58 protein-coding genes (1 of these 58 running past the window's edge) are annotated in these 55,868 nt (G+C 61.1%); 27 read left to right on the top strand and 31 right to left on the bottom strand.

The window, feature by feature from the left end; all coding sequences use genetic code 11:
• Positions 1 to 565, top strand: the end of a protein-coding gene (locus GC131_06165) for a hypothetical protein (GenBank protein MBI1273650.1). Its footprint begins 3,659 nt before the window's first position; the window shows 565 of its 4,224 coding nt (coding positions 3,660-4,224); its start codon lies beyond the left edge, outside the window; its stop codon occupies positions 563 to 565.
• Positions 566 to 651: 86 nt separating this feature from the next.
• Here GC131_06165 and GC131_06160 read toward each other — a convergent pair whose 3' ends face one another.
• Complete coding sequence (locus GC131_06160; protein MBI1273649.1) at positions 652 to 1,200, bottom strand: DNA-binding protein; 549 nt, start codon at positions 1,198 to 1,200, stop codon at positions 652 to 654.
• 437 nt (positions 1,201 to 1,637) lie between these two features.
• Between GC131_06160 and GC131_06155 the strand changes: the two genes are divergently transcribed.
• Entirely contained in the window at positions 1,638 to 2,477 is an 840-nt protein-coding gene (locus tag GC131_06155; GenBank protein MBI1273648.1) for a hypothetical protein, read from the top strand.
• Between the two features lie 12 nt (positions 2,478 to 2,489).
• On the opposite strand, the gene GC131_06150 is transcribed toward GC131_06155, so the two are convergent.
• The 3 genes from GC131_06150 to GC131_06140 all read right to left on the bottom strand — a co-directional run bounded on the left by GC131_06150 (position 2,490) and on the right by GC131_06140 (position 5,071).
• Positions 2,490 to 4,040, bottom strand: a complete 1,551-nt coding sequence (locus GC131_06150) for a tetratricopeptide repeat protein (protein MBI1273647.1) — start codon at positions 4,038 to 4,040, stop codon at positions 2,490 to 2,492.
• Positions 4,041 to 4,157: 117 nt separating this feature from the next.
• Positions 4,158 to 4,490 carry a hypothetical protein gene (locus GC131_06145; GenBank protein ID MBI1273646.1) on the bottom strand — a complete coding sequence of 111 codons (333 nt, stop codon included), beginning with the start codon at positions 4,488 to 4,490 and terminating at the stop codon, positions 4,158 to 4,160.
• 206 nt (positions 4,491 to 4,696) lie between these two features.
• Positions 4,697 to 5,071, bottom strand: coding sequence for a hypothetical protein (locus GC131_06140; GenBank protein ID MBI1273645.1), 375 nt, complete (start codon positions 5,069 to 5,071; stop codon positions 4,697 to 4,699).
• Positions 5,072 to 5,095: 24 nt separating this feature from the next.
• Here GC131_06140 and GC131_06135 point away from each other — a divergent pair, with 24 nt between their 5' ends.
• The 3 genes from GC131_06135 (at position 5,096) to flaF (ending at position 6,972) form a co-directional block, all read left to right on the top strand.
• Positions 5,096 to 5,911 carry a flagellin gene (locus tag GC131_06135; GenBank protein ID MBI1273644.1) on the top strand — a complete coding sequence of 272 codons (816 nt, stop codon included), beginning with the start codon at positions 5,096 to 5,098 and terminating at the stop codon, positions 5,909 to 5,911.
• 125 nt (positions 5,912 to 6,036) lie between these two features.
• Complete coding sequence (locus GC131_06130) at positions 6,037 to 6,489, top strand: hypothetical protein (protein MBI1273643.1); 453 nt, start codon at positions 6,037 to 6,039, stop codon at positions 6,487 to 6,489.
• A 39-nt stretch (positions 6,490 to 6,528) separates the two neighbouring features.
• Complete coding sequence (gene flaF, locus GC131_06125) at positions 6,529 to 6,972, top strand: flagellar biosynthesis regulator FlaF (protein MBI1273642.1); 444 nt, start codon at positions 6,529 to 6,531, stop codon at positions 6,970 to 6,972.
• 3 nt (positions 6,973 to 6,975) lie between these two features.
• On the opposite strand, the gene GC131_06120 is transcribed toward flaF, so the two are convergent.
• The 8 genes from GC131_06120 to pepN form a co-directional block, all read right to left on the bottom strand.
• Complete coding sequence (locus tag GC131_06120; GenBank protein ID MBI1273641.1) at positions 6,976 to 8,601, bottom strand: tetratricopeptide repeat protein; 1,626 nt, start codon at positions 8,599 to 8,601, stop codon at positions 6,976 to 6,978.
• 57 nt (positions 8,602 to 8,658) lie between these two features.
• The gene (locus GC131_06115) at positions 8,659 to 10,164 is read right to left on the bottom strand and encodes a hypothetical protein (GenBank protein MBI1273640.1); all 1,506 of its coding nucleotides are present in this window, start codon (positions 10,162 to 10,164) and stop codon (positions 8,659 to 8,661) included.
• 23 nt (positions 10,165 to 10,187) lie between these two features.
• Entirely contained in the window at positions 10,188 to 11,153 is a 966-nt protein-coding gene (locus GC131_06110; protein ID MBI1273639.1) for a hypothetical protein, read from the bottom strand.
• 2 nt (positions 11,154 to 11,155) lie between these two features.
• Positions 11,156 to 12,559, bottom strand: coding sequence for a flagellar hook-associated protein FlgK (gene flgK / locus GC131_06105; GenBank protein MBI1273638.1), 1,404 nt, complete (start codon positions 12,557 to 12,559; stop codon positions 11,156 to 11,158).
• Positions 12,560 to 12,620: 61 nt separating this feature from the next.
• On the bottom strand, positions 12,621 to 13,958 hold the full coding sequence (locus GC131_06100) for a flagellar hook-basal body complex protein (GenBank protein ID MBI1273637.1): 1,338 nt from the start codon (positions 13,956 to 13,958) through the stop codon (positions 12,621 to 12,623).
• Between the two features lie 214 nt (positions 13,959 to 14,172).
• The gene (locus tag GC131_06095; protein MBI1273636.1) at positions 14,173 to 15,138 is read right to left on the bottom strand and encodes an EamA family transporter; all 966 of its coding nucleotides are present in this window, start codon (positions 15,136 to 15,138) and stop codon (positions 14,173 to 14,175) included.
• Between the two features lie 148 nt (positions 15,139 to 15,286).
• Complete coding sequence (locus GC131_06090) at positions 15,287 to 16,015, bottom strand: hypothetical protein (protein MBI1273635.1); 729 nt, start codon at positions 16,013 to 16,015, stop codon at positions 15,287 to 15,289.
• A 59-nt stretch (positions 16,016 to 16,074) separates the two neighbouring features.
• Positions 16,075 to 18,771: an aminopeptidase N gene (gene pepN, locus GC131_06085; GenBank protein MBI1273634.1), complete on the bottom strand. Its 2,697-nt coding sequence runs from the start codon at positions 18,769 to 18,771 to the stop codon at positions 16,075 to 16,077.
• A gap of 329 nt (positions 18,772 to 19,100) precedes the next feature.
• On the opposite strand from pepN, the gene GC131_06080 reads away from it, so the two are divergent.
• Entirely contained in the window at positions 19,101 to 20,057 is a 957-nt protein-coding gene (locus tag GC131_06080) for a hypothetical protein (protein MBI1273633.1), read from the top strand.
• 50 nt (positions 20,058 to 20,107) lie between these two features.
• Here the strand turns inward: GC131_06080 and bioD are convergent, their stop codons facing one another.
• Complete coding sequence (gene bioD / locus GC131_06075) at positions 20,108 to 20,731, bottom strand: dethiobiotin synthase (GenBank protein MBI1273632.1); 624 nt, start codon at positions 20,729 to 20,731, stop codon at positions 20,108 to 20,110.
• A 133-nt stretch (positions 20,732 to 20,864) separates the two neighbouring features.
• On the opposite strand from bioD, the gene GC131_06070 reads away from it, so the two are divergent.
• Positions 20,865 to 21,083, top strand: a complete 219-nt coding sequence (locus tag GC131_06070; GenBank protein ID MBI1273631.1) for a hypothetical protein — start codon at positions 20,865 to 20,867, stop codon at positions 21,081 to 21,083.
• Between the two features lie 9 nt (positions 21,084 to 21,092).
• Here GC131_06070 and GC131_06065 read toward each other — a convergent pair whose 3' ends face one another.
• From GC131_06065 to GC131_06025, 9 genes are read right to left on the bottom strand one after another with little or no spacing between them, the layout of a single operon-like run.
• A complete protein-coding gene (locus GC131_06065) occupies positions 21,093 to 21,536 on the bottom strand; it encodes an iron-sulfur cluster assembly accessory protein (GenBank protein MBI1273630.1) in 444 nt (147 codons plus the stop codon).
• A gap of 26 nt (positions 21,537 to 21,562) precedes the next feature.
• Positions 21,563 to 21,871 (bottom strand): DUF59 domain-containing protein, encoded by a 309-nt coding sequence (locus tag GC131_06060; GenBank protein ID MBI1273629.1) that lies wholly within the window; start codon positions 21,869 to 21,871, stop codon positions 21,563 to 21,565.
• A 27-nt stretch (positions 21,872 to 21,898) separates the two neighbouring features.
• Complete coding sequence (locus GC131_06055) at positions 21,899 to 22,360, bottom strand: SUF system NifU family Fe-S cluster assembly protein (GenBank protein ID MBI1273628.1); 462 nt, start codon at positions 22,358 to 22,360, stop codon at positions 21,899 to 21,901.
• 14 nt (positions 22,361 to 22,374) lie between these two features.
• Entirely contained in the window at positions 22,375 to 23,652 is a 1,278-nt protein-coding gene (sufS, locus tag GC131_06050) for a SufS family cysteine desulfurase (protein MBI1273627.1), read from the bottom strand.
• A complete protein-coding gene (gene sufD, locus GC131_06045) occupies positions 23,649 to 24,758 on the bottom strand; it encodes a Fe-S cluster assembly protein SufD (GenBank protein MBI1273626.1) in 1,110 nt (369 codons plus the stop codon). The genes sufS and sufD overlap by 4 nt, the downstream gene beginning before the upstream one ends.
• The gene (locus tag GC131_06040) at positions 24,758 to 25,462 is read right to left on the bottom strand and encodes an HAD hydrolase-like protein (GenBank protein MBI1273625.1); all 705 of its coding nucleotides are present in this window, start codon (positions 25,460 to 25,462) and stop codon (positions 24,758 to 24,760) included. Before GC131_06040 ends, sufD begins: the two co-directional genes overlap by 1 nt.
• Entirely contained in the window at positions 25,459 to 26,235 is a 777-nt protein-coding gene (sufC, locus tag GC131_06035) for a Fe-S cluster assembly ATPase SufC (GenBank protein ID MBI1273624.1), read from the bottom strand. Before sufC ends, GC131_06040 begins: the two co-directional genes overlap by 4 nt.
• A 1-nt stretch (position 26,236) precedes the next feature.
• Positions 26,237 to 27,733 carry a Fe-S cluster assembly protein SufB gene (gene sufB, locus GC131_06030; GenBank protein MBI1273623.1) on the bottom strand — a complete coding sequence of 499 codons (1,497 nt, stop codon included), beginning with the start codon at positions 27,731 to 27,733 and terminating at the stop codon, positions 26,237 to 26,239.
• A 12-nt stretch (positions 27,734 to 27,745) separates the two neighbouring features.
• Positions 27,746 to 28,198 (bottom strand): SUF system Fe-S cluster assembly regulator, encoded by a 453-nt coding sequence (locus tag GC131_06025; GenBank protein ID MBI1273622.1) that lies wholly within the window; start codon positions 28,196 to 28,198, stop codon positions 27,746 to 27,748.
• A 251-nt stretch (positions 28,199 to 28,449) separates the two neighbouring features.
• On the opposite strand from GC131_06025, the gene GC131_06020 reads away from it, so the two are divergent.
• The 17 genes from GC131_06020 to GC131_05940 all read left to right on the top strand — a co-directional run bounded on the left by GC131_06020 (position 28,450) and on the right by GC131_05940 (position 43,626).
• On the top strand, positions 28,450 to 29,388 hold the full coding sequence (locus GC131_06020; GenBank protein MBI1273621.1) for a histone deacetylase family protein: 939 nt from the start codon (positions 28,450 to 28,452) through the stop codon (positions 29,386 to 29,388).
• A gap of 47 nt (positions 29,389 to 29,435) precedes the next feature.
• The gene (locus GC131_06015) at positions 29,436 to 29,705 is read left to right on the top strand and encodes an exodeoxyribonuclease VII small subunit (protein MBI1273620.1); all 270 of its coding nucleotides are present in this window, start codon (positions 29,436 to 29,438) and stop codon (positions 29,703 to 29,705) included.
• Positions 29,706 to 29,739: 34 nt separating this feature from the next.
• On the top strand, positions 29,740 to 30,639 hold the full coding sequence (locus GC131_06010) for a polyprenyl synthetase family protein (protein MBI1273619.1): 900 nt from the start codon (positions 29,740 to 29,742) through the stop codon (positions 30,637 to 30,639).
• Between the two features lie 5 nt (positions 30,640 to 30,644).
• Positions 30,645 to 31,379, top strand: coding sequence for a TlyA family rRNA (cytidine-2'-O)-methyltransferase (locus tag GC131_06005; GenBank protein ID MBI1273618.1), 735 nt, complete (start codon positions 30,645 to 30,647; stop codon positions 31,377 to 31,379).
• Between the two features lie 15 nt (positions 31,380 to 31,394).
• Entirely contained in the window at positions 31,395 to 33,215 is a 1,821-nt protein-coding gene (locus GC131_06000; GenBank protein ID MBI1273617.1) for an ABC transporter substrate-binding protein, read from the top strand.
• A gap of 275 nt (positions 33,216 to 33,490) precedes the next feature.
• Positions 33,491 to 33,670 (top strand): Flp family type IVb pilin, encoded by a 180-nt coding sequence (locus GC131_05995; GenBank protein ID MBI1273616.1) that lies wholly within the window; start codon positions 33,491 to 33,493, stop codon positions 33,668 to 33,670.
• Positions 33,671 to 33,961: 291 nt separating this feature from the next.
• The gene (locus GC131_05990; protein ID MBI1273615.1) at positions 33,962 to 34,141 is read left to right on the top strand and encodes a Flp family type IVb pilin; all 180 of its coding nucleotides are present in this window, start codon (positions 33,962 to 33,964) and stop codon (positions 34,139 to 34,141) included.
• 297 nt (positions 34,142 to 34,438) lie between these two features.
• Positions 34,439 to 34,618, top strand: a complete 180-nt coding sequence (locus tag GC131_05985; GenBank protein ID MBI1273614.1) for a Flp family type IVb pilin — start codon at positions 34,439 to 34,441, stop codon at positions 34,616 to 34,618.
• A gap of 187 nt (positions 34,619 to 34,805) precedes the next feature.
• Positions 34,806 to 34,973, top strand: coding sequence for a Flp family type IVb pilin (locus tag GC131_05980; GenBank protein MBI1273613.1), 168 nt, complete (start codon positions 34,806 to 34,808; stop codon positions 34,971 to 34,973).
• Positions 34,974 to 35,211: 238 nt separating this feature from the next.
• The gene (locus GC131_05975) at positions 35,212 to 35,760 is read left to right on the top strand and encodes a hypothetical protein (protein ID MBI1273612.1); all 549 of its coding nucleotides are present in this window, start codon (positions 35,212 to 35,214) and stop codon (positions 35,758 to 35,760) included.
• Positions 35,761 to 35,776: 16 nt separating this feature from the next.
• Positions 35,777 to 36,676 (top strand): Flp pilus assembly protein CpaB, encoded by a 900-nt coding sequence (cpaB, locus tag GC131_05970; GenBank protein MBI1273611.1) that lies wholly within the window; start codon positions 35,777 to 35,779, stop codon positions 36,674 to 36,676.
• Positions 36,677 to 36,687: 11 nt separating this feature from the next.
• The gene (locus GC131_05965) at positions 36,688 to 38,139 is read left to right on the top strand and encodes a type II and III secretion system protein family protein (GenBank protein MBI1273610.1); all 1,452 of its coding nucleotides are present in this window, start codon (positions 36,688 to 36,690) and stop codon (positions 38,137 to 38,139) included.
• Positions 38,140 to 38,145: 6 nt separating this feature from the next.
• Entirely contained in the window at positions 38,146 to 38,592 is a 447-nt protein-coding gene (locus GC131_05960) for a hypothetical protein (GenBank protein ID MBI1273609.1), read from the top strand.
• Positions 38,593 to 38,633: 41 nt separating this feature from the next.
• On the top strand, positions 38,634 to 39,845 hold the full coding sequence (locus tag GC131_05955; GenBank protein MBI1273608.1) for an AAA family ATPase: 1,212 nt from the start codon (positions 38,634 to 38,636) through the stop codon (positions 39,843 to 39,845).
• A gap of 59 nt (positions 39,846 to 39,904) precedes the next feature.
• Positions 39,905 to 41,548: a CpaF family protein gene (locus tag GC131_05950; protein ID MBI1273607.1), complete on the top strand. Its 1,644-nt coding sequence runs from the start codon at positions 39,905 to 39,907 to the stop codon at positions 41,546 to 41,548.
• Positions 41,545 to 42,624, top strand: coding sequence for a pilus assembly protein TadB (locus GC131_05945; GenBank protein MBI1273606.1), 1,080 nt, complete (start codon positions 41,545 to 41,547; stop codon positions 42,622 to 42,624). The genes GC131_05950 and GC131_05945 overlap by 4 nt, the downstream gene beginning before the upstream one ends.
• Positions 42,625 to 42,654: 30 nt before the next feature.
• Entirely contained in the window at positions 42,655 to 43,626 is a 972-nt protein-coding gene (locus tag GC131_05940) for a type II secretion system F family protein (protein ID MBI1273605.1), read from the top strand.
• Positions 43,627 to 43,672: 46 nt separating this feature from the next.
• Here GC131_05940 and GC131_05935 read toward each other — a convergent pair whose 3' ends face one another.
• The gene (locus GC131_05935; GenBank protein ID MBI1273604.1) at positions 43,673 to 45,118 is read right to left on the bottom strand and encodes a hypothetical protein; all 1,446 of its coding nucleotides are present in this window, start codon (positions 45,116 to 45,118) and stop codon (positions 43,673 to 43,675) included.
• A 43-nt stretch (positions 45,119 to 45,161) separates the two neighbouring features.
• Between GC131_05935 and GC131_05930 the strand changes: the two genes are divergently transcribed.
• The 3 genes from GC131_05930 to GC131_05920 all read left to right on the top strand — a co-directional run bounded on the left by GC131_05930 (position 45,162) and on the right by GC131_05920 (position 48,480).
• Positions 45,162 to 45,659 carry a winged helix DNA-binding protein gene (locus GC131_05930; protein ID MBI1273603.1) on the top strand — a complete coding sequence of 166 codons (498 nt, stop codon included), beginning with the start codon at positions 45,162 to 45,164 and terminating at the stop codon, positions 45,657 to 45,659.
• 3 nt (positions 45,660 to 45,662) lie between these two features.
• A complete protein-coding gene (gene trkD, locus GC131_05925; protein ID MBI1273602.1) occupies positions 45,663 to 47,555 on the top strand; it encodes a potassium transporter Kup in 1,893 nt (630 codons plus the stop codon).
• 145 nt (positions 47,556 to 47,700) lie between these two features.
• Positions 47,701 to 48,480, top strand: coding sequence for a hypothetical protein (locus GC131_05920; GenBank protein MBI1273601.1), 780 nt, complete (start codon positions 47,701 to 47,703; stop codon positions 48,478 to 48,480).
• On the opposite strand, the gene GC131_05915 is transcribed toward GC131_05920, so the two are convergent.
• The 8 genes from GC131_05915 to GC131_05880 form a co-directional block, all read right to left on the bottom strand.
• A complete protein-coding gene (locus GC131_05915) occupies positions 48,394 to 49,035 on the bottom strand; it encodes a bifunctional phosphoribosyl-AMP cyclohydrolase/phosphoribosyl-ATP diphosphatase HisIE (protein ID MBI1273600.1) in 642 nt (213 codons plus the stop codon). The two genes, GC131_05920 and GC131_05915, sit on opposite strands and share 87 nt — an antisense overlap.
• Positions 49,032 to 49,799, bottom strand: coding sequence for an imidazole glycerol phosphate synthase subunit HisF (hisF, locus tag GC131_05910; GenBank protein ID MBI1273599.1), 768 nt, complete (start codon positions 49,797 to 49,799; stop codon positions 49,032 to 49,034). The genes GC131_05915 and hisF overlap by 4 nt, the downstream gene beginning before the upstream one ends.
• Complete coding sequence (gene hisH, locus GC131_05905; protein ID MBI1273598.1) at positions 49,793 to 50,407, bottom strand: imidazole glycerol phosphate synthase subunit HisH; 615 nt, start codon at positions 50,405 to 50,407, stop codon at positions 49,793 to 49,795. The genes hisF and hisH overlap by 7 nt, the downstream gene beginning before the upstream one ends.
• A gap of 13 nt (positions 50,408 to 50,420) precedes the next feature.
• Positions 50,421 to 51,008, bottom strand: coding sequence for an imidazoleglycerol-phosphate dehydratase HisB (gene hisB / locus GC131_05900; GenBank protein ID MBI1273597.1), 588 nt, complete (start codon positions 51,006 to 51,008; stop codon positions 50,421 to 50,423).
• Positions 50,990 to 52,312, bottom strand: coding sequence for a histidinol dehydrogenase (gene hisD / locus GC131_05895; protein MBI1273596.1), 1,323 nt, complete (start codon positions 52,310 to 52,312; stop codon positions 50,990 to 50,992). Before hisD ends, hisB begins: the two co-directional genes overlap by 19 nt.
• Positions 52,313 to 53,197 (bottom strand): ATP phosphoribosyltransferase, encoded by an 885-nt coding sequence (locus tag GC131_05890; protein MBI1273595.1) that lies wholly within the window; start codon positions 53,195 to 53,197, stop codon positions 52,313 to 52,315.
• Between the two features lie 272 nt (positions 53,198 to 53,469).
• Complete coding sequence (locus GC131_05885) at positions 53,470 to 54,126, bottom strand: class II aldolase (protein ID MBI1273594.1); 657 nt, start codon at positions 54,124 to 54,126, stop codon at positions 53,470 to 53,472.
• Between the two features lie 103 nt (positions 54,127 to 54,229).
• Positions 54,230 to 55,333, bottom strand: coding sequence for a hypothetical protein (locus GC131_05880; GenBank protein ID MBI1273593.1), 1,104 nt, complete (start codon positions 55,331 to 55,333; stop codon positions 54,230 to 54,232).
• Between the last annotated feature and the right edge of the window lie 535 nt (positions 55,334 to 55,868).

Below are 55,868 nucleotides of genomic sequence, written 5' to 3'. Positions count from 1 at the left end.
CAGGGTCGCGGGCCTGCGCCTGCTCGGTTATGGCGGAAAAGACGGCCCGCTTGCGCTTGCCAATCGCGGCACGCGGGCTCTGCACGCTTGCGCGCTTGTACCCGCAACCGGCAAACGCGCGCCCGCGAAAGACGGCGTGCGTATCGCGCGGCGGCTGTTCAGGATCGATGGCGGCATGCTGGCGCGCGCCGCCAAGCTAGAAAACGGCGCGGCCTATGTCGTTCTTATCGACGGCACGTTTACGCGCCCGCCGCAGGGCACAACGCTTGTCATCAAGGATGCCTTGCCGCGCGGGCTCGCGCCCGCCGGTTTGCCGCTGGCGGAAGGCGCGCAATCGGGACAGTTCAGATGGATGCCGCATCTGTCGGCGCAGATCGCTTCGGCGGCAGGCGCCGGCGCTGCCACCGCAAAGCTCGCGCCGCTGCAAGGGCGGGATTTTCACTTCGCCTATCTGGTGCGCGCGGCGCGCAAGGGCGGCTATAGCTGGCCCGCCGCCAATGTCAGCGATGGCGAAACCGGCGCAATACTGGCACGCAGCGAAGCCGCGCGCATCAGCGTGGAATAAATCTTCCCTGAAACAGAAATTCGTTTTTTAGGGATGCGCAGGCACGGAAGCGCGGAACGCGCTTTCAGATGTCCGGGATAGCCGTTTTATTCGGCGGACTGGATCCAGGTCGCTTCGCGGCCCTTGGAAGCCGTCTGCACCTTCATTTGCACGCGTTGACCGGGCTGCAAGTCGGCGAGGCCGGCGGTGCGCAATATGCTTTTGTGGACGAAGATATCCTTGTCACCATCATCGGCGGTGACGAAACCGAAACCCTTGTCGGGCTTGAACCATTTGACGGTGCCGACAATCTCGATCTCCGGCCCGGTCGGGGCGGGGCGTCCGCCGCCCATGCGCATGCCGCCACCATTGCTGGCGCTTTGCGGGATCGGGGCGGTGCCCAAAACTTCAACGATGCTGGTGACCTGCGGGCCTTTGGCGCCCTGCGCGATTTTAACGGCAAGCTCGGTGCCTTCGGCGATCTGCTGCATCCCGGCGCGGTTAAGCACGGAAATATGGAGGAAGGCGTCTGCGGAACCATCGGCGGGGGCGACAAAGCCGAAACCCTTGGCGCCATTGAACCACTTCACTACCGCTTTCACCTGCTCGCCGTCGTCGGCAAACATGGCGCTACCAGGAGAATCGAAACGGGACACGACAGTCTTTCCTTATCAAGTTACCACCAAAACACCCGTGTACGGTTTTACACCAAATCACGGATACGAAACAATCCCCAATGAGCGCAGGCTACAACCCCATAACGGGGTGCCGGTCGCGCGGCGTTTTACCGTTCAGCTACAATATTTTTAAATGGTAGCAATTGTGTTAACGCTCGCCCCGCAACATGCAAAAGAAGCCGGTTTTTCCACCAAGCCTTTGACTCTGCAAAGATTCGTATGGCTTTAAACAAAAGGGCGGACGGCGATTATGATAAATTTTTCGTAAATACGGCGGCCCCGATAACCATGCTAACCCATTCAACTATATAAGATTGTTGGCATTTTTCAGTCTTTCTTAGCGCCTCAAGGTTAAGATGAAAGGTGGAAAAGACTACCGGAACTGCGGCACAGCCGCAGGGCACAGGGCAGGATATATGCAGGCGCTGAACAAAAAAATACCGCTTCGTGGCACGCTTCTTCTGGGCGCGATGCTGATGCTTGCCATGCCGCCGCACGCCGGGGCCGCAGACATTGATCCTTTCGGTGCGATCAACAGCGGCTGGAAGGATATTGATGCCGTCGATTTCGATGCGCTTGAAGCGCCGGACGTTGCGGAAAGCGAAGGCACGGCAGCAGAAGGCGAAGCCGCGCCCGCGCCTGCAATGCAGGCGGTCATCGAACGCATCAACCCGCCCCCGCCGCCAAGCTGGCAACGCGTGATCAGCAGCCTGCCACCCGAAGACAAGACCGGCGAAGAGGCCGCGGAAGCCGCTGACGAAGAAGATTTCCGCGTGTTTTCAACCTTCAATGAAAAAGAAAATGCCTCGGTCGTCCCGGGGCAGCTCGATCCCTACAACTGGCATGATGCCAGCAAGGTAGCCAGCAAGGTGATTGTGCCGAAGGAGCGCGCCTTCGTCCGTCTTAGCAGCATGCCGCCGATTTATACCGGTGCGCCTGAAAAGGCGGGTGCGGAAAACAAGGAAGGCGCGGCGCAGAAACCCGCGCAAAAACCTGCGCTGATGCAGCAAGCCAGCGCGGCACAATGCGCGCCCGCCGCCGCGCCGCCGCCGCCGGTTCAGAAAACGCCCGAAGAAATCGTTGCGACCCGCCTGACCCGCGCGATGGAACTTGACCGCCAGACATTGCAAGCGCTGCGCGATGCGGTGCGCGAACTCGGCTTGCAAAAGGAGCTTGATTTCATTCCCATGGGCGATGACAAGGCCGCGCCGCAAAACAAGCCCGCCCCGAAAATGGATATGCCGGCGGGCACATAAACGCCGCGCCCGTCACCGCGCCATATTTTCCGCAATTCGTTCGACAAGCCCGCGCCACGCGCCCGGCGCGTCCTGCCGCCAAAGCGTCAAGGCCGGGTACCACGGGCTATCGCCGCGTTCGGCCTGCCAGTGCGGCGGGGCGGCACCGCCATGCGGCACAAGCACATCCGCCGTTTTGCCAAGCGCGCCCGCCACATGCGCGGTCGCGTTGCTGACCGTCACAATCCGGTCCATCGCCGCCGCCTGCGCCATGAAAGCATCCATGTCGCGCAGCGGATCGATCGCATCGTCATGCAGCACTGTCGCGCCCGCGGCGCGCGCGGCTTCCAGTTCGGCTTTACAATCGCCATACTGTAAACTGACGCACACGATGCCGGGCGCGCGCAAAAGCGCCTCCCAATCTTGCAGGTCGGAGCTTTTCGGATCGCTGTATTTATACGGCTTTGAACGCCACGAAATGCCGACCAGCGTCTTCCCCTCCCCCGCCTGTGCCGCATAATCGGCACGAAGGGCGGCGGCGCGCGGCGCATCGGCCTTCAGATAACCTTCGTGGCGCGGAAAATCTTTTTCGCCGTTGCGGAAAATGCCGCCAAGACTGGCGAACGGAATTTGCGCCGCAATGTCGCCCGCGGCGCAGCGCGGGTCGGGCGGGTCCGCCGGGCTGCGCCGCGCAATGCATTGCACGCCCGGAAATGACCGCGCAAAAATTTCAACCAGCCGCGCATCGCATTCCGCGACAAGCCGGGCGCAACGCCCGGCCGCTTCGGGCAAAAGCGCGCCATACATAATCTCTTCGCCGATACCCTGTTCGGCCCACACAAGCAGCGCCCCGCCGGTCTTCTCGCCCCGCCAGCGGGGCTGCGCGAAACCGCGCGCCGCTACCATGGCCGGTTCGCCGGGCGCAGCGGCAAAGCGCGCCTCGTAAAGCGGCCAGGCCGCGCCAAGCCGCCCGGCGCGGAAGAAATCGTTCGCCTGCGCCACCAGCAGGCGCGGCCGGTCGCCCAATTGCGCGCGCGCAGCCCCGCGCATTCTTTCCGCTTCGTCATACGCGCCACGGGCCGAAAGCAGCGCGGCAAGGTTGGCAAGCGCCACCGGGTGATCGCCGCGCGCCGCCAGCGCGCGGCGCAGGCTTGTTTCCGCTTCGGCGCGGCGGCCGCGCACATCGTCGATCGTCGCCTGCGTTACCCACAAATCCGGCATGTCGGCGCGCAACGCCAGCGCCTCCCTTATATAGGTGTCTGCCTCATCCAGCCGGCCAAGCTCGTGCAAGGCGCCGGCAAGATTGTTCAAAATGCCCGGGTCGCGCGGGCGCAGGCCAAGCAACTGACGGTATAACAGAACCGCGCCCTCGCTTTGCCCCATATTGTTCATGATGTTGGCCATCATGAACAATATTTCGGGGCTTTGCGGGCTGGCGCGGCGGGCATCGTCCAGCGTTTTCAGCGCGGCCGCCGCATCGCCGGCCTGCAGCTGCGCGCGCGCTTGCGCAAGCGCGGAGGCATGATCCTGGATGGCGGTTGGGTGCTGAAGCGGCATCGCCCGATCATACCGGCCGGGTTTCATGCCCGCAATGTGTTCGCGTGCGGCGCGGATCCGCCGGGTTTATGGAAATGAAGGGCAAATTTCAGGCACAAAAAAACCGCCCGCAGGCGGCCGCACCGAAAAACGGGGCAGATGCCTTTAGGCTGTTACTTCAATTTCTGCGGCGGCCGCTTCGGCATCGACCGAAGGAAGCTGGGTTTCGCTGCGCACGCCGCCTTCCGAGGTCAGGCCGGCCTTCAAATAGGCGACCGTGGCGACCGAAGGTGTTTGCACTTGCACTTCGCCCTTCGAGTCAAGGAACTGAACGATCACGCCTGCGACCGGGTCAGCCTTGATACGCGGCGAAATAGCTTCGCTCGGCGTGGCCGCTTTAATCGACCCGCTCTGCTCGAAGCCCGCGCCTACCGTAGCGGCAGAAAGTCTGCCGCCATAGGCACCGCTACTCCCAATTGAGTTTACCGGTTCCAACATGTTTATCCCCACTGTACGGCCGCCTTGCCTCCCACATACTCCCGGTATCCCCACCAGGGTGACCCATTAGCTTTAGGTCAAATCGGCAATTAGGCAGCGTTAAAATTCTTATATATCAAGTGCTTATATTAACACCCGACTCGAATTCTTCTTCGAGTCACTGAACACCATAACACATCATATTTCACTTGACAAGCACTTTTTTTTCAATTAGCCCGCGTCGCGGGCTTTTCAGCGCCAGCCGCTTGATTCCCTTGCTTATATTTTTTTGTTCTTCGTTCCGTTTTTCGTCGCATTTTGCGGCACGCCTGTTTTTCCGGTTTTCGCGCACGCCAGGCGCGCAAAAACAAAACCGCATCGTGCAAGCAGGCAATAATTTCCCCATGCGGCAAATTTTGCCCGGCAGAAAGATCCGCATGCGGCAGGAATTTCCCGGTGCGCGCCGCCAAGCGTTTGAAAAATATCATGCGCGCGATGTGGCACATTTTTCGCATCATCATACGCGTATCGTTAAAGTTAACTTCACGTTTGTGAGTTACTTTACGAACACTAACCCGCGGAAGGAGTCCGCGCTCATCCAACCTTAGGACAAGGAGTTACATACTATGGCTATTTCTGACGTCTCCCTCTCTCTGTCAGCGCGCAGCAACTTGCTCGCCCTGCAGAATACCTCGAAGCTGCTGGGTATCACCCAGGAGCGTCTCTCGACCGGCCTTAAGGTCAACACCGCGATTGATAACGCTACGGCCTTCTTCGCAAGCCAAAGCTTCCTCAACCGCGCAAACGATCTTAGCCGCGTTAAAGAAAACCTGTCGAGCAACCTGCAAACGGTGAAAGCCGCTTCCAACGCGATCGACAGCATCACCAAGATCGTCGAACAGGCGCAAGGTCTTACCACCTCGGCCCTGCAGACATCCGATACGGCGACCCGTTCGGCCTACGCGACACAGTTCAACGACCTCCGCACCCAGATCGACGCGCTGGTCAACGACGCTGTGTTCAACGGTACGAACCTGTTGGACAGTGACGACCTGACCGTGAACTTCAACGAAGACAACTCCAGCACCCTGACGGTTTCTGGCGTGGACGCTTCGACGACCGGTCTCTCGATCGCCGCTGCCACCAGCAACTTCTCGACAGATAACAGCATCAATACCGCTGCTTCGGCTCTGTCGACCGCACTGGCGACCCTTCGTACCTTTGCGTCCAGCTTTGGTAACGCGGTGTCGGTGATTCAGACGCGTCAAGACTTTACTGACTCGCTGATCAACTCGCTGCAGACGGCTTCGGATAACCTCATCCTGGCCGATCTCAACGAAGAAGGCGCCAACCTGCAGGCCCTCCAGGCCCGTCAGCAGTTGGGTGTCGTTGCGCTGGGTATTTCCGGCCAGCAGTCACAGGCCATTCTGCGGTTGTTCTAATACTGGTAAAGGGAGGACGGGGGAAACCCCGTCCTCCTACTTCCGGAAAAGTGCTGGTGATTTACTTGGTTTTAAGAAACCCGCGGCCATGATGGCCCGGAAAAACTTCTCGAAGGAGTCGAGACATGCCCCTCAAGATCCGCGTAAAACCCGAACAAAAGATTTTCGCCGGCGGCGCCGTCCTCAAAAACGTAGGCACGCGCCCGGCCGATCTTCTCATCCTGTCCGACAGCCCGGTGCTGCGCGACAACTATCTCATGAACATCGATCGCAGCGAAGAATCCGATGCCGCATCGGTCTATTTCCTTCTGCAGGTGATCTACCTGTTCAAGGGCAAGGGCCAGCCGCTCGATGCGCTGGTGATCGAGACAATCGAAAAATTCTGTGCGCTTCATCCCCATCTCAGGGATCAGGTGGTGGAAATCACCCGCTTGCTGCAAAGCGGCGAATCCTTCAAGGCACTGCGCCTTGGTCACAAATTGCTCGCCGATCACGAAGCCGCGAAAGCCAAGCCGGAAGGCGAAGGCGCCGCGGTGCAAACCGGCGCGCAAGAAGCATCACCGGTACCGGTTGCGTAAAATTATAACCCATAACAACACAGTGCAGGAGGCAGTATCATGGTAACCAAATCACCAGTCAGTTCGTACAAAGCTCATCAGCAGGTCAATGAAACGGTGCGCGAAACGGAAGCCAAGGCGTTGCTTAGCTGCGCCAGCCGCCTCCACAAGGCGCAAAACCCGGAAAGCGGGCCCGAGTTTTATCTCGACGCCATTCGCCACAACCAGCAGCTCTGGACCGTGTTCCAGGTCACGCTGTGCGAACCCGATAACCCCCTGCCGCGCGATCTGAAGATCACGTTGCTGAACCTCAGCCGCTTCGTCGATAAGGTATCCTTGCGCGCGCAAGCGGAATACAGCCCCGCCTTGCTCACCAGCCTGATCGACATCAACCGCCAGATCGCGGCGGGCCTGAATGTCCAGACGGGCAAGCCGGAAACCGAGGCGCACGCCGTTCCGGTGGCCGAAAAGACGCAGCCGGGTTCGGTCTCGACCTCGATCTAAGCTTTAGCCTAGCCCGGCGGGCGGCGGCGCATCCTGCAGCGCCGCTCCCGCGGGCGGGGCGAGCACGCTTCTGTCGCCGCCCACAAACTTCTCAAGCTCACCCGTTACATCCGCCATAACAACGCTCCAGTCGCGCGGTGCGCGCTGCCGGAACAGCCGCATGCCCGGATACCAAGGGCTGTCCGTGCGCCCGCGCATCCAGCGCCAATCGGGGCAATAAGGCAAAAGCACCCAGGCCGGGCGCGCCAGCGCGCCCGCCAGATGCACAGGCGCGGTATCGACCGCGACCAGCAAATCGCAACAATCGAGCAAAGCGGCCGTGTCGGAAAAATCGGCGCATTCCTTGCCCGCATCCGAAAGTGCGGGCCAGCGCGCCAGCATATCTTTTGTATCGAAACCCTTCTGCAAAAGCAGAATATGCGGCGCGAAGCGGTCCAGCAGCGGCGCAAGCGTTTCCAGCTGCAGCGAACGGTTATGATCGTTCAAATGGCCGGGGTTGCCGGCCCAGGTAAGCGCGATCTGCGGCCCCGGCCGCGCCGCAAGTTTTTCTTTCCACGCCGCGCGCCGGTTCGCATCGCTCGCCAAATAAGGCGTGTGCGCGGGAATGTTGCCTGTCTTCGCGGCAAACAAAAGCGGCAGGCTTAGCAACCTGTATTGCGCATTAACCTGCGGCAACGCATCGCGCGGCGAAAGCCATGTCGCCTGCGGCGCCAGCGGCCGGCATATATCAAGCAGCGCCGCCTGCACTTCCACCGCCAGCTTCCCGCCGGCGGCGGCGGCGCGCGCGGAAAATTCCGGCACATAGCGAATGAACTGCAGCGTATCGCCGAAACCCTGTTCGGCCCGCAACAATATGGTTTTTCCGTCCAGCGCACCGCCGTCCCAGAACGGCAAGCCATCATAGCGCGGGTCTGGCACGCCGCGCGCTTCGTATAAAGGCAAACCGGCGGCAAAACTGCCAAGCAGCATATGCGCCATCGCTTCGCTCACGCGCGCGGGCTGATGCGCTGGGTCAGCCGCCTGCGCCTGCCGCCAGGCTTCGATCGCTTCTTCGATACGCCCGGCATCGCGCAAAACATTACCGAGCGTATTGAAACAACGCGCATTGCCGGGCATAACCGCCAGCGCGCGTTTGATCGCACCGTGCGCTTCAGCCAGCTCGCCGGTCTTGACCAGCGCCGCCGCCAGCGCCTGCAACAAATTGCCGTCGCGCGGGTGGCTGCGCAGCGCGGCACGATAGGTATCGGCCGCCAGCGCATACTGCCCCTGGGCAAATTGCGCCCCCGCAAGGTTGCTGAAGGCTTCGGCATGCTCGGGGTCGATCGCAAGCGCGGCCCGCGCGGCATCGATCGCGGCCGCATAATCTTTTTGTTCGCGCAGCGTCAGCGCCTTGTTGGCAAGCGCGGCGGGGTTGCGCGGATTGATGGCCAGCGACCGGTCGATCAGCTCGCGCGCCAGCGCGTGCTTGCCGGTTTGCCGCGCCACCACGCCAAGCAGGTGCAACGCATCGGCGTTATCCGGCTCGGTTTGCAATATTTGCTGGTAAAGCCCGGCGGCGCCGCCAAGATCGCCGCCGCGGTGCCGCGCCATCGCCTGTTCAAGTTGTTGCTGTACCGCCGGTTTTGCCATGGCGGCAGTTTAGCAGGGACGATGGTTTAAACAATCCGGGAGGCTTATGCGAATTTATCAGGCTGCCAGCACGCCGAAGGCGTACCAACCCACAAGATCGCGTTCGCACACGTCCGATATAAGGTTGGCGGCGACATCTTCGTCCGGCATCTGCCCGCCCAGCACGGCCATGCTTTGCGTCGGGTCGCTTGCCAGCTTTTGCAAGGCCGGCAAAAGCACATGGGCCGAACCTTCGAACCCGCCCGCCGTCAGCGCCTGTAAAACAAGCGCTTCGCGCGCATCCATGCGGATCGCGCGCCCGGTTACGGTCGAAGCCGCGAGGCGGGCGCGGGCTCCGGTCCCGTCGCGCCAGAAGGCGCGGTTGAAGGGGCCGGCAAGGCAGGGGCGGCCATAATCGGCATCCGTATAGCCGGTATAGGTCGCGCGCATCGGCGTGGCGACGCCGAGCGCAACCAGAAGATGCACCGCCGCGACCACATCCATCGGCGCGAAAAGCTGCCCTGCCGCATCGCGGCTGTCTTCATGATGCAGGAAATCGCCGATCGTAATCGGCATGATCCGCATCAGCTTGATCAGCCTGGCATGCAGCGGCGTGGTCAGATCGTATGTTCTGCCGTTGACGGTAATGCGCGGCGGGATCGCGTCGCCCGGCGCCGGGCTGCCGAAGAAAAAGCCGTTAAACAGCGCGGCAGGGTTGCCGGTCAGCGCGGCCGCAAGCGGGCACCAGATATCGGTCCGGCTGCTGCGGTCGGCCGCGAAATCCTTGGCCGGTTCGTACATCACGCTGTCTTTCATTTTCAGCAAAAGCGCGTGCGCCGCTTCCGGGGTCGAAAGATCCATATAGTTGCTCGCGATGCTTGCATCGCCCACATACATCATCTGGCGCGGCAAAAGCGCCTGCATCGTGCCCATGGTCGCGCTCACAACCGCTCCGGTCGCGGATTCCAGCAGATGCTCGGGCTTGCCTTCGGCCAGCGCCTTATCAAGCAGGGCGCGCGCGGCGGGCACGCGGGCGAAATAGCGCCCGCCCAATGCCTGCAGCTCCTGTACGAATTCCATTTTCTGGCTCTCTTCCAGCAAGGGTTCGAGCACATTGATCAGGTAGCGCAGCGATTCGTCCTGCCGCGCGAAGGGCCGGTAGCGGCATGCGAACAGCCCCTGCGGACCGAGCGTGGCGGCAGAAAGCGTAAACAGCGCCTCGCGGTCCGCATCGGTCAGCGAAAGCGCGGTATCGTCGCAGCAAAGGTAATCGAGCCTGGGAAGCGGCGGCGTCGCGCCCTGCTGCTGTTCCAAAACGCCCGCCGGGTGGCCGGCGGCGATCGCGGCATTGGTCACCACGCCTTGCTGTGCGAGCGAGCGGGCGGCGGCGGCCTCGTTTTCATCTTCCAGGAAGAAAAAGAATTTACCTTCCGGGTTGCTGGCGGCAAGGCACAGCATGTCTTCGGCCGCGCCGGCGCAGAAACGGGCATAGGTGAAGGCCTGGCCCGGCACGCGCGGTTGCACGCCGCGGAGCGCGGCGGCATAGGAAAGTTCCACGGGGCCGAGATCAAGCGATTCCTTCACGTCATTCTCCCTGCTGCGCTGCTTTACCTGAAGTAACCAAGGATGGTCAGACTGGCGAGCTGCGCGGTCACGGCATAGGATGCCTGCAGCTGGGTCTGATAGAAACTTACTTTGGTCGCGACCTCGTTGATATCAACATACTGGATATCCTGAATGTTGTCTTTGATGTCGGAGATCACTTTTTCGTGCAGTTCGCGCGTCTGGTCCAGCGTCGAGGTGTTGGAGGCCACGCGGCTCTGCAACTGGCGCAAATCGGGAAGCGCCGACGCCAGCTCGCTGCGGGCATTGGCCATATAGGTGTCGAAGTTGGCCTGGTCCTGCGTGGCGGCATAGGCCCAGCGCAAACCCTGCACCAGCTCCTGAATGCCGGCTTCGACATTGCGAATGCCGTAGGTAACCGAAAGGCTGTCATCAATCGTGGTCGAAAGCTGGGTCCAGCCGGATACGTTGGTTGCCGTGCCGCCAATGCGTTCGCTGTCCCAGGGCGGCAGCGTGGGCGTCGTCACGGGGTAGGTTTCTGCCGGCGGCAACGCCAGCGAAAGAATATCGCCTGCGGGCGATGTGCCATAGCGCTCGCTGCTGTAAAGATAGCGGTCGCCGATCTTGACGTTAAGATAGCCTTCGACCTGGTTGACAAAGCCGGCAATCTGTTCGGCCACCGCGCCGTTCTGGGCGGCGGTATAATTTTGCGTGTTGTTGATGAGCGCGAGCATCTGGTTGGCCGTATCGCTCATGCCGGCCAGCGTTTTATCATACAGCTCCATGCGCGGCTTTACCGCCTTGATGGCGGAGACATAGGATTCGTGCCGGGTGATGCTGTTGCGGAAATCCAGCAGCTTGCGCGCGTCGGATGTCGAATAATCGTACAGGTTCGAGGATTTGACGCCGGTCGCCAGCTGTTCGGAAAGCTTGGAAAGAATGCTGGCGCTGCCCTGGATCAGCCGGTTTGACTGAAGCTGGATGCCGAGCGATGAAATGCCGTCTGCCATGGCTACCTGCCTATATTGGTCAATGTCTGATACAGCTCGTCGATCACCGAGAGCAGCCGCGCGGCGGCGTTATAGGAGTTTTGCATGATCTGCAGCTGCACCAGTTCCTGGTCAACATTCACGCCGGTATCGTCGTTGTAGCGTTCCTTGTAGAACACTTCCTGCCCTTCGGCGATTTGCGCCGCTTCCTTCGTGATCGAACCGGATTGCTGCAACGAGGCGATGATGTTGGACACCAGGCCGGAATAGCTGACATTGGAAATCGAAAGCCCGTCCAGCGAATAGGTGCGGGTCGTGTCGTTCATGGCCAGCACGACCGCGCCCGCCGCGCTCTTCTTCAGGGCGGTGGTGCCGTTGAACAGCGTGCCGTCTATATCGATATTGGTGCGGCCGCTGCCGGTGAAAAAATCGTTGTCCAGTTCGGCCGGGCTGGCGCCGGCATCAAGCGTGGCGTTGTCATACGCATAGCCGAAAGTGCCTGGCGTCGCGGTATCAAGAAACGCGGCCGCCACGGCATCGAGCTGGTCGCGCAGCTTGCGGATTACTTCCGTGCCGGCGTCGCCGCTCGCGGTGGCCGGGGAACCGTCATAGCGCAGGTTATAAAGCGCTTCGATCTTGCCGCCGGTCAGGTAGCTGGTCACGGCCGTGGTGCTGCCGGTCAGCACCAGATCGGTGCCGTCGAAGGAAAAGTTGCGCGCATCGCCGTCGAGCAACGAATAGCCGTTGCCGGTGTAAAGCGCGATCTGGCCGTTACCGCGGTCGAAGGTCTTGACGTCCATCAGCGTGGCCAGCTTGCGGATCTGAAGATCGCGCTGGTCTTCATAATCGCCGACGGGCTGATTGCGGCCAAGCGCAGTGGCTATCTGGTTGTTGATCGCTTTGACGTTTGTAAGAATGGTGTTGATCTCAACCGCCGTATCCTCGATATCCTGGCGGATCGAACGGTCCATTTCCTCGACGCCTGCGGAAAGACGGCGAATTTCGGCCGCCAGCTCCTTGCCGCGCTGCACCACGGTGCGCTGACGGGTCGGATCTTCGGGTTCGGCTTCAAGTTCGCGCCAGGCCGAAGCAAAATTTTCGATCGCGCTGGAAAGCACGGGGTTGTCGATATTGGTGCCGAAAAGCTGGCCGATCTGGGCAAGATAATCGCTGCGGGTGCCGGCATAGCCGCTATCGGACAGCGAATCGAGCCACGAGCGGCCAACCACGTCGTTGGTGACGCGCATATAGCCGGCGATACGCGCGCCGCCGAAATCGGCGCCGAGCAGCACCGATTCCTGCACCGCGCTTTTGCGGGTGTAGCCGTCCGTATTCGCATTCGAAATATTGTTGGAGATGACCGAGATGTTTTTCTGGATCACCTGCAGCGAATTCAGAGAATTGTTGAGCGCGGAAACCAGCGACATGCGTCACTCCTGAACTAGAACCGTCATCCGACCCTGCCTGTCATTTACGTCCGTAAACCATTTAGCGGACGATGTTGATGACTTCTTCCAGCATCGAGTTGGTGGTGGTGATGGTCCGCGCATTGGCCGAATAGACACGCTGCGACTGGATCATCTTTGTAAATTCGTCGGCGATATCCACGTTGGAGCCTTCCAGCGAGTTGCCGACGATGGTGCCGGCGCCGACCTTGCCCGCAGCGCTGAAGCGCGGCGTGCCCGAATCGATGGTCTTGGCGAAAGCGCCGCCTTCGACGCGTTGCAAGCTGTCGGTGGCGAAGAATTGCACGATCGGGATCTGATAGAAGGTCTTGGACCGGCCGTTATCGTAGTTCAGCACCAGGAAGCCGTTCTTATCGACCGAAAGCGATTGGAACGAACCGCGCGGAATGCCGTTCTGTTCGAAGGTGGTCACCGAAAGGTTTTCGTCCGCGAACTGGGTCAGGCCGGATGCGGTCTGGTAGTCGCCGAAATCGATCGAGATGGTCTGCGCGCCCGCGCCGGCGAAGTTCAGACTGAAGCTCACTTTGGCGTCGGCGCCGGTGCCCGGGTTGGTCACGGTGTAATCGGAACCGGCCACGATGCCCGCGCCGGTGCTGACGCTATAGGCCGAAAGCGTACCGGCGGTGGAACCCGAACTGTCGAAGTTAAACGGAATGGTGACCGAGAAATCGGACGAGGCGCTGACGCCGCCCGGCACATCGACCTGCAACGACCAGGAGTTGGTCGAAGAGTCGCCCACCTTGGTCCAGGTGAAGGTCATGTCGCGCGGGTTACCAAGGTTGTCGAACAGCTGAATGGTGGAAGGCGATGTCGCATAGGCCGTATCCTTGCCGGCGGGCAGGTTGGCCACATAGTTGGCCGACGAAGTCGCGACCGGGTTATCCAAAAGGGCCGAAATCTGAATCGGGTTGGCGGCGGCGGTGTTGACCACGCCCGTATCGTCAACGCTGTAGCCGGTCAGGTAGTAGCCGGCGCCGTTCACGAGGTAGCCGTCCTTGTTCAGCGAATAGTCGCCGCGGCGGGTGAAGAAGTTGGTGTCGGAGAAGGTTGTCAGACCGTCGGAGCCGACGACACCCTGACGCACCGCGAAAAAGCCGTTGCCGGTGATGGCGAGCGCGGTCGAACTTTGCGAGGCGACGAGGTTGCCTTGCAGCGAGTTCTGGTATTTCGGGGTGGCGCGCACGCCGCCCGGATCGTTGACCTGCGCGTTCGAGTTGGTGATCAGCGCCTGGAAGGTCGTATCCACGCGCTTGTAGCCAACCGTCTGGGTGTTGGCGAGGTTATCCGAAATGTTACCGATCGCGCTTGACTGCGCGTTGAGGCCGTTCACGGCGACGGTAAGAGCGGCAAAGAGCGACATGGTTCTTCTCCCTTGGTGGTGTGCGCCCCGCGGCCCTTTGCCGGGCAGGCGCAATAAATCCTGCCCCGTTCGGTGCAAGGCCCGTGCCAAATATTAACCTATTGATTTATATTGATTTTATGTCCGGCAAGGATGATGTTACCGGGCAAAAGCTGCCGCCACTTTGTGCCCTGCGAGGGCCGGAGTGGCCAAAATGGCCCGCCTTCGCGCCCGCCTATTGGAGCGGCGGCGCGGCCGGTACGGGCGGGACGGCACGGCGGCGGCGCGCCACAACCGCTTCGCGCCAGGCGATCATCGCGCTCGCCAGCATCACGATCACGGCGCCAACCACCATGTTGGTGCCCGGCAAATCACCCCAGAAAAAATAGCCGAACGCCCCGCCCCATATGATCGCGGTGTAATTGAAGGGCGTGACGATGGCGGCGGGCGCATAAAAATAGGCGCGGGTGACGAATATCTGCACCGCGACCGCGCACAGGCCGCACAATATAAATAACGGCAGATCATCAAGCGATGGCATCTTCCAGACAAAAGGCATCGGCAGCGCGCACAGCACGGCCGAAAACAGCGAAAAATAAAACACGGTCACCAGCGGCGCTTCGGTGCGCCCGAGCAGACGCAGATTGGTCATGGTCAGGCCAAAGAAAAAAGCGCTGGCGAGCGCGAGCGCAATGCCCGCGCCGCTGATACTTTCGGTATCCGCGCCCGGCTGCAGCATGACGACCACGCCGGCAAACCCGATGATAATGGCGGCCCAGCGCTGCCAGCCGACCTTTTCGCGCAAAAGCACGATCGCGCACAGCGCCGTAAAAATAGGCCCGGAAGCGCTCAGCGACATCGCATCGGCCAGCGGCATCATGGAAAAAGAATAAAAGATGCACAGCATGCAAGTAAGGCCGGTGGCGGTACGAAACAGATGCCATTTCATCTGCTTGGTGCGCATCGTGTGCCAGCCGCCGTGCTTCAGCCTGACATAGGGCGCAAGCACGGCCAACGCAATCAGACAGCGAAAGAACGCCACCTGCAGAATGTCGTAATCCTGCCCCAGCTGCTTCACGAGCGCGGTGATGATGGCAAAAAAGAACGCGCTGAGCAGCATCGCGATAATGCCCTGCAACGGCTGGTCCGCAGGGGGCTGGCCTTGTGCGGGCGCGGTCTGTGTTGGCGCTTGGTTTTCCATGACAAGCCTTTATGCACGCAAGGCAGCATGCGGCGCAATCACGATCACGCGCGCGCCCGGGCCGGGGCACATAAAACCGCCTGTTTGCGGCTCTGCTTCGGGCGAAACCGGTTTCGCCGGGCCGGACAGATTACCGGCTTGGCAAAATTCAGTAGTTGAAGATCCAGTTGGTCGGAATGTGGATGTAGCCGCCGATGATGTTCACGCCCGGGTTCCAGCCGGTGATGCCGGCGTTGGAAAGATGGCTGACGGCGGCGGTTATGCGCATTTCGTTGTCGAAGCGGATACCGGCTTCGAGCTGCGAGCGGAACTCGATCACCGAGCCAAGACGCTTGCCATGGCCACGGTCATATAGGCCGACCGCCTCGCTCCAGGTGATAATAAAGTTATCGCCGATCAGGAAATCGAACGCCAGCCCGCCGAAGCCGTAAAAGGCGCTATCGGTCGTGACATGCATGCCGACGATGGGATGCATCTGCACATACGGGTTCCATGAACGGAAGTAATCGGAAAGCTTGGGCAGCAAAGACATGCCCCAGCGATGCTCGAGCCGGATATCGATCGATTCGTTGCGCGGGTGGTTTTCGTTGAAATCGTAATAGCCGCCGGCGAAGGAAAGCAGATCGGGCAGCGCATAGGGATCGACGACGCGCGGCGGCGGGGTCGGGATCACGCGCGCGGGCGGGGTGGGCGATGCGCGCACGATGCGTTCGCTGCGCGCGGCCATGATCATATCCTGCGCGCGGCTCGGGGCGGCGGCGGCGGGAAGGGCGACAAGAACGAGAAGCGCGGCGAGGATGAGCAGGCGAATACGCATCGGGCAAACCTTTTTTGGAGCCGGTGGGGCGGGAAGTACCAAGGCCGCCACTTTACCCATCCCCCCGCATCCGTGGCAAGGGGGCAGCAACCGGCATGGTCACGCCGGGGCCGGGGCGTCTATTTACGGGGCTTTTTGCCGGCCACAAGCGCCTTGTCCACAATTTCGAAAAGATTGCGGGAAATGCCGCCCTTGCCGGCACCGAGCGCGCGCAGCGCCTTCAGCTCTTTTTCCATCAGCTTCTGCCGCTTCGGTTCAAAGGCGCGCCATTGTTCGAACGCGAGCGCGAGCCGCGCCGCCGCCTGCGGATTAAGCCGGTCGGCCGCGCGCACTTCCGCTGCCACAAGCCGGTAGCCCGAACCGTCGGGCGCATGGAAGCGCCACGGGTTGCCGTGGCCGAACGCGCCCGCGAGCGCGCGCAGCTTGTTGGGGTTTTTCCTGTCATACGCCTTGTGGCGCAGCAGCGCGGCCACCGCAGCCGCCGTATCGGTGCGCGAAGCGCCCGCCTGCACCGCCAGCCATTTGTTGATCACCAGCTCGTGGTTTTGCCAGCGGCGATAAAAGTGATCGAGCGCGGGTTTGCGCTCCGGTGCCGCGCTTGAAGCCAGCAGCGCCAGCGCCACAACCTGGTCGGTCATGCTGTTCGATGAACGCAATTGCTTCATGGCCGCGGGCGCATACGCTTTTTCGTCCGCCGCCATCAGGTAACCGAGACACAGATTGCGCAGCGCGCGCACGCCCTGCGTCTTGCCGTCCGCCTTGCGCGCATCGGGCTTCAGCCCCTGCATGCGCGCGGCGAAATCCGCCTCGAGCCGCCCGGCAATTTGCCCGCGCACGCTTTCGCGCGCCCGGTGCACGCGGTCCGGATCGATCAATTGCCCCCGCGCCGCGAGCTCGAGCCCGATCTCATGCTCCGAAGGCAGCGCCAGCATCAGCGCGGTCATGGCGGGCGCGATGGCGCGATCGGCCAGCACGCGCGCCAGCGCATCCGTAAAAGCGGGCGGCGGCGCGGCTGTCTTTTTGCCCTTCATCGCGGCCAGCAAATATTTGCGCATCAGCGTTTGCCCGGCTTCATACCGGCTGAAGGCGTCGCTGTCATGCGCGAGCAAAAACAGCAAATCCTCGTCGCTATAATTGTATTCGAGCCGCACCGGCGCGGAAAAACCGCGCAGCAGCGAAAGCACCGGCTTTTCCGGCACTTTCGTGAAGCTGAAACGTTCAACCGGGGCGCGAAGCTGCAATACATGCGTGCCGCCCATGTCGCGGCCCTCGCTATCGAGAAGGCCGACCGCGAACGGCATATGGAACGGCTTTTTCGCCGCCTGCCCCGGCGTCGGCGGGCAGCTTTGCCGCACGGTCAGCGAAAGCATTTTTTGCCGGGCGTTATATTTACTGGTAACCGCAAGGCGCGGCGTGCCGGCCTGTTCGTACCAGCGCATGAATTGCGCGCGGTCCATGCGGTTTGCGTCCGCCATCGCGGCGGCAAAATCGTCGCATGTGGCGGCGCTGCCGTCATGCCGCTTCACATAAAGCTGCATGCCGCGCCGCCAGCCTTCCGCGCCCAGCAATGTGTGCAGCATGCGGCAAACTTCCGCGCCCTTTTCATAGACCGTGGCGGTGTAGAAATTGTCGATCGTCAAATAGCTGTCCGGCCGCACGGGGTGCGCGGTCGGGCCCGCGTCTTCCGCGAACTGGCGCGAACGCAGCGCCCGCACCGCGCGCACGCGCTCGAGCGCGTCGTCATGCATCGCGCCCACAAACTGCTGTTCGCGAAATACCGTCAAACCTTCCTTCAATGAAAGCTGGAACCAGTCGCGGCAGGTGATGCGGTTACCGGTCCAGTTATGGAAATATTCGTGGCCGACCACGCGCTCGACGAAAGCGATATCGGCATCGGTCGCGATATCGGGGCGCGCGAGGATACAGTCGGAATTGAAGATGTTCAGCCCCTTGTTCTCCATCGCGCCCATATTGAAGAAGCTGACGGCGACGATCATGAAGCGATCGAGGTCGTAGGAAAGCCCGTAGGCTTTTTCGTCCCAGCGCATCGCCGCTTTCAGCGCATCCATCGCGATCTTCACCCGGTCGCCGTTGCCGGGCTCGGTGTAAATCTCGAGCAGCACGCGGCGCCTGTCCTTGGTCACGAACCGGTCGCTAACCTTGCCGAGCCGCCCGGCCACCAGCGCGAACAGATAACAGGGCTTGGGGTGCGGATCGCGCCACTTCACCCAGTGCCGCCCGCCGCCCGCCTTTCCCTTGGCCAGCAGGTTGCCGTTTGAAAGCAGCACGGGATATGTCTTCGCATCCGCTTCGATCCGCACCGTGAATTTCGCAAGCACATCCGGCCGGTCGGGATAATAGGCGATGCGGCGGAAACCTTCCGCCTCGCACTGCGTGGAAAGCATGCCGCCCGAAGCGTAAAGCCCGGAAAGCGTGGTGTTTTTCTGCGGGTCGTGCGCGCTCACAATCTCAACCGTGAATTTCGCCGGCACCTTCTTTATCTGCAAGCCGTGTTCGGAAAGTGCGTAGTCGCGCGCGGAAAGCGTGCGCCCGTTCAGCGAAACGGAAATCAGATCCTGCCCCTCCCCGTCCAGCCAAAGCGGCAGGTTCTTTTCCGTACGCGCGGGGTTGCGGCGCATCTGCAATGTTGCAGCGACGCGCGTGCGTTTATCCCGGATATCGAAATCAAGCGCGGCGGTATCGACCAGATAGGCGGGTGCTTTGTAATCCTTGCGATAGACGGGGCGCGGGCCTTCCTGCTTGCGGGCGGGCTTTCTTCTTTTCGCGGAAAGCTTCTTGAGCGGCGGGCGGAACATGGTAAACACCTATTCACAAGATGAAGAAGGTTATGCCTTTATAGTTAACAACTCTTCAGGGATAGGCAAATTCAGCTTTTCCTGCAACTACCTCCTAAAACAAAGCAACATTCAGCAGGTGCGTGGGTGTCGTTTGCCATTTTCTCTTGAAATCGCAACGGAACAACCCTAAACGTGCCTTGCGAAATGACTTGATTGTCAGGGAATTGCATGCCGTACGCAATTCATACTTTCTGTGTGAAGAGACAGTTTGAATTGTGCCAATGTTTCCGCGATAAAGATTTTTTATTTCGTGCAAAAAAACTGATAGACGTATTTAAGGAATAGTTATGGACGCCACCACTGCCGATATCGATAAACTTGCCGACAAAACAAAAAAAGATACAGACACTCAATCCCTTATTCATGCGGCATGGGCTGCGGGCGCGGCATTTCTGACGGGCGCCGCATGGGTCTTCGCGCTTGGCGCGCTAACGCCCGGGCTTGACCTGATGTGGCGCGTTGTCGGGGCGTTCGCCGCCTCCATGATTGCCGTTCCTTTTATTCAGCACCACATGGTCCGCATAGGCATTCTCAGGGAACAGCCCGAGTATAACCAATGGGGGCGCAGTATTACGGCAACGTCGCTTTTTGCAACCGCTGCAGGCGCACTTACCGCAAGCGGCTTTGGCGCGCATCTTGTTACAGCGCTTATGGCCACCAACCCGCTTGTGCTGGCCGGTATGGGCATCGTGCTGGCCGGAAGCGTTCTCGGTATTTCGGCCGGGTCGCTATTATTGAGTGCACGGCAAGGCGGCAGCGCTTATTGTCCCAGCAACAAACATGAGCCAAAGACCACGCGCGAAATGATCCTTGATGGCGGCATCGCCGCTGGTTCGGCGGCCACCGCAGGCCTGGCATGGTTCTATTCGTTTGGCGTCCTGACATCTTCTCTTGCCATTACTTGGCCGATTGTCGCCGCGCTTGGCCTTTCTATTGGCGCAGCCTGGCTGTTCCAGAATAAAATGGTTGAACTTGGCAACCGGCTCGAAAAGCCTGTTTTGGGTCAAATAGGCCGCATCGGCGCAGGTGCTGCGTTTTTTGCGGCGGCAGGCGGTGTGCTTGTTGCCAGCGGTTTTGGCGGCGTTCTGGCCGGTCTTTTCATGGCCGCGGCGCCGCTCGCAAAGTTTGGTTCAATCGTGGCGCTGGCGTCTTCCGCGTACGCAACATCCTCCACGGCATTGTTCGCGCATTCAAGAAACGGCGGGCAGGCTTACTGTAATTGCGGTGGACCCAAGCAAACATAGGTTCACATATCTGTTGGCCGACTATTTGTGCGACGGCAATGCCGCGCGCCCTACGTCCCAACCCATGCATCGAACGGCACGCGCGGCTTGATCGCGCGCAGCGTTTCTGTGGTGACCTCGTCCAGCAATGGAATTTCGGCCAGCACCCTGGTTTTGCCGAACTGCTCGATCGCCTCGCGGTTGTGCGGCGCGGGCGTGCCGGTCATGATCACGCCCATCACCGGCACTTCGAACCGGCGCAGCGCGCGCAGCGAAAGCACGCTGTGATTGATGGTGCCAAGGCCCGAGCGCGCCACCAGCACCGCAGGCAACCCAAGGTGCCGGATTAAATCCGCCACCATGTCGCGGTCGTTAAGCGGCACCATCACGCCGCCGATCCCTTCCACAACAAGGTTGCGCGCCGTGTTGGGGCGCAAAAACTGTCCCAGATTGATCTTCACCCCCGCGCGCTTGGCTGCTTCGTGCGGCGAAAGCGGTTCGTGCAAACGGTAAACCGGCTTCCAGATATTTTGTTCGGGCAACGCGGCCAGCGCGGCGGCACGATGCGCATCGCTGCCTTCGTCCGCGCCGGTCTCGATCGGCTTCCAGTAATCGGCACGCAGATGCAGCGCGAGCCAGGCCGAAGCGACGGTCTTGCCCACATTGGTATCGGTGCCGGTCATGAAAAGCTGCATGGGCGCTATAGTATCGCAACGCCTTATCTTGTCACTATGGTTAATAACGCAATATCGGCGGCGCTTGCCTGCGCGCGGCACACCGCTCTATGATGCGCGGCATAATCCGGATGCGTATATTTGAAGGCTGTTTATGGAACCCGAACGAAAATCGATTCTTCAGTCCATTCAATCCGTCGGGGCGGAGATATGCGGGCTTGGCTTAATCGTGGCCGGGGCGGTCGGTCTGGCTATTTTATTTTCCGGCTGGTTTCTTCTTATGCTTGGCGTCGCGGCGGTCTATGAGGTGGGTGACCGCAACAGCGCTTTCCGGAAGTGGCTGCACGGCGGGCCGCCGCCGCCAAGGCACTAGCCCGCAGCCCTATACGTGGAAGCTTTCGCCGCAGCCGCAGCGGCCCTTCTCGTTGGGGTTGATGAAGGCGAATTTCGCGCCCAGCCCGTCATCGACCCAATCCATCGTCGTTCCCACAAGATAAAGGCTGGCTTTGCCATCCACGTAAACCGTGACGCCCCCGGCTTCCACCTTTTCGGGCCGCTCGAAACGTTTCATGGCCGCAAAACTTTCGGCCTCGGCGCGGCTGACGAAACGCATGTCATAACTAAGCCCCGAACAGCCCTTGGTCTTCACCCCGACCCAGAGCGCAACCGGCGTTTCCATCTCCGCCCGCCCGGGGTTGGCGTCAATATCCTGCGCGATCAGGGCGCGCACGCGCTGCGCGGCGCCTGCGGTCAGCGTCACCGCCTGCGGCGGCGCGCCCGGCGCGGCCTGCACGGGCTTTTCCTGCGGGCCTGCAATATCGGTCATGGAATGGTCGGTCATGCCAGCATCCTTCAAAACATATTCAATTCAAGTTTCGCGGCCTCGCTCATGCGCGCGGCGGTCCATGGCGGGTCCCACACCAGGTTCACGGTTACGTCCGCAAGCCCCTGCACGCGCGCCGCCGCTTCCTTCACCATGCCGGGCATCGCGCCCGCCACCGGGCAAGCCGGGGTGGTCAGCGTCATATCGATCACGCAATCGGGCGCGCCGCTTTCGCTTTCCGTCAATTCAAGCCGGTAGATAAGCCCCATATCATAAACATTCACCGGTATTTCGGGGTCGTGCACCGTCCGGATCTGTTCGATGATCTGTTGCTTCATTGCCTCGGTTGCAGTTTCGTCCACGCCCTACTCCGTTGAAATCTTCTCGTCGCCCTTCAGCGCCGCCTGCATACTGTGCCAGGCCAGCGTCGCACATTTGACCCGCACCGGGTAATGCCGCACGCCGGCCAGCGCCGCGATTCGCGCGCGGTCGTCCGCGTCCACGTCCCCCGGCATCTGCTGCCCGCCGCCGGTGCAGGCGGCATGGAAGGCCGTAAACAGCTTTTCCGCCTCGTCCCGCGTCCGGCCCTTCAGCATCTCGGTCATGATCGAAGCGGACGCGATCGAAATGGCGCAACCCGTGCCCTGAAATGCGATATCGGTAACCACATCGCTTTCGTCAAGGGTCAGGTGCAAAACAAGCCGGTCGCCGCATAGCGGGTTGTGCCCCAGCGCTTCGCGGTGCGGGCCCGTGATGGCGCGGAAATTGCGCGGGTTCTTGCCGTGATCGAGGATCAGATCCTGATACAGCTCGCGCAGATCGTCCATTTCAACGGCGCCCGTCATCCGAACAAGTCCTGCGCCACCCGCAACGCCGCCGCAAGCGCATCCGCTTCGGCGCGCGTGCTGTACATGCCGAACGAGGCGCGCACGGTGGCGGGTATGCCGTAGCGTTCCATCACCGGCTGGGCGCAATGATGCCCGGCGCGCACCGCCACGCCATGCTGGTCCAGCACGGTGCCCACATCATGCGGGTGCACGCCGCTTAGAACGAAGGAAATGATCCCGGCCTTTTCCGGCGCAGTGCCGATGATGCGCAAACCCGCAATATCGTTCAGCCTGTCTTCGGCATAGCGCAGCAAATCGTCTTCATGCGCGGCAATACGGTCGATGCCGATGGCGCTGATATAATCGATCGCGGCCGCAAGGCCGATCGCTTCCGCAATCGGCGGCGTGCCGGCTTCGAAGCGGAAGGGCGGCTCGCGGAAACCGGTGCCGGCAAAACTCACTTCCGTGATCATGCTGCCGCCGCCCTGATAGGGCGGCATCCGGCGCAAATGTTCGGCCTTGCCATACAGCACACCGATCCCGGTCGGGCCATACAGCTTGTGGCCGGTAAACACATAAAAATCGCAATCCAGCGCGCGCACATCCACACGCATGCGGGGCACCGCCTGCGCGCCGTCCGCCAGTACCGGCACGCCGCGCGCATGCGCCGCGCGCACGATATCGGCCACCGGCAAAATGGTGCCGAGCGCGTTCGATACGTGCGCAACCGCCACCATTCTGGTTTTTCCGGTGCAGGCGGCGGCGATATCTTCCGCACTTACCTCGCCCGCGTCGGAAATGCGCACGGGCACGACCCGTATGCCGATTTGCCGTTCAAGCAGTTGCCAGGGCACGATATTGGCGTGGTGCTCCAGCTCGGTCACCACAACCTCGTCGCCCGGTTTGAAGAAAGCGTGCCCGAAGGATGCGGCCACAAGATTGATGCTTTCGGTCGCGTTGCGGGTGAAGATAATTTCTTCGGCCGCGCCCGCGTTCAGAAAACGGCGCACGCTTTCGCGCGCGTCTTCATATTTTTGCGTCGCGCGCAGCGAAAGTTCGTGTACGCCGCGGTGGATATTGGCGTAGTCGCGTTCGTAAAAACGCGTCATCGCCTCCAGAACTTGCCGCGGGCGCTGCGCCGAAGCGGCGCTATCGAGGTAAGCGAGCGGGCGCCCATGCACGCGCTCATTCAAAATCGGGAAATCGGCGCGAATGCGCTCGACATCATAGGTCTGCGGCGCCGCGCAGGCGAACAACTCCGACGCCTTGTTTTGTCTGCTGCCCGCCGTCATGATCCCGCTCCTTCCAGCCAGCTGCCGACACGGGCATGCAATTCTTCGCGCACCACCGGCAACGCCGCTTCATCGATCAGTTCGCTGACAAACCCGCGCACCAGAAGCGCGCGCGCGTCCGGCGCGGGAATGCCGCGGCTGCGCAAATAGAAAAGCGCGGTTTCGTCGATCTGGCCCACCGTCGCGCCGTGGCTGCACTTCACGTCGTCGGCATAAATCTCAAGCTCCGGCTTCGCGTTCATCTCGGCGGTTCCGGAAAGCATCAGGGCGCGGCTTAGCTGGTGGCCGTCGGTCTTTTGTGCGCCCGGCGCCACAAGGATCTTGCCCTGGAACACGCCGCGCGCGCTGCCGTCAAGCACGGTGCGGTACACTTCGCGGCTCGAGGTTGCGGGTGCAAGATGCTCGATCAGGGTTGTTGTGTCGGCATGCTGGCGGCCGCGCAGCAGCATCATGCCCGCAAGCCGCGTCTGCGCGCCGGTGCCGCACAGCTGCACGCGCACTTCATGGCGGCTAAGCCCCGCGCCGGTCGTAAGCGCAAACTGGTCATAGAACGCGCCGCTTGCCACGGCGATCTCGCTATGCGTCAGCTGCGTGTGCGCCGTATCCATACCCTGCAGCCGCACATGCACGAGCTTGGCGTGGTCACCGAGAATGATCTTGTTCTCGCGCAGCGCAACATAGGGCGAACCGCCCAACGATAGATGATGTTCGATCAGGGTCAGCCGCCCGGAAGCCCCGAGCCGGATGCGCATTTCGGTATTGCCGGTGCGCGGCCCGTCATCGGCGGTCGCGACATGAATAAGTTCGAGCGGCGCAACCGCAAGGCAGGTTTCCTTGCTAAGGGAAATATCATAGCCGCTGTCGGTATCGCCGCTGATAATGTTTTCGGGCAGCCCGCCAAGCAGGCACAGCGCCTTTTGCAAATACCCGTCCACGAATACGAGCCGGTGCCGGTCGGCTGCGTCGGGCATAATGCTGGGCAACCGGTCGATGCTTGCGCGCGGCGGCGGCGCGGCGCGGTATGTTTCGGCGGCAAGCGGCTTCAGCGTGGTGTATTTCCACGCTTCCCGTTCGCCGGCGGCCCGTTCGATCCATTGCTGCAGCATCAGCGCACCCCCCCGAAACCGTGCGCATCCATCACGCTTTCCATTTCGCGCAAATGGTTGATCAGGTAGTGCGGTTTGGCCGCCTTGAGCCGCGGGGTCGAAACATGCCCGTCGGTGATCGCGACCCCGGTCAGCGAAAGATCGTGCGCGATCTGGGTTTCTTCATGGCTGTCGCCCACAACCATCACATTTTCCGGCGCAATGCGGTGATGCGCGATGAAATCGGACAGCAATTCGGCCTTGCGGCGGCGGCGCGTCTTCATGCTGCGCTCTTCATGCGCCAGCACGGCTGTAATGGCGCCGTCCAGACCGAGCCGTTCGATATGCCGCTCGATATCCGGCACATTGTGGTTGCTCAGCACAACCGCATGCATGCCGCGCTTTTTCAAAAGCCCAAGCAGCTCGCGCGCGCCGCGGCGCAGCCGCGCCGATTGCGCCATGCTTTCGTAAGTGTCGTGGAACAACGTATAGGTGATATCGGTGCGGGTGTGGAACACATCCGCGCCCACGCCGATATTGGCGTAAAACCGGTCGATCGGAATGTCATAGGCGTTGCGGTAGGTCGCAAAATCGATCGTGTCGTAGCCCATCACCTGCAAAATATGGTTGGTGCAGGCGAAAATGATGCGCGCGTCGGCCAGCAGCGTGCCGTTCCAGTCCAGCGCAACCAGATGCGTGATTTTTTCGCCCCCCGCCAGCGTCATGCCGCCTTGCCTCCGCTTTTGTCCGCCAGCGCGCCATAGCCTTCCGCTTCCAGCTGCGCCGCCAGTTCGGGCCCGCCCGAACGCGCGATGCGCCCGTCCGCCAGCACATGCACGCGGTCGGGCTTGATGTAATCGAGCAGGCGCTGGTAATGCGTGATTACCAGCATGGCACGGACCTTGCCGCCCGCGCTTTCGGCGCGCAGCGCGTTGACGCCGTCGGCCACGATTCGCAGCGCATCGATATCGAGCCCGCTGTCGGTTTCATCGAGCACGCACAAGGCAGGCTCCAGCAGCGCCATTTGCAGAACCTCGTTGCGCTTCTTCTCGCCGCCCGAAAAACCGGCATTGACCGCGCGCTTCAGCATGTCTTCGCCGATCCCGAGCAGCCCGGCCTTTTCCCGCACCAGCTTGAGGAATTGCATGGCATCGAGCGCATCCTGCCCGCGCGCCCGGCGCACGGCATTCAGCGCGGTTTTCATGAACACGGTGTTGCTGACGCCCGGGATTTCAACGGGGTACTGGAACGCAAGGAACAGGCCCAAAGCCGCCCGCGCTTCCGGTTCAAGCGCGAGCAAATCGGCGCCGTTGAAGCGCACGCTGCCTTCGCTCACGTCATAGCCCTCGCGCCCCGCCAGCACATAGGAAAGCGTGGATTTCCCGGCCCCGTTCGGGCCCATGATTGCATGCACCTCGCCCAAGGGCACGGCCAGGTCCAGCCCCTTCAAAATCTGCTTGCCGTCAACGGCGGCGTGTAAATTCTTGATCTCAAGCATATTATCCGACACTTCCTTCCAGACTGATGCCAACCAATTTCTGCGCCTCGACCGCGAATTCCATCGGCAGCACGGCCAGCACTTCCTTGCAAAACCCGTTGACGATCAGCGCGACCGACTCTTCGGCCGTAAGCCCGCGCTGGCGGCAATAAAAAAGCTGGTCTTCGCTGATCTTGGCCGTGGTCGCTTCGTGCTCGACGCTGGCGCTCGGGTTGCGTTGCTCTATATAGGGCACGGTGTGCGCGCCGCAACGGTCGCCGATAAGCAAGCTGTCGCATTGCGTGTGGTTGCGCGCGCCGTGCGCGGTGCGCATGATCTTCACCAGCCCGCGATAGGTGTTGTCGGCGCGCCCTGCCGAAATGCCCTTGGATACGATGGTCGAGCGCGTGTTTTTGCCGATATGGATCATCTTGGTGCCGGTATCGGCTTGCTGGAAATTGTTGGTGATGGCGACCGAATAAAATTCGCCCACCGAATTATCGCCGCGCAGCACGCAAGAAGGGTATTTCCAGGTGATGGCCGAGCCGGTTTCCACCTGGGTCCAGGAAATTTTGGAATTGCGCCCGCGGCAGTCGCCGCGCTTGGTAACGAAGTTGTAAATGCCGCCCTTCCCGTTTTCGTCGCCGGGGTACCAGTTCTGCACGGTCGAATATTTGATCTGCGCGTCGTCGAGCGCGACCAGCTCCACCACCGCGGCATGCAGCTGGTTTTCGTCGCGCTTGGGCGCGGTGCAGCCTTCAAGGTATGAAACATGGCTGGCTTCGGCGGCGATGATCAGCGTACGCTCGAACTGCCCGGTGTTGGCGGCATTGATACGAAAATAGGTCGAAAGCTCCATCGGGCAACGCACGCCGCGGGGGATATAAACGAACGAGCCGTCCGTGAATACCGCGCTGTTGAGCGCGGCGAAGAAATTGTCGCCCGCCGGAACGACGGTGCCGAGATAGCGCTGCACCAGCTCGGGGTGTTCGCGCACCGCCTCGGCGATCGAGCAGAAAACGATCCCCTCTGCCGCCAGTGTCTCTTTATATGTCGTGGCGACCGAAACACTGTCGAACACCGCGTCCACGGCCACGCGCGGCGGCGCGGAAGCGGGCTGCACGCCCGCCAGCATTTCCTGTTCGCGCAGCGGAATGCCAAGCTTTTCGTAGGTCTTCAAAAGCTCCGGATCGACCTCATCAAGGCTCTTCGGCCCGTCCTTTTGCTTGGGCGCGGCATAATAATAGGCATCCTGATAATCGATCGGCGCGTGCTTAACCTTGGCCCAGTCCGGCTCCTTCATCGTCAGCCAATGGCGGAAGGCCTTCAGCCGCCATTCCAGCAGCCATGCGGGTTCGCCCTTCTTGGCGGAAATAAAGCGTACCGTATCCTCGCTCAAACCTTTGGGCGCGCGGTCGGCCTCGATCTCGGTGACGAAGCCCCACTTGTATTTCTGCTCGGCCAGCGCCTTGATATCGGGCGCCGGGGCCGGGTTGCGGGGGGCGGGTTGCGATGACATGTGCGCGTTCCCTTACGCCTGCGCGCCGGTTCGCGGCATATCTTCCACCTGCAGCGCACGCAGCGCGGGCGATGTCATATCGGCCAGCGTGACGTTTTCAAGCGCGGCGCGGATCGCAAGGTTCACCTTGTTCCAGTGGCCCTGCATGCTGCAGCTATGTTCCATGCCGCAGGTTTTCTGGTGGCCCTCGGCGCAATCGGTCAGCGCGATCGGCCCGTCCATCGCGGTGATGATGTCGGCGACGGTGATTGAGACGGCAGGGCGCGCAAGCCGGTAACCGCCGGCGGCGCCGCGCTGGGCTGTTACGATATCCGATTTCGCGAGCCGCTTGAGCACCTTGGCGATCGTGGGCGCGGGAATGGCCGTGCATTGCGCCAGCCCTGTCACCGTGGTAATGCGATTCTGCGCGCTCATGGTGGTCAAAAGCACGACCGCATAGTCCGTCAATTTGTTCAGGCGCAGCATCGCGGCGCTCCCTTTCATGTTTTCCTGCGAAGAACGCCCGGGTAATTTAAAGACCGGGGGCGTACAAGGGCATTGTAACGCAAACAGGACAATATAAGTACTATTTACATGCCATGTTGCTAAGTCATTATCAATATTGAACAATTTATTAGATATCAAGCTATTAGCGTTTCATTTAATAACTGTTATTAACTGGTCATCCCCTATACATATTTTCCCCTGTGCGCTGCGAAATAACTAATATTGGTAACATGACAACAGCCCTTTTCAGCCACGATGCCTGCCACAACCACGATACCGGGCAAGGCCACCCTGAACAGCCCGCCCGCTACGATGCCGTGATGGCGGCGCTGGCGGGGCCGGAATTCGTGGCGCTGGCGCGGCGCGAAGCGCCCAAGGCTGGCGTGGAACAGATCGCGCGCGTGCATCCCCGCGCCTATGTCGAAGCCATGCTCGCAAGCGTGCCGGAAAAAAATCTCTTCCCGGTCGATACCGATACCATCCTTTCGCCCGGCTCCGGCAAGGCGATGCTGCGTTCGGCAGGCGCCGGGATCGCGGCCGTCGATGCCGTGATGGCGGGCGAGGTTCAAAACGCCTTTTGCGTCGTGCGCCCGCCCGGCCACCATGCCGAACCGCAAACGCCGATGGGCTTTTGTTTCTTCAACAATATCGCCATCGCCGCCGCGCACGCGCTTGCCGCACATAAACTTGAACGCGTGGCGCTTGTCGATTTCGATGTGCACCACGGCAACGGAACCCAGACATGGGCGGAACGCGAACCGCGCGCCTTCTTCTGTTCCACGCACCAGTCGCCGCTCTATCCCGGCACCGGCATGGCGAACGAACATGGCGGGCACGGCAACATCCTCAATGTGCCGCTGCCTGCGGGCGCGGGGGGAAAATCCTTCATGGCCGCGATCGAAGGCCAGGCCGTGCCCGCGCTTGAAGCATGGAAACCGCAAATTCTGTTCATTTCCGCCGGGTTCGATGCGCACGCCAATGACCCGCTTGCGGGCATGAGTCTGCTGGAAGAAGATTTCGCAGCCGCCACGCGGGCGCTGTGCGCCATGGCGGCGCGGCAATGCGGCGGGCGCGTGGTTTCGGTGCTGGAAGGCGGCTACAATATCGATGCCCTGGCGCGCAGCGCGGCCGCGCATGTGCTTAGCCTGATGGAAGCCGGTAAGGCTTGATCAAGGCCGGCAAAACGGCTTAAAGTCGCTGCCGGTAAAGGAACCCAATGCCCAAAAGCACTGCCCAAACAGGCGCCGAGCCGACAATCCCGGCCGATATCGCCAAACTAAGCTTCGAGGAAGCGATGGCCGAGCTCGATAAGCTCGTGCGCCAGCTCGAAGACGGCAAGGCGAAGCTCGATGACGCCATCGGCGCGTATGAGCGCGGCAGCGCGTTGAAACGCCATTGCGAAGCGCGCCTGCGCGACGCCCGCATGAAGATCGAAAAAATCGCCCTGACGGCGAACGGCCCCGCCGCCGCGCCGTTCGAAGAATAACCCCGGCCTAACCCCGCACGAAGGTTCCCCGCCCATGCCCTCGCTCCATCCCGATCTCGCAACCGCCATGACAGACATCGCCGCGGCGGTCGAACGCACGATGGACCGCCTGCTGCCCAAGGGCGGCCTCGCGGAAAACCGTTTGTTCGATGCCATGCGCTACGGCGCGCTCGGCGGCGGCAAGCGGCTGCGCCCGTTTCTTGTCATGTCCTCGGCCTCGCTGTTCGGCGTCAACGAAAGCTGCGCCCTGCGCGCCGCGACGGCTGTCGAATGCATCCATTGCTATTCGTTGATCCACGACGATTTGCCGGCGATGGACAACAGCGATCTGCGCCGCGGCAAACCCACCGTGCACAAGGAATATGACGATGCGACCGCGATCCTTGCAGGCGACGCGCTGCTGACGCTGGCATTCGAAATTCTCGCCGATCCGCTGACGCACGAAGATCCGCATGTGCGCTGCGCGCTGGTGACCGAACTTGCCAAGGCTTCGGGCGGGCAAGGCATGGTCGGCGGCCAGATGCTCGATCTCGTCGCAGAAACCACCGCGCTCGATATCGGCGCCATCACCCGGCTGCAGCGCATGAAAACCGGCGATCTGATCGCCTTTTCCGCGGTGGCAGGCGGCATTCTCGGGCGCGCGGCGGCACAAAACCATAACGCGCTGCGCAACTACGCGCACGATCTCGGCCTCGCTTTCCAGATCATCGACGATCTGCTCGATGCCGAAGGCACCGAAGCCGAAACCGGAAAATCCGTCGGCCGCGACGCGGGCGCGGGCAAGGCCACCTTCGTCACCATCCTCGGACCCGACCGCGCGCGGGCGCAAGCGCATCTGTTGTCGGAACAGGCGATCAGGCATCTCAATGTGTTTTCCGGCCGCGCAGGCGCACTCGAGGATGTCGCGCGCTTCGTCGTGGAACGGCGCAAATAGCGCGCATGAAAAAACAGCGCGCCGATCTCGCCCTTGTAGCGCGCGGGCTGGCGGCTGACGAAAAAAAGGCGCGCGCGCTGATCATGGCCGGCGAAGTTCTTGCGGGCACGCGCCGCATCGACAAGCCGTCCGAAACCGTCGCGCCGGAAGACGATCTGCATTTGCGGGAAAAGCCGCATCCCTATGTTTCGCGCGGCGGCATCAAGCTCGCGGCCGCGCTCGATCACTTTGCCGTCGATCCCGCCGGCCTTGTCTGCCTCGATGTCGGTTCCTCCACCGGCGGTTTCACCGATGTGCTCTTGCAGCGCGGCGCGGCGCGGGTCTATGCGGTGGATAGCGGCACACATCAATTGCACGAAAAATTGCGCGCCGATCCGCGCGTAATTTTGCACGAAAAGACCAGCGCCCGCATACTCACGCGCGATCACGTGCCCGAAGCGCCGCAGCTTGTCGTGGCCGATGTCAGTTTCATGCCGCTTGCGGAAATCCTGCCCGCGCCGCTTGCGCTGGCGGCGCCGGGCGCGGCGCTGGTCGCGCTCGTGAAACCGCAATTCGAGGCAGCGCGCACCGATATCGGCCCCGGCGGCGTGGTGCGCGACACGGCGGTCCACGCCGCCGCATGCGATACCGTGGCGCGCTGGCTCGGCCAGCAAGGCTGGCAGGTCGGCGGCATCCTTCCAAGCCCCATCACGGGCGCCGACGGCAACCGGGAATTTTTGCTGGCCGCGAAGCGCAAATAGCATTACTTATTGCCTATGCAGCTTCCCCGCCTCGCAGCCCTGCTTATCGCCGCTTTGTTCCTCGCCGTGCCCGCGCTTGCAGCCGATGCGCCGCCGGGTGCGCATGCGATCGCCATGCACGGCGCGCCGAAATATCCGGACGGCTTCAAGCATTTTGACTATGTGAACCCGGATGCCCCCAAGGACGGCACGCTGCACATGGCCCAGACCGGAAGCTTCGACAGCCTCAACCCCTTTATCGTGCGCGGCGCGGCGGCGGCGGGCATACCCTACATATACGATACGCTGATGGCGCGGAGCCGCGACGAGCCCTTCACGCTCTATGGCCTGATCGCGCAGCGGGTCGATGTGCCGGCCGATCGCAGCAGCATGACGATTTACCTCGACAAGCGCGCGCGCTGGCACGATGGCGTGCCGATGACGGCAGCCGACGTGATCTTCAGCTGGCAAACGTTGCGCAAGTTCGGCCGCCCCAACCATCGCGCCTATTATGCGCGCGCGAAGGCCGAACAGCTCGATCGCAGCACGGTGCGTTTCACGTTCACGCCGGATGCGGACGGCAAGATCGACCGCGAATTGCCGCTGATCTTCGGCCTGATGACGGTGCTGCCCAAGCATTACTGGCAAAGCGAAACCTTCAACGCCACCACGCTGACCCCGCCCGTGGGCAGCGGGCCATACCGCATCGCCGCGGTGGACCCCGGGCGCTCCATCACCTATGAACGCGTGACCGATTACTGGGCGGCGGACCTGCCGGCCAATCGCGGGCTCTATAACTTCGATAAAATCGTGTTCGATTATTACCGCGATGACGCGGTCGCGCTGCAGGCTTTCAAGGCCGGGCAAGCCGATGTGCGCGTGGAAACCGATCCGGCGCGCTGGGCCGAAGCCTACGAATCCTCCGCGCTGGCTTCGGGCAAGATCAAGCAGGAATTGCTGAAGAACGAACGCGCCGATGTCGCGCGCGCCTTCGCTTTCAACTTGCGCCGCCCGCTGTTCCAGGACCCGGTCTTGCGGGAAGCGATCGCCTCTACCTTCGATTTCAACTGGGTCAACCGCGCGCTGTTCTACGGCATGGCCAAGCGCACCGCCAGCTATTTCCCGAATTCCGCGCTTGCCGCCACCGGTACGCCGGGCACCAATGAACTGAAATATCTGACGCAGCTGCAGGAAGGTTTGCCGCAGCGTCTGTTCAACCTGCCGGTCGAAGCCATCGTTCCGCCGGGCGACGCCGAAAATCCCGGCGGGCCGGAAGCGATGCGGCCCGTACTGCGCGAACAAAGCGAAAAGCTGCGCGCCGCGGGCTATACGCTGCGTTTTGGCGAACTTGTCACGCCCAAGGGCGTGCCGGTCGCGTTCGAACTTTTGCTCGGCGATCCGGCCGACGAAAAAATCGCGCTTGCTTTCGCGCGCGGGCTCGCGCCGCTCGGTATCAAAGTGACCGTCCGTACCGCTGACGGCGCGCAATATGCCGCGCGCCTGACGCAGTTCGATTACGACATGGCAAGCGTGTCCTGGTTCAACAGCCTGTCGCCCGGCAATGAACAACAGGTCTATTGGGGCAGCCGTGCGGCGGATCAAAAAGGCAGCCGCAATTATCCCGGCGTGAAAAGCGAAGCGGTTGACCGGCTGATCCGCGCGATCCCCCTCACCTCTTCGCGCACCGCGCTGATTGCGGCCGCGCGCGCGCTCGACCGCATCCTGCTCTGGGGTTTCTATACCGTGCCGCTCTATTATTTGGGCGTGGATTATGTCGCCAGCTGGGAAGGCATCGCCCACCCGGCCGAAATGCCGCTTTATGGATTCGTGCTCGAAAGCTGGTGGCGCGAAGGCTAGCGCCCCCGCCGCCCGAAAAATGTGAAAGCTCCCCTGAAAAAATCTTACCGCTTTCTTGACGCGGCCTGCCCCGGCGCGGCCCCATAACCCCGTATTAGGGTTAAATTTCTTGGCTAATCAATCGTTATTGTTCGAATTTAAAATGAATTTGGCCGCAAGTTGCAATCATTAACTCATTGTTTCTTATTGGTTTTTTTACCCGGTTTTAAGCCTTTCAGGATAATCTGAACCTACTTGGAGCGTCCAGTCGTTCCATCTAACGAAGGAGATATATCATGCGTACAGTATTAGCTCGTTTTATTAAGGAAGAAACCGGCGCCACCGCGATCGAATATGGTCTGATCGCAGCGCTCATCTCGGTCGCCATCGTTGTCGTGCTCGGTGAAGTCGGTACCGAGCTGAACAACACCTTCACCACGGTGAAGACCAAGCTGACGGGCGGCTCGAGCTCGTAAGCCGAGTAATAACGACGAGAGGCTTCATGCCCTTCGTTGATGGTTGAGACGCCAAGCGCGGCGGGCCGGCTTCATGCCGGCCCGCCGTTTCGCTTTGTACGGGTTCATCGGGGCAAAAAATATACGCGAACATGCCGCGAAAATTTTCCGAAAGTTTTTGTCAAACAATCCATAAACCCTTGCTACAGGCTGGTTTCTTGCATGCGCTTCACGGGTTTTTAATCATACTGCGTTATAGTCCACGTGCACACTATTTTACATGAAGGCCAAACTTTCGAAGGGAGAGAGAGCATGAAACATATTTTGCAAAGATTCCTCCGCGAAGAAACGGGTGCCACCGCGATCGAATATGGTCTGATCGCAGCGCTCATCTCGGTCGCCATCGTTGTCGTGCTCGGTGAAGTCGGCACCGAGCTGAACAACACCTTCACCACCGTGAAAACCAAGCTGACGGGCGGCTCGAGCTCGTAATACCGGCGGCGGGCCCACGGGCCGCGCCCCGCTCCTTTGGTGGAACGGACTGGAAAATTGCAGGCGGCTCCTTCGGGGGCCGCCTGTTTTTTTGCCTGCGCACGGCCGCCCGGCGCTGTTTTTGATGATTTTTCCCGCCCGCGCGGTTAATGCGCCTACAGCAACCGCTTGTTCTTCCACGAATCTTTTTATGAAAGTATTAACCGCGTTGACGGACCCCCCTGTTTTTCGGTTATAACCCCCCTGCACACTTGATTGAAACGTGCTTATTTAAACAACTTTTTATGGAGAGATATTATGCGTAACCTTTTGATCCGTTTCGTTAAAGAAGAATCCGGTGCCACCGCGATCGAATACGGCCTGATCGCCGCGCTCATCTCGGTCGCCATCGTCGTCGCCCTGGGCGAAGTCGGCACCGAGCTGAACAATACTTTCACGACCGTGAAGGGCAAGCTCGTTGCGCCCTCTTCCTCGTAATAGTTCTAATAGCTCTTAAGTAATAATAGGTTAGTGCGTACGGGCCGGCGGGGAAACCTTCCGGCCCGTTTCGTTTGTGTCCCAAGCTTCATAATCTTCTGTACAAATCCCCGCGGCGCGCCTAAAACCGTTTCCGGATTCTGTTTCGAAACCGGTTTTATTTAGTCATTATCAAGGGTTATTAACCATGAAAAGCGCCATCATGCGTTTTATTGCGGAAGAAAATGGCGGCAGCGCAATCGAATATTGCCTGCTGGCCTCGCTTATCGCCGTTGGCATCGTAGCCGCCCTTGGCGAGGTCGCGACCGCGCTGAACAACACCTTCACAACCATCAAGAACGCGCTTTCCAGCTAAAGCCCGGTTTCCCGTGCCAAGGCTTGCGGCCCGGGCTTTCGGGCCGTTTGCATTTCTGCTTATTTTCACTCTGTCATTTCGATCCCGGGCGTAATTTTCGTGCGCGTGGCGGGGGCACAATTTTGCCTAAAAACGCTGTGCTGAAAGCGCCACAGGATTGCCCGAAAAATAAGGGCCGGAGCCGTTAATTGGCTCTTAAGTAATAATTTGCGACACTGTCGTTAACCATCACGCCTCTATGTTTAAAGGCCTTGTTTCACAACCCGGAATCCCGAGAGCCATGATTACGGAATTCGCAAGCTTTCATCTGTCCATTCTTCTCGTCGCAGCGATCCTGATCATCATCGCTGCGGTGATCGATGCGCGACGCTTCCGTATTCCCAACGCGATCTGCGCAGCCCTGATCCTTTTGTTTCCGCTGTTCGTTCTGTCGGCGCCCAGTGATATCATGTGGCAACAGAACCTTATGGTGTTCGGACTCGTGCTCGTGATCGGCCTTGCCATGTTTTCCGGCAATCTTGCGGGCGCGGGCGACGTCAAAATGCTGGCCGCAATCTCGCTTTGGTCCGGCGCAAACTATATCGGGGTTCTGCTTGTCATCACCGGCATCGCCGGCGGCCTGCTCGCGCTTTCGATGGGCGCGCTGGCTTACCGCCGCCAGCAGATTGCCGGCAACAAGGTTTCGATGGGCCAGCTCGCCAAGGTGCCGATCCCGTACGGCGTGGCGATTGCCGCTGGCGGTCTTGCCACGCTGGGCATGATCGCTTGGCCCATCATCACGTTGTGACAAAGGAGTTCGTGTTATGAACCGCAGAATCGTCCTACTCGGCTCGCTGATCCTGATCGTGGTCGCCGTGGTCGCGATCAAGATTTTGGGCAGCGGCGAACAGCCCCAGCAGGTGGCCGAGGAAGAGCCGTTGCAGATCATGATCGCGGCGCGCAACCTGCCTGCGGGCACGCTTATCAAGGAAGACGATCTGCAGTGGCAAAAATGGCCGCCCGAGGCGCAAACCGCCAGCATGGTCGCCAATACGGAATATGAACTCGCAAGCTTTCTCGGCACCGTCGTGCGGTCGGGCGTGCGCGAAGGCGAGCCGGTCATGAAAAACAGCGTGCTGCGCCCGGGCGAAAAGGGCTTTTTGGCCGTCGTTCTGCAACCGGGCATGCGCGCCATTTCGGTCAAGCTGACACCGGTGACCGGCGTTGCCGGTCTTATATTCCCGGGCGACCGGGTCGATGTAATCCTGACGCATCTTGTCGATGTGCCGAAAACCGATGGCGGCGTGACCACGCGCCGGCTTAGCGAAACCGTTGTGACCAACGCGCGCGTGCTCGCGCTCGATCAAAAAATCGACGATCAGGCCAAGGAGCCCAAGCTGGCCGATGTCGCGACGCTCGAAGTCACGCCGAAGGACGCCGAAAAGGTCGCGCTGATGGCTGATTGGGGCACGCTGGCGCTTGTGCTGCGCTCGGTCCTGACCGAAGAGCGGGCGGCGGGCGAAGCCGCGAACGCAAGCGGCGAAACCGCCGAAGATGTCATCAGCGGCCTTCTGATCCCCGAAACCGCGCTGCAGGGCGGGGGCAAGGATCGTACATGGGATAGCGACGTCAGCAACGTTCTGCCCACGCCCAAGCTTATTATTCGCAGGGTGCAAGTGCTGCGCGGCAGCGAGACCGGCGAAATGACATTCGAACAGCGTTGACGGAGCGCGGCATGAGGAGAGAGACGATGAAACAAAGCCGGATCGCACCGCAGGGCGCAGGCGCCCTGCTGGCCACGCTGCTTTTCGCACTGCTGCTGGCGTTGCCGGGGCAGGCCATGGCGGCGCGCGGCGGCGCGCTCGAAATCATGATCGACCGCGGCGAAACCCTTCAGCTCGCCAACCCGGCAGGCTCGGTGTCGATCGCCAATCCCGAAATCGCCGACATCCAGGTCCTGTCGCCCACCACCGTCATGGTGTTCGGCAAAAAGGTCGGGGAAACCACCTTGCTGGCGGTGACCGAAGCCGGCGCCGTAATGCTGGAACGCGCGGTGCGCGTCACGCTCAACCTCGAAGATATTCACCACGCGCTCGATGTGCTGCTGCCCGGCAACAACATCCAGGTCGCGGCCGTGCCCAACGGCATCATGCTGACCGGCGATGTCGCCGATCCGGGCGCAGCCGAAGATGCGCACCGCGTCGCCGCGCGCTATATCCCGGACAAGGGCGAGATTATCGACCGGCTGCGTATTCAGTCTTCCAACCAGATCCATCTGCGCGTGCGCGTCGCGGAAATATCGCGCGACGTCACCAAGCAGTTCGGCATCAACTGGAGCAATGCGTTCCAGCTCGGCAACAATTTCGCGCTCGGGCTCATCACCGGCACCACGGCAGTGCCCACGGGGCCGTTCGGCATCAACGTGTCGCGGCCGAACGAAGCCAACGTGCTTGGCTTCAACTTCGCCAACGGCAATAATGCCGATATCAACGGCTTCATCGATGCGCTGGCGTCCGACGGGCTGATCAGCCTTCTGGCCGAACCGAACCTGACCGCGATGTCGGGCCAGACCGCCTACTTCCTCGCGGGCGGGGAATTTCCCGTCATCGTGCCGCAGGACGATCAGACCCTGACGGTCCAGTTCAAGGATTACGGCATCAAGCTTTCTTTCACGCCGACACTGGTCAACGAAAACCGCATCAATCTCAGGGTCCGGCCCGAAGTGAGCGAACTTTCGAGCGAAGGCGCGGTGGTTCTGGCCAACCTGCAGATCCCCTCGCTGCGCGTGCGCCGGGCCGAAACCACGGTCGAGGTCGCAAGCGGCCAGAGCTTCGCCATCGCCGGGCTGGTTTCCAATTCGCAGAACCAGAGCGTGCGGAAATTTCCCTTCCTCGGCGATATGCCGGTGCTCGGCGCGCTGTTCCGTTCCACAAGCTTCCAGAACGATCAAAGCGAGCTCGTGATCATCGTCACGCCCTATCTCGTGAAGCCCACAAGCACCCAGCAGCTCGCGATGCCGACCGACGGCTACGCGCCGCCGACAGAAACCGATCGCCTGCTCGATCTGCGCCGCGTCGCCAGCGACCCGATGTCGCGCAACATGAGCGGCGCGCCCGTCGCTGCCGCTGTGACCGCGCAACCACCCGTATCCGCCCCGGTGCAGGCCGGCGGCTTTATCGTGGAGTAAAAGACCATGGCCACCACCCCGATCAAGCACATACATCACCTGCTCGGCGCGCTGGCGCTGGTAACGGCAACGATGCTGCTTTCCGGCTGCTTCGAAAGCCTGAAGACCAAAACCGTGAACCCGGATTACCGCATCATGGTGATGCCGAGCACGGCGGAAGAGGGGACGTTCGTCGCCGTACCGCCGACCTGTGCCGATTGGCGCACCTATATCGTCAGCCCGGTCGATAACCAGCCGATCCCCTCGCTTGGCTGCGCCAATGCGCGCAACCTCGCCATGATGGTCGAAGACCCGGAAGATCTGATCGATGGCGGCGAGCTCGGCCCGACCGACGCCAAAAAGGCGGCCAATTCGGTGCTGCGTTACCGCTGGGACGTGCCCTATGGCCTGCATGACCCAACCTCGCCGCCCAATTCGATCCTGCCGGATCCGACGGTCGAGAAAACCCCGTAACCCCATGAACCAGACAGCGACAGACAGGGCGTAATACTGAAATGAGCGACAGCGAAAACATCCTCCACCCCGAATTTATGGCTTTCGTCACCGACGAAGATTCGAACGCCACGCTGCGCGCCTGGGCCAAGCAGCAAGGCTGGCCGGAAGCCTGCGTGCAATCGGGCGGGCCCGACATGCTCGCAAGCCTGCTGGCGCAGCAAGCGACGCCGCCCAAGCTTGTGCTTGTCGATTTCGACGGCCAGGAAGATCAGCCGGCGGCGGCGGCGCGGCTCGTTAATTTGTGCGGCCCGAAAGCCCAGGTTATCGGCACCGGCAGCGTCAACGATGTGCGCATGTACCGCGCCTTCATCCAGACCGGCCTCGTGGATTATATGGTCAAGCCGCTCGCGCCCGATACGCTCTCGCAGGTCGTGCAGCTCGCACAAAAGCCGCGCGCATCCGCTTCGGCTGCGCCCAAGGAAGCGCGGCTCGTGTTCGTGATCGGCAGCCGCGGCGGCGTCGGTGCCAGCACCTGCGCCGTCAATATGGCGTGGATTCTCGCCAAGGAGCAGGGCTTCAATACCGCACTGGTCGATCTTGATCTGCAATTCGGCACGGCGGCGCTTTCGCTCGATATCGAGCCCGGGCGCGGCGCGCGCGACATCATGAGCTCCCCGAGCCGGGTCGATAGCCTGATGATCGCCAGCTCCATGATCATCGCCGAAGACAAGCTTTCGGTGCTCAGCGCCGAAGAAAATCTCGAAGACCCGGTGCCGGTTGATCCCGGCGCGCTGAATGCCATTCTGAAAGAGGTGCGCGAAAACTTCGATTACGTGATCGTCGATCTGCCGCGCAGCCTGGTTTCCTCGCAGCGCCGCATTCTCGGCCTCGCGCACGCCATCCTGCTGATCAGCGATCAATCGCTGTTCGGAATCCGCGATTGTCTGCGCCTCAAAATGCTCTCGCAAAGCGCAACGGCCGCCACCGCGCCGCTTATCGTCACCGCGCGCCACGGCAAGGACCGCCCGCCGCAGGTCGATAAAGCCACCTTCGAAAAAGGCATCCAGGACAAAATATCCTTCGTCATTCCCGAAGACAGCAAGGTGGCCAACGATGCCGCCAACAGCGGCCGGGCGCTTGCGTCCATAACGCCGCAGGCACCGAGCGCGCAGGCAATCCGCGCGATCGCCGAACATATAACCGGCATGAAAAAGCAGGAAACCGGCAAAAGTGGCTTCATGAGCAAGCTGCTCGGAGGCAAGGATAAATGACACCGGCTGACGGCGGCGGCAAAACCGGTATGACGATCGGCACGCTGCGCGACGAGCTGATGCCGGCGCTGCGTACCCGCATTCCGCCTGAAAAGGCGCTGCGCCTGCCGCGCGCCGAAATCGCGCACGCCGCCAAGGACCTGACGGTCGAGCATCTGTTCCAGAAAAAGGTCGAGCTGAACTGGCTCGACCAGCGCGATCTTATCACCGCGCTGGTCAACGGCCTGCTGGCGATCGCGCACAAGGAAGCGGGCCACGCGCCGGCCCCCGATGCATCGCCGCGTGCCGCTTCTGCGGTACCGGGCGAAGAGGGTGACGAGGACAGCGAAGGACCCGCGGCCCCGGCGGCCGAAGCCGCGATCCTGGCCGCGGTGGCGACCAGCGAAGGGCAGGAAAAGCGCCGCGCCGTCAGCAACAACAATTCAATCGACAGCGCAAAGAACAAGATCCAGCCCTTGCTTTTGCAGCGCATTGACAGTTCGGCCGCCGCGCGCGTCAGCCGCGCCGAACTGATGCGCGACGTCACCGATCTGGTGACCGAGCTTCTGAGCGAAAACAAGATCCACCTGAACGCGGGCGAACGGCAGGAGCTGGTCGTCCGCATGATCGACGATATGCTCGGTCTCGGCCCGCTGGAACCGTTGCTGAACGACGAAAACATCACCGAAATCATGGTCAACGGCCCCAAGCAGATTTATACGGAAGAGCGCGGCAAACTGACCCTTTCCAACGTGAAATTCCGCGATAACGGCCATGTCATGACGGTCGCCACCCGCATCGTGACCGCCATGGGCCGCCGCATCGACGAAAGTTCGCCGCTGTGCGATGCGCGCCTCGCGGACGGAAGCCGCGTCAACATCATCATCCCGCCGCTGGCGATCGATGGGCCGACCATTACCATTCGTAAATTTTCCAAGAAAAAAATCACGCTCGACACCATGATCAAGTTCGGCAGCATCTCGCCCGTCATGGCGACGGTGCTGCGCATCGCCGGGCGCGCGCGCTGCAATATCATCATTTCTGGCGGTACCGGTTCGGGCAAAACCACGCTGCTTAACGCCATGTCGCAAATGATCGACAACGGCGAGCGTATCGTCACCATCGAAGACGCGGCCGAACTGCAGCTGCAGCAGCCGCATGTGGTGCGGCTGGAAACCCGCCCCGCCAACCTCGAAGGCGACGGCGAGATCGGGATCCGCGATTTGCTGAAAAACTCCCTGCGTATGCGCCCCGACCGCATCATCGTCGGCGAGTGCCGCGGCGGCGAAGCGATCGACATGCTGCAAGCCATGAATACCGGCCACGATGGTTCGCTTTCCACCGTCCACGCCAACCGCCCGCGCGAAGCGCTGATGCGCCTTGAAAACATGGTCGGGCTTGGCGGCGTCAGCCTGCCGCCGCGCGCGATCCGCATGCAGATCGCTTCGGCCATTGATATGATCGTACAGGTCAGCCGCATGCGCGACGGGTCGCGCCGCATTACCCATATCAGCGAGATTGTGGGCATGGAAGGCGATGTCATCACCATGCAAGACCTGTTCACGACCGAACTGAAGGGCGAAACACCGGACGGAAAATTGCTGATCGAGTTCAAGAATCACGGCCTGCGCCCGCACTTCCTCACCAAGGCACAATACTTCAACCTCGACCGACAGCTTCTCGATGCGATAGCCGAGAAGCCGACGGCGCTGGAGCGGAAATGACCGGCGCGGCTGAAGCCGGCCCTGTGGTGGCGAAGAAAATTGCCGCCGGCGAAGCCGCCGTCGATGCGGCCACGAATGCCGCCGCTGCTGCTGCGCAAGGCCCCGATCTGACGCTCATCGTCGGCGGCGTCGCCGTTGTTGCCATTCTGCTGCTCATCATGATGGGGGGCGGGAACAAGAATAACAGCGTCAGCAAGCGGCTCGAGCGCGTTTCGGGCAAGCGCGCGCCCAACCGCAAAAGACGGGAAGAGCCGCTTTCGGTGCGCCGCAGCTTCGAAGCCAGCGCCATTCCCATGTTCGACCAGTTCTTGAAGAACGGCTTGCCGCGCATCGAAAAACTGCGCGCACGGCTCGAACGTACGGGCAAGAAAATCACGATCGGTTCCTATCTTCTGATCACCGGCCTGCTGATCATGGTAGGCTTCTTCGTCACGCAGCATGTGGCGCATCAGACCGTCGGTACTTCGGCGCTGTTCGGCATCGCCGTCGGCGTTTTGCTGCCGCATCTGGTGATCGGCTTTATGGGCGACCGGCGGGTCAAGAAATTCCTGCAATATTTTCCCGAAGCGATCGACACCATGTGCCGCGGTCTGCGCTCCGGCCTGCCGGTCACCGAATCGATGGCGGCCGTGGGCCGCGAAATGCCCGAACCGGTGGGGGTAGAATTCCGCCGCATAACCGATGCCGTCCGCATCGGACAAAGCCTCGATGATGCGATGTGGGAAGTGGCGGCACGCATCAACACGCCGGAATTCCGCTTCCTGATCATTTCCATGTCGATCCAGCGCGAAACCGGCGGCAACCTTGCGGAAACGCTTGCTAACCTGGCCGAGCTGATCCGCCGCCGCCGCCAGCTGAAGCTGAAAATCCGCGCCATGTCGGCCGAAGCGCGCGCCTCCGCCATGATTATCGGTGCGCTGCCTTTCGTTATGTTCATCATCCTGTTCGTCGTCAGCCGCGATTACGTCTCTGCGCTCATCACCACCAAGGCCGGGAACAACCTTGTTTTCTTCGGTCTCGGCCTGATGGCGGTCGGGCACGGCGTGATCGCCAAGATGATACGTTTCGATTTCTAGCCATTCAGCAGCGGAGACGAGCAACGCGTCATGCCGAAATTCCTTTCAAAATACCTCGATAACCCCGATGCCATGGCCATGCTGGGCGGCGGCGCGGCGTTGGTCGTGATCGCGCTCGTATGGTTTACCTTCGTCGAACGCAATCCCTTGCAGCGGCGGCTGAAGAGCATCAGCGAGCGCCGCAAGGAGCTGGAGGCCGTGGCGGCGAAAAAGGCTTCCCGCCGCCCGGACGTCAGGCAGCTCGATTTCATGAAACAGGTTCTGGGCGCGCTGCAACTCAATACCGATGAAGTGCTTGGCGCGGTGCGCACAAAGCTGATCCGCGCCGGCTATCGCGGGCGCGATGCCGTCGTTATCTTTATGTTTATCAAGGTCGCGGTCGGGCTCGGGCTCGGCGTTGCGGCCTTTTTTGCAGCTTTCGTCACCGGCACAATCGAAGCCCAATCCAGCGTCAAACTGCTGATCCTGCTCAGCGCGATCTTCGTCGGCTGGATGGCGCCCGATTTTATTTTGCGCTCCAAAACCAAGAAACGCAGCGAAATCATCCGTCGCGCCATGCCTGATGCGCTCGATCTTATGGTCATTTGCGCCGAAGCTGGGCTCTCGCTCGATGCCACGCTCGATCGCGTGGCGCGGGAAATCGGCAATACGGCGCCCGAGCTGGCGGAGGAGCTTGCCCTTACCGGCGTCGAGCTGAACCTGATGCCCGAACGCAGCAAGGCGCTGCAGGCGATGGCGGATCGTATCGCGCTGCAAGGCGTGCTCGCGCTGGTCAATACGCTGATCCAAACCGAACGTTTCGGCACGCCGCTTGCGCAGGCGCTGCGCGTTCTGTCGGCGGAAATGCGCGACGAACGCATGATGATGGCGGAAGAAAAGGCGGCCAAATTGCCCGCGACGCTGACCATCCCAATGATGATCTTCATCCTGCCCACACTGTTCATGGTGCTGGTCGGCCCCGCGGCCATCAGGGTTCTGGAGACATTCAGGAAAAACAACTAGCCGCGCAGGCGCCGCCTCGTCAATCCCGGCTATATACGCGGAAACGCTATTCGCCGCCCAGCGTAAGGCCGCAGGTCATGTTTGCGGCTTCCAGCGCATCGCAAAAATCCTGCACATCATCAAGCGTGCCGAACCCGGTCGCCAGCACGCGCGCGCCGCCTTCCGTTGCTTGCTTGGTAAAACTTATAGCGGGGTTTTTGGCCGATTTGCGGGCGGCAGCGATACGTGCATCCGCCTGTTCCGGGGTTTTAAACAGCCCCAGATCGGCATCGAGGCTGGCGCCAACGCTTTCGGAAATCTTGGCCGCAGGTGGCTGTTTCGGCGCCGGCACAATGCGCTCGGCTTTCGCGCCGGCCTGCGTGGGCTTGGCTTCTTGCGCCTTGGGCGCGGAAACGGCAGGTACAAGCTTTTCCGGCGGCGGTACGGGCGCGGCGTTTTCGGGGCGCGGCTCGATCACTTGCACCGGCAATTCATGCATTTCACCCGCGCTGGCGCCGGGCGCGGTTTTGCCGCCGCCGCTGCGTTCCTGGTTCCATGCGGCAATCGTCTTCGTCGCCTGATCCTGCGCCATGCCCGAAGCCAGCAGCGTTTCGCGCGCACCGGCATCGTCGCCGTCATAAAGCTTTGCCTGCGCCAAATTCTGTTTCATCAGCGGCGAAGCGCCGGGCGCGGACACAAGCGGCGCAAGCAGTGCAATCGCTTCGCGCGGCTTGTTCGAAAGCGTAAGCGAATGCGCAAGGTTGCTGATCGTGTTGCCGCTGCTCGGGTCTTTGGCCAGCGCGCGGCGGTATTGTTCCTGCGCCTCGCCATGCAGTCCCTGCATGTCCAGCGCGACACCGAGCGCGGAAAACGTCTTTGCGTCGCCCCCCGTCGCATCGATGATAATACGGTACTGGTCGCGCGCTTCGGCCGCGCGTCCCTGCGCCACAAGCAGGCGCGCCATATCTTCGCGCACCGCATAATTGGTGCCGTCAAGCCCGATCGCTTTCCGGTAATATTCGATCGCGCTGTCGTTCGCGCCGCCGGATTGCGCGATATGCGCCAATTCGATCAGCGGGCGCGGGTTATCCTTGTCCAGTTCGGCCGCGCGGGCATAGAACTGCGCGGCCATCGCCGTGTTGCCTTGCTTTTCCATGGTGCCGGCGATCCGCAGCACCGGGTCGGTGTCCAGCCTGGTGTTTTTCTCGCTCCACGGGCTGTCGGCGCAACCGGCAAGCAACCCGCTTGCCAGCATAAGCGCCATGATGGATACGGCGTTTGCGGGACGGGTTGCTTTCATGGGCGCTGGCCTCGAGGGCTTTAGGAAAAGGGGGCAGGGTCGCCCCGCAGGAGAGTCTTTAAAGTATAGAACTGGCGTTCCGGCGTGACCACCATTTTGCAGCAACGAAGGTAAACGCCCGGTTAAGCGCCAATAACGCCACTTCATGCCGCATCCGGAACGATATTGGGCGCGGGCCGAACAAAACGGCACAAGAATGCGTATTTGCCCCATTGGCGTGGTGGAATTTGGCGCGCGGGCATATTATGCTGAGATTATGCCGACACCAGCCGCTTCCCAAGATGCCATGCTGACCGACCTTCCGGTCCTGATCGAACGTATGCATAGACGTTTCCTCGACGTCGTGCGGCTCGAAATGGGCCGCAGCGGCGTGACCGATATCAGCCCGGTCCAGGTGATGATGTTGTGCAATATTGGGCACGAGGAAATCTCGGTGCGCGATTTGATCGAGCGCGGCTATTACCTCGGCTCCAACGCTTCCTATAATCTCAAAAACCTCGTTTCCGGCGGCTATGTTGACCGGCAAGCTTCGGCACGCGACAAGCGCTCCGCGCGCCTGCGCCTCACAGACAAGGGCAGGCAGGTTCTGGCGACGCTGGGCGAACTTGAAAAGAAGCTGGCGCAGCCGCTGCTCGATAACCCCGAAGACGCCGCCGCGCTCGATACCGCCTACCGCATGTTGCGCAAACTTGAGCGCCGCTGGAGTGATGCCGTACGCTATGCAGCAGGCGGCGATGACAAGGCCGGCCTTTAGCGCATGAGCGAAAACAGCTACAGCAGGCGCTTCGACAAAATAGCGCGCCCTGATAAACGCACCATGATCCTCGCGGCGCTCGGCGTGGTGTATGGCGATATCGGCACCAGCCCGCTTTATACGATGCGCGAAGTTTTCACGATCGGCGATATGCCGATCGACGATGTCGGCGTGCTCGGCATTCTTTCGCTGGTTTTCTGGGCACTGGTGCTGACTGTCACCATCAAATACATCACGCTGGTGCTGCGCGCCAACAACAACGGCGAAGGCGGCGCGCTGGCGCTTGGTGTGCTGGCGGGCAAGTTCATCCGGCCGGATTCGCGGCGGCGCAAGGCGTTTCTGCTGCTCGCCATCGCGGGCATGTCGCTGTTTTTCGGCGATTGCCTGATCACGCCCGCCATTTCGGTGCTCAGCGCGGTCGAAGGGCTCGGCGTCATTTCGCCGGTGTTCGATCATGCGGTGGTGCCGATCGTGCTTGCGATCCTGGTCGCGCTGTTTTCCTTCCAGCGCATGGGAACGCACAGCGTCGGTTCGTGGTTCGGGCCGGTTATGGGGCTGTGGTTTATCGTGCTCGGTCTGCTCGGCATCAGCCAGATCGTGCAGCAACCTCAGGTCCTGTTCGCGATCAACCCCTATTACGCGCTGCGCCTTCTGGTGCTTGATCCGTGGCATCTGTTCCTCGCCATGGGGCTTGTCGTGCTGGCGGTGACGGGGGTTGAAGCCCTGTATGCCGATATGGGCCATCTCGGCCGCGATCCGATCCGCCACGCGTGGCTGATGCTGGTATTGCCGGGGCTGGTGCTCAATTATTTCGGGCAAGGGGCCTTGTTGCTGCGCCAGCCCGAAGCGGCGCACGAACTGTTCTTCGCCATGGCGCCCGATTGGGGCCTGTACCCGCTTGTGGCGCTGGCCACCGCGGCCACCGTCATCGCTTCGCAGGCCGTTATCTCGGGCGTATTTTCGCTGACGCGGCAGGCGATCTTGCTCGGCTTCCTGCCGCGCATGCAGATTTTGCATACCTCGCCCACCGAACAGGGCCAGATCTACATTCCCCGCATCAACTGGCTGATCATGTCGGGCGTTATTTTGCTGGTGCTGGGCTTCGGTTCGTCCAGCGAACTTGCCGCCGCCTATGGCGTTGCCGCCACCGGCACGATCATGATCACCTCGTTTCTGGTCGCCAGCGTCGCGATGCTGAACTGGAAATGGAGCCTGCGCAAAACCGTTCTGGTGTTCGGCGGGCTTTCGCTGTTCGATTTTACCTTCTTCACCGCCACGCTCATGAAAATTCCGGAAGGCGGCTGGTTCCCGCTCGTGGTCGGCGGCACGGTGTTCACGCTGGTCGCCGTGTGGCGGCACGGGCGGCGCGTTCTCTATAACAAGCTATACCGCGATGCGATGCCGATGCAGGAATTCCTGCAAAATCTTTCCGGGTACCACCGCACGCCCGGCACCGCCGTTTATATGACGGCGGATGTGGAGCGCATGCCCAAGGCGCTGTTCTACAACCTCAAGCACAACAAGGCGCTGCACGAACGCGTGATCGCCATGACATTGAAAATCGAGGATATTCCCTGGTGGCCGGTCAAGGAACGCGTGGCGGTGACCGATCTCGGTCACGGCTGCTACAGCGTCGTGGCACATTACGGCTTTCTCGATAGGCCGGACGTGCCCAAGGCGCTGCGCATGTGCGCCGAACACGGGCTGCAGGTCGATCCCGAAAATATTTCCTATTTCCTAAGCCGCGAAACGCTGCTGGCCTCGCGCATGCCCGATCTTGGCCCGATCGAGGAGCGCCTGTATATCGCGCTATCAGCCAGCGCACAGAACGCGACCGATTACTATCGTATCCCGCCGAAATGCGTGCTCGAACTCGGCACGCAGGTGGAAATTTAGCCTCCATTTTATCAAAAAATTATTTATATAAAACAATATGTTAATGTCTTGAAATTAAAACATCAAGGAATTGGTTACATAACCTGCTCTATATTTGGTATAGTCACGCTTACCAATTTTAAGAATGATTTTTTACGGAGCAAACATGACAACCCCCGCACCCGTCAAACATACCGCCGATTATCAAACAGCCGCCGACCGCGGCATTCGCGGGATGTACGGCATTGCCGCAACCGTTATGGGTGTTGGGGCTTCTTTCGCCGCCTATTTCGGCATGGGCACGGCAGCGGTAACTGCATCTTCTGCTTCTACCGCAGCGATGTTCGGCGCGGCTGCGTTCCCCGCCTTTCTGCCTTTCGTAGCACCGGCTTTGCTTGGCGTTGTCGGGTTGGGGCTTCTCGCCTTCGGCATCTACAACATTGTCAAGGCGATGAGCCCGAACAAAAATGTGAAAAAATCAGTTGGTAAGGACGAACAAATCACCAATAAGTATGCCGAAACTGAATTCAAGGAGAAAAAATTCGGTTCACTTGATTATTTCACTTCCACGCCGCAAGGACGCCTGGTTCTGTTTGGCTCAATTTTCGTTGCCGGTCTTGCCCTCGGCTTAACAATGGGCGCCTTTGGTCTTGCCGCTCCACTCGCCGTTAACTGGCTGATGGGTATTGGCGGTATCGGTGCCCTCGTGGCTGGGCTCATACCCTTGCGCGTCAACAGAATTACGAACCTTCGGCGGCAAAACGGCAATCGCGCATCACTTGGCACACCGCGCCCAAACCTGCACCTGCGGGCTAAGTTATCTGATTATTTTTTAGTATTGTATTCCGTTGATCGCGCGCTACTTATGCCGCGCCTGCAAAACCGCGATCACTTCATCCAGGTTTTTTCCGCCCGCCTTCAAAAGCACAAGAAGGTGGAACAGTAAATCCGCCGCTTCGTTCGCCAGCTTCTCGGGCTCCGCCACGGCCGCGAGCGCGGCTTCCGCGCCTTCCTCGGCCACCTTCTGCGCCACGCGCGGCATGCCCGAAGCCAGCAATTTGGCGGTATAGCTGGCCTCCGGCTTATCGTTCGCGCGCTGCGCGATCACGCTTTCGAGCTTGCGCAAAAACATGAACGGCGCATCCTTCGCGGCTTCGCCGCTTTCGCGCGCGGGCGCATCGAAGCAGCTGGTGAAGCCAAGATGGCAGGTGTAGCCGGAAGGCTCGGCCAGCACGAGGATCGCATCCATATCGCAATCCCCCGCCATCTTCACGAGCCGCAGGTGGTTGCCCGAAGTTTCACCCTTGGTCCAGAGCGCGTTGCGGCTGCGGCTGAAAAAAGTCACAAGCCCGGTCGAAAGCGTCTTTTCGTACGCATCCGGGTTCATATAGCCAAGCATCAGCACCGCGCCCGTGCGCGCATCCTGCACGACGGCGGGAATAAGCCCGCCCATCTTGCCCCAATCAAAACCTTCCGTGCCCTTGTTGTCGCCCGCGCTCATAGCCGCACCGCAATTCCTTCCCGCCGCAAATGGCCCTTCACCTCGCCGATCGTGAACAGGTTATCATGGAATACGCTGGCGGCCAGCGCGGCATCGGCGTCCGCCTGCGTGAACGCATCCGCAAAATGCTCAAGCCTGCCCGCGCCGCCCGAAGCGACCAGCGGTATGTTCACGGCCGCGCGCACCGCGCGCAGATGCGGAATGTCATAGCCGTCCTTGCGCCCGTCGGCGCGCATGCAGTTCAAAACGATCTCGCCCGCGCCGCGCTCGGCCGCTTCATGCGCCCAAGCGGCGGTTTCACGCGCGGTATCGCGGGTTTTTTCGGCGCTGCCGGTATATTGATACACGCGGTAGCCGCCTTCTTCCTGCCTGCTGTCGATCCCGACCACGACGCATTGCACCCCGAAGCGCAGCGCCAGCTCGCCGATCAGCGCGGGGTTTTCCAGCGCCGGCGAATTGATCGAAACCTTGTCCGCGCCGCGCCCGAGGATTTTTTCCGCCGCCGCTAGGCTGCGGATGCCGCCCGCGACGCAAAAGGGTATGTCGATCTGCCGCGCCACGCGCTCGACCCAGCCGTAATCCACCGTGCGCCCCTCGGCGCTCGCGGTGATGTCATAGAACACAAGCTCGTCCGCGCCTTGCGCGCTGTACAGCGCAGCGCGCTCGGTGATATCGCCCACAACGCGGTGGTCGCGGAAACCGATGCCCTTCACGACAACGCCATCCTTAACGTCAAGGCAGGGAATGATGCGCCGCGTCAGCATGGCATCTCCGTAAAGTTGCGCAAAAGCCGCGCGCCCACGCCGGCCGAACGTTCCGGGTGGAACTGGCAGGCATATAAATTATCTTTCTGCACGGCGGCGGCAAATGGCCCGCCGTAATCGCTTTCGGCAATCGTAAAGGCGGAAACGGGCGCGCGGAAGCTGTGCACGAAATAGGCATATGCGCCGTCCGCTATTCCGTCCAGAAGCGCGCCCGCGCGCTTTATATTCAGGCTGTTCCAGCCCATATGCGGCACGCGCAAGCGTGCGCCGTCCGCGCCGGTTTCCGGGAATCTGGCGACCGTGCCCGGCAGCAGGCCGAGACAGGCGACATCGCCTTCCTCCGACCGTTCATACAAAACCTGCATGCCGACGCACACACCCAGAAGCGGTTTTTTGTTGTTGCGCAAAACATCGACAAGTCCGTGGCGTTCAAGCGCCTGCATGGCAACGGCGGCGGCGCCGACGCCGGGCAAAATGATTTTATCGGCCGCCGCGACCGCGGCCGGGTCGGTCGTGTCTTCCGTCTGCACGCCAAGCCGCGCAAGCGCAAAGCGCACCGAATTGAAATTGGCCCCGCAGCAGGTGATAAGCGCAATACGCTGGGTCATGCGCGCGCTCCGGTCAAAGCGTTCCCTTGGTGGAAGGCACGGCAGCCTTGGCGCGCGGGTCCACCGCCGTGGCGGCACGCAGCGCGCGGGCGCATGATTTAAAACACGTTTCTGCGATGTGGTGGTTGTTGCGGCCATGAAGCGTTTCGATGTGCAGGTTTATTTGCGCATTGAAACAAAGCGATTTAAAGAATTCCTCCACAAGCTCGACATCGAAATCGCCGATCTTGGGCGCGGTAAAGGCCACGTTCCACACGAAGTAAGGCCGCCCGGAAAGATCAATCGCCGTGCGCGTCAAGGCTTCATCGAGCGGAACATAGGCCGTGCCCATGCGCACCAAGCCCTTGCGGTCGCCCCACGCCTTGCGCAGCGCCTGACCAATACAAATGCCGACATCCTCAACCGTGTGGTGCGCATCGATGTGCAAATCGCCCTTGGCCTCGACATTCAGGTCGATCAACCCGTGGCAGGCGATCTGCATCAGCATGTGATCGAAAAACCCTATGCCGGTGTTGATCTTGCCCGCGCCCTTGCCGTCAAGGTTCACGCTGACCTTGATCGATGTTTCCTTGGTTTTGCGTTCTACGCTCGCTTTGCGCATGGCTTTTCCCCTTCTGCGGATAAACGTATCGTCACGGCGCGCCCGTGCGCCGAAAGCTGTTCGGCTTCGGCCAGTGTCGCCACCACGGGGCCGAGCGCCGCAAGCCCCTCGCGGCTCAGCTGCTGCACCGTCATGCTTTTCATGAAACTGGCAACGCCGAGCCCGCCTATGGCGCGTGCCGCGCCATAGGTCGGCAGCACATGGTTGGTGCCGCTGGCGTAATCGCCCACAACCTCGGGTGTCCAGGCGCCGACGAAAACCGAACCGGCATTGCGGATGTGCGGAACGATTTCTTCCGCGCCCGCGCATTGAACGATCAAATGTTCCGGCCCATAGCCATTGGCGATGCCGATCGCTTCCTTCATATCGCCGACGACGACGATACGGCTTTGCGCCAGCGCTTCGGCTGCGATGTCCTTGCGCGGCAAGTCCGCCAGCTGTGCGTCCACCGCTTGCTGTATGTCCTGCGCCAGCGCCGCATCGGTCACACAGCAAAACACCTGCGAATCCCGCCCGTGCTCCGCCTGGCTCAGCAGATCGGCGGCGATGAAGCGCGCATCCGCGCCGCCATCGGCCAGCACCATCACCTCGCTCGGGCCCGCGGGCATGTCGATCGCGGCGCCGGACGGGTCCTGCGCCACCCATTGCTTGGCCGCCGTCACATAGGCGTTGCCGGGCCCGAAAACCTTGTCGGCCTTCGGCACGCCGCCAAGCCCGTAGGCCATGGCGGCGATGGCCTGCGCGCCGCCTATCTTATAAATCGTTTCGATCCCGCAACGCTGCGCGGCATACAAAATTGCGGGGTTTATGCCGCCGTCTTTTTGCGGCGGCGTACACAGCACGCGCGCGGCGCAGCCCGCGATTTGCGCAGGGATGCCAAGCATCAACACGGTCGAAAACAGCGGCGCGGTGCCGCCCGGCACGTAAAGCCCGGCGCAGCCAAGCGGGCGCCAAAGCTGGCTGCACTGCACGCCGGGCATGGTCTCCAGCGTGTAATCCCGCGGCTTCTGCGCGGCATGGAACTTTTCTATATTCGCGGCGGCGGTATCGATCGCAGCGCGCAACGCAGCCGGAACCATGGCGCAGCCGGCCGCAATCTCGGCTGCATCAGCGCGCAGCGCACGCAGCCGCACACCGTCATATTTCTCGGTCAGGTCGAACAAAGCCTGTTCGCCGCCCGCCTGCACCATTTGCACAATCACGCGCACGGCAGCGGCAATATTATCGGACGTGGCGGCGGCGGGGCGCTGCAACGCCTGCGTCCGCGCCGCGCCATCAAGTTCACTCCAGTTGATAATCTTCATCTACGCCATCATCTTTTCGATAGGCACCACGAGTATGCCCGAAGCCCCGGCGGCCTTGAGCCGCTCCATCATGTCCCAGAAAACCGTTTTGGTGCAAACCGCGTGCAGCGCCACCATATCGTCGCGCCCCTCAAGCGGGATCACGGTCGGCGCGTCGCAGCCGGGCAAAAGCGCGCTGATCGCCTTGACGCTGGCCTTGGGCGCATTGAGCATGATGTATTTGCTTTGCTCCGCCGTCAGCGCGCCCTGCAAACGCTGCGCCAGCCGGTCATAAATCGCCTGCTTGGCGGCCGGCAGCGTGCCGGGCGTGCGGATCAGCACGGCGCCAGACGTAAACACCTGCGTAACGGGCGCGAGCCCGTTGGCCGCCAGCGTCGCCCCGGTCGAAACCAGGTCGCAAATCGCTTCCGCCAGCTTCAGCCGCGGCGCCAGCTCGACCGAGCCGCGCATGGAAACGATCTTCGCTTCCATATTGTTGCGTTCCAGAAATTCCTTCAGCAAGCCGGGGTGGGAAGTGGCGATGCGCTTGCCGTTCAATTCCCGAAGCGTCATCTGGTGGCCGTTTTCCGGCGCGGCGATCATAAGCCGGCAGCTTGCGAAATTCAGCGGCATGACGGCGGCGGGTTCGTCGCCCAGATTGTTCTTCAGCGCATATTCGCGCCGCACATTGTCGCCGACGATGCCGAATTCGCAAATGCCGGTTTGCACGAAATTCGGAATATCGTCGTCGCGCGCGAGCAGCAAATCGACCGGCAACTCGTTGACCCGGCAATACAGATCGTTGCGGCCATACGAAATATGCAGCCCGCAACGCTTCAGCAGATCGATGCTGCCTTCCGCCATGCGCCCGTTTTTCTGGATCGCGATCCGCAACCTGTCGTTCATCTCGCCCATGTCAACCCCCACACCCTTCTATCGTTCCCGTTTTCATTCCGCCGCCGGGCCCGAAAACGGCAAGGCGCCCGTTGCTTGCCGGGCACCGCCGCTTCTGGCCTGTCGCTGCTGGTTTGCTGTACCAGCATGCTATTACGCGGGCACAATCTAGCCGCCGGGCGGGCGCGCCGTCAAGCATGCTTTTATTTGCAAAACCCCGCGGCTTGCAAAGTTGAATATCATTTAATATCATAGACTTAGATATATCTGGCCGGGCGGTCTGTTTATGTGCGGCCCTTTTTCCGCGGCCCGTAATTGCCGAACTTCTTCAGAACGCGCGCCATTTCCGCGGCATCGAGCAATACGGGCCTGCCCACGCTCAGCGCCAGAAGATATTGCCGCGCCACCGCCTCCACCTCGACCGCCAGCCACATGGCCTTTTCAAGCGTCTGCCCGAGCGCAACAATGCCATGGTTCGCAAGCAAACAGGCATTGCGCCCCTCCAGCGCCTCGCACGCCGCCGCGCCAAGCTCCGGGCTGCCATAGGTGGCATAGCGCGCGCAGCGAATATTGCTGCCGCCTGCGGCCGCCACCATGTAATGCGCGGCCGGTATATCCATGCGGTTGATCGCGAGCGCGGTGGCATAGACGGGGTGCGCATGCACAAGCGCGTTCATATCCGGGCGGGCGCGCAGAATATCGCTATGCATCTGCCATTCGCTTGAAGGCGCATAGCGGCCCTGCCATGTGCCGTCCATGGCCATAAGCGGCAAATCGGCGGGTTTCAGGTCTTCGTAAGCTATTCCGGTTGGCGTGATCAGAAGCTTCTTGCCCGCGCGCACCGAAAGATTGCCCGACGTGCCCTGATTCAATCCGCTTGTATTAAGAGCGAGGGCGTGGCGGATAAGCGCGCACCGCAGGCTGGCTTGGCTATCTGGCATGCCTTAGCCATAAACCGTTTCGCCCCCGCCGCCAAGCCGGGTAAAAGCAAAAAGGCCGGCCCCGTACGGGGCGCCGGCCTTTATGTCTTAAATTGCGTTCGCCTTACTGTTCCTTGCAGAACATGTTGATACAGCCGCTGCAATTGTTCGGGCGGCCCGTGGCGCCATAAGCCCAACTGGGCATGACCCACACCTGGCAATCACCGGTTTTCGTGTGCGATTGGGCCTGAACATAGGTTCCCGCTATTGCGTTGCTGTGCGAAGCGGCGCGTGCCAGCGCGGCGCAGGCGTCCCAACCGATCCGCGCGGCGTTATGCAGCATGGAAACGGCGTTCTGGTAATAGACGTTTTCTGTGCCCTGCCAGCCGGTGCAGCTGGTCTGCTTTTGCGGAGGAGGAGGAGGAGGCGGTTCGGCCTTTGGCGCCGTGCAATCCACATCGCCGCCGCCGCGCTGGCCTATGCAACTCCAGCTCCACGGACCGTTGCCGGAAACGCTTGTCGCCGCGCCGCCGCTGCACAGCGCGCTTTCGCTGTCCGGCGCAGCGCTCAATGTCTGGCCGTTCGCCGGACCGCAAGCGCCCTGCACGGGCGGGTGGTTCTTGTCGTTCGCCCAGCAACCGGCCACCGTGCCGCCGTTCGAAGGCTGGCAATCCCAGGCCCAGCCGTTTTCCGTCGGCATCAGGGCCGAAGGCGTGCCGGATTGGCAAAGGTTTTCGGTCGGCGCGCATTCAAGCGTCTCGCCGTTCGCCGTGCCGCAAACGCCGTCGATCGCATCCGGCGGCTCGGTCGGACAAGGTTTGATGACGATGTCGCGCGGGCAATTCTTGCGGAACGCTTCCCACTCCCGGTTGGTGCGCATGGGCACGAAATAGGTTTTCCGGGAATGGTTTTCGACGATATAGCAGAAATGCTTGTTCTGATGCGTGAAACGAAGCGGCTCCTGGTAGTGCCAGCCCTTGGGGCAAATCACGGTTGAATATTTACCCGGCTTGCCGCGGCCGCAAAGCCGGTAATCGCCCTGATAGGGATAGTTGCCGAAGTAACGCGAAATCAGATTGTCGTCATAATGATGATTGTCATGGTGATGATTCCGGTTCGGATTTTTTCCAGCATGGGCCGGGGCGGGAAGCGCAAGCGCCGCGCAAAGCGCAAGAACGGCGACAATGGAAAAAACAACGACCCTGCTTAAACCGGTGTACATAACCATGTCTCCTTTAAAAATCGTCACGCGGCATGCCGATCAAACATGACCGCACAAACGTAAATCACGTTGTAGAACAGAGCTTTTTTATGTCCAGCGGAATAACGGCAAAAAACCCGCCGCGCACAAAATTTACCATAATTTTATTGCGCGTGACGCGCGCGCGGTAAGAACTTAACGCAAACATGTCCGCGAAGCCGTCCGGTTCTCGTCTTATTCACACTTGGTGATCTGCCTGCTGGTACGGCCGACCTGCACGGTCGCTGCATAGCAGCGGTTGTATATCTTCCACTGGCCATTCGATTGGCATTGCGCCACGGCGCCGTTCACGCTGTAGAACGATTCCTGCGAATGCGCCCAATAGCCGGGAACATTCGGCATGCTGCCCATGCGGCCATGCGAACCAAGGCTGCTTTTCGTGTAGTACACAGCCGCAACCCCGTAATCGTCGGCGCCCCAATGGATCGCACGGTTATCGTTCGGATGAACGGTCGTGATCGGCAAGCCGTAACTGTAATCCGACCAATAGCCGTCCGGCAGG

It is taken from the genome of Alphaproteobacteria bacterium, assembly GCA_016124955.1.
In the GTDB taxonomy this organism is placed as follows: Bacteria; Pseudomonadota; Alphaproteobacteria; order UBA9219; family RFNS01; genus RI-461.
Note: the sequence above shows the minus strand (reverse complement) of the source record. Positions and strands in the feature narration are given on the sequence as shown.

Excerpts from the sequence above, each read along its gene's own strand:
- GC131_06095 (MBI1273636.1), bottom strand. The coding sequence starts at position 15,138 with ATGGAAAACCAAGCGCCAACACAGACCGCGCCCGCACAAGGCCAGCCC.
- GC131_05955 (MBI1273608.1), top strand. The coding sequence starts at position 38,634 with ATGAGCGACAGCGAAAACATCCTCCACCCCGAATTTATGGCTTTCGTC.
- GC131_06120 (MBI1273641.1), bottom strand. The coding sequence starts at position 8,601 with ATGGCAAAACCGGCGGTACAGCAACAACTTGAACAGGCGATGGCGCGG.
- sufB (MBI1273623.1), bottom strand. The coding sequence starts at position 27,733 with ATGTCATCGCAACCCGCCCCCCGCAACCCGGCCCCGGCGCCCGATATC.
- GC131_06020 (MBI1273621.1), top strand. The coding sequence starts at position 28,450 with ATGACAACAGCCCTTTTCAGCCACGATGCCTGCCACAACCACGATACC.
- GC131_05995 (MBI1273616.1), top strand. The coding sequence starts at position 33,491 with ATGCGTACAGTATTAGCTCGTTTTATTAAGGAAGAAACCGGCGCCACC.
- cpaB (MBI1273611.1), top strand. The coding sequence starts at position 35,777 with ATGAACCGCAGAATCGTCCTACTCGGCTCGCTGATCCTGATCGTGGTC.
- GC131_05930 (MBI1273603.1), top strand. The coding sequence starts at position 45,162 with ATGCCGACACCAGCCGCTTCCCAAGATGCCATGCTGACCGACCTTCCG.
- sufD (MBI1273626.1), bottom strand. The coding sequence starts at position 24,758 with ATGCTGCAGCAATGGATCGAACGGGCCGCCGGCGAACGGGAAGCGTGG.
- GC131_05915 (MBI1273600.1), bottom strand. The coding sequence starts at position 49,035 with ATGAGCGCGGGCGACAACAAGGGCACGGAAGGTTTTGATTGGGGCAAG.
- bioD (MBI1273632.1), bottom strand. The coding sequence starts at position 20,731 with ATGCAGCTTTTCATGACCGGCACCGATACCAATGTGGGCAAGACCGTC.
- hisH (MBI1273598.1), bottom strand. The coding sequence starts at position 50,407 with ATGACCCAGCGTATTGCGCTTATCACCTGCTGCGGGGCCAATTTCAAT.
- GC131_06145 (MBI1273646.1), bottom strand. The coding sequence starts at position 4,490 with ATGTTGGAACCGGTAAACTCAATTGGGAGTAGCGGTGCCTATGGCGGC.
- GC131_05975 (MBI1273612.1), top strand. The coding sequence starts at position 35,212 with ATGTTTAAAGGCCTTGTTTCACAACCCGGAATCCCGAGAGCCATGATT.
- GC131_06110 (MBI1273639.1), bottom strand. The coding sequence starts at position 11,153 with ATGGCAGACGGCATTTCATCGCTCGGCATCCAGCTTCAGTCAAACCGG.
- GC131_06070 (MBI1273631.1), top strand. The coding sequence starts at position 20,865 with ATGGAACCCGAACGAAAATCGATTCTTCAGTCCATTCAATCCGTCGGG.
- GC131_06080 (MBI1273633.1), top strand. The coding sequence starts at position 19,101 with ATGGACGCCACCACTGCCGATATCGATAAACTTGCCGACAAAACAAAA.
- GC131_06100 (MBI1273637.1), bottom strand. The coding sequence starts at position 13,958 with ATGTCGCTCTTTGCCGCTCTTACCGTCGCCGTGAACGGCCTCAACGCG.
- GC131_06055 (MBI1273628.1), bottom strand. The coding sequence starts at position 22,360 with ATGGACGATCTGCGCGAGCTGTATCAGGATCTGATCCTCGATCACGGC.
- GC131_06135 (MBI1273644.1), top strand. The coding sequence starts at position 5,096 with ATGGCTATTTCTGACGTCTCCCTCTCTCTGTCAGCGCGCAGCAACTTG.
- GC131_05935 (MBI1273604.1), bottom strand. The coding sequence starts at position 45,118 with ATGGGGCAAATACGCATTCTTGTGCCGTTTTGTTCGGCCCGCGCCCAA.
- hisD (MBI1273596.1), bottom strand. The coding sequence starts at position 52,312 with ATGAAGATTATCAACTGGAGTGAACTTGATGGCGCGGCGCGGACGCAG.
- GC131_05885 (MBI1273594.1), bottom strand. The coding sequence starts at position 54,126 with ATGCCAGATAGCCAAGCCAGCCTGCGGTGCGCGCTTATCCGCCACGCC.
- GC131_06025 (MBI1273622.1), bottom strand. The coding sequence starts at position 28,198 with ATGCTGCGCCTGAACAAATTGACGGACTATGCGGTCGTGCTTTTGACC.
- GC131_06150 (MBI1273647.1), bottom strand. The coding sequence starts at position 4,040 with ATGAAACCCGGCCGGTATGATCGGGCGATGCCGCTTCAGCACCCAACC.
- GC131_05890 (MBI1273595.1), bottom strand. The coding sequence starts at position 53,197 with ATGAACGACAGGTTGCGGATCGCGATCCAGAAAAACGGGCGCATGGCG.
- GC131_05920 (MBI1273601.1), top strand. The coding sequence starts at position 47,701 with ATGACAACCCCCGCACCCGTCAAACATACCGCCGATTATCAAACAGCC.
- hisB (MBI1273597.1), bottom strand. The coding sequence starts at position 51,008 with ATGCGCAAAGCGAGCGTAGAACGCAAAACCAAGGAAACATCGATCAAG.
- sufC (MBI1273624.1), bottom strand. The coding sequence starts at position 26,235 with ATGCTTGAGATCAAGAATTTACACGCCGCCGTTGACGGCAAGCAGATT.
- GC131_05960 (MBI1273609.1), top strand. The coding sequence starts at position 38,146 with ATGGCCACCACCCCGATCAAGCACATACATCACCTGCTCGGCGCGCTG.
- GC131_06040 (MBI1273625.1), bottom strand. The coding sequence starts at position 25,462 with ATGACGCTGGCGGGGGGCGAAAAAATCACGCATCTGGTTGCGCTGGAC.
- sufS (MBI1273627.1), bottom strand. The coding sequence starts at position 23,652 with ATGACGGCGGGCAGCAGACAAAACAAGGCGTCGGAGTTGTTCGCCTGC.
- GC131_06005 (MBI1273618.1), top strand. The coding sequence starts at position 30,645 with ATGAAAAAACAGCGCGCCGATCTCGCCCTTGTAGCGCGCGGGCTGGCG.
- GC131_06000 (MBI1273617.1), top strand. The coding sequence starts at position 31,395 with ATGCAGCTTCCCCGCCTCGCAGCCCTGCTTATCGCCGCTTTGTTCCTC.
- pepN (MBI1273634.1), bottom strand. The coding sequence starts at position 18,771 with ATGTTCCGCCCGCCGCTCAAGAAGCTTTCCGCGAAAAGAAGAAAGCCC.
- GC131_06015 (MBI1273620.1), top strand. The coding sequence starts at position 29,436 with ATGCCCAAAAGCACTGCCCAAACAGGCGCCGAGCCGACAATCCCGGCC.
- GC131_05985 (MBI1273614.1), top strand. The coding sequence starts at position 34,439 with ATGCGTAACCTTTTGATCCGTTTCGTTAAAGAAGAATCCGGTGCCACC.
- GC131_06130 (MBI1273643.1), top strand. The coding sequence starts at position 6,037 with ATGCCCCTCAAGATCCGCGTAAAACCCGAACAAAAGATTTTCGCCGGC.
- GC131_05950 (MBI1273607.1), top strand. The coding sequence starts at position 39,905 with ATGCCGGCGCTGCGTACCCGCATTCCGCCTGAAAAGGCGCTGCGCCTG.
- GC131_05880 (MBI1273593.1), bottom strand. The coding sequence starts at position 55,333 with ATGGTTATGTACACCGGTTTAAGCAGGGTCGTTGTTTTTTCCATTGTC.
- GC131_06065 (MBI1273630.1), bottom strand. The coding sequence starts at position 21,536 with ATGACCGATATTGCAGGCCCGCAGGAAAAGCCCGTGCAGGCCGCGCCG.
- GC131_06155 (MBI1273648.1), top strand. The coding sequence starts at position 1,638 with ATGCAGGCGCTGAACAAAAAAATACCGCTTCGTGGCACGCTTCTTCTG.
- GC131_06090 (MBI1273635.1), bottom strand. The coding sequence starts at position 16,015 with ATGGGTAAAGTGGCGGCCTTGGTACTTCCCGCCCCACCGGCTCCAAAA.
- GC131_05980 (MBI1273613.1), top strand. The coding sequence starts at position 34,806 with ATGAAAAGCGCCATCATGCGTTTTATTGCGGAAGAAAATGGCGGCAGC.
- GC131_05965 (MBI1273610.1), top strand. The coding sequence starts at position 36,688 with ATGAGGAGAGAGACGATGAAACAAAGCCGGATCGCACCGCAGGGCGCA.
- flaF (MBI1273642.1), top strand. The coding sequence starts at position 6,529 with ATGGTAACCAAATCACCAGTCAGTTCGTACAAAGCTCATCAGCAGGTC.
- GC131_06010 (MBI1273619.1), top strand. The coding sequence starts at position 29,740 with ATGCCCTCGCTCCATCCCGATCTCGCAACCGCCATGACAGACATCGCC.
- GC131_05945 (MBI1273606.1), top strand. The coding sequence starts at position 41,545 with ATGACCGGCGCGGCTGAAGCCGGCCCTGTGGTGGCGAAGAAAATTGCC.
- GC131_05940 (MBI1273605.1), top strand. The coding sequence starts at position 42,655 with ATGCCGAAATTCCTTTCAAAATACCTCGATAACCCCGATGCCATGGCC.
- GC131_06060 (MBI1273629.1), bottom strand. The coding sequence starts at position 21,871 with ATGAAGCAACAGATCATCGAACAGATCCGGACGGTGCACGACCCCGAA.
- GC131_05990 (MBI1273615.1), top strand. The coding sequence starts at position 33,962 with ATGAAACATATTTTGCAAAGATTCCTCCGCGAAGAAACGGGTGCCACC.
- hisF (MBI1273599.1), bottom strand. The coding sequence starts at position 49,799 with ATGCTGACGCGGCGCATCATTCCCTGCCTTGACGTTAAGGATGGCGTT.
- flgK (MBI1273638.1), bottom strand. The coding sequence starts at position 12,559 with ATGTCGCTGGTTTCCGCGCTCAACAATTCTCTGAATTCGCTGCAGGTG.
- trkD (MBI1273602.1), top strand. The coding sequence starts at position 45,663 with ATGAGCGAAAACAGCTACAGCAGGCGCTTCGACAAAATAGCGCGCCCT.